Source organism: Pseudomonas sp. VE 267-6A (assembly GCF_024126555.1).
In the GTDB taxonomy this organism is placed as follows: domain Bacteria; phylum Pseudomonadota; class Gammaproteobacteria; order Pseudomonadales; family Pseudomonadaceae; genus Aquipseudomonas; species Aquipseudomonas palmensis.
The window spans coordinates 1-55752 of the sequence record NZ_JAMYBY010000015.1; the positions used below are offsets into that span (position 1 = coordinate 1).

Annotated in this window: 55 protein-coding genes and 2 pseudogenes; 32 read left to right on the top strand and 25 right to left on the bottom strand. The window is 62.7% G+C overall.

The annotated features are described in order from the left end of the window. From NJH59_RS17905 to NJH59_RS17960, 12 genes and pseudogenes are all read left to right on the top strand, one after another. A partial coding sequence (locus NJH59_RS17905) for an RHS repeat-associated core domain-containing protein (RefSeq protein ID WP_253087113.1) occupies window positions 1–606 on the top strand: 606 nt, incomplete at its 5' end. Window positions 607–611: 5 nt separating this feature from the next. Beyond that, the gene (locus tag NJH59_RS17910) at window positions 612–1037 is read left to right on the top strand and encodes a hypothetical protein (protein ID WP_153046076.1); all 426 of its coding nucleotides are present in this window, start codon (window positions 612–614) and stop codon (window positions 1035–1037) included. A 555-nt stretch (window positions 1038–1592) separates the two neighbouring features. Next, on the top strand, window positions 1593–2096 hold the full coding sequence (locus NJH59_RS17915) for a hypothetical protein (protein ID WP_196932412.1): 504 nt from the start codon (window positions 1593–1595) through the stop codon (window positions 2094–2096). Between the two features lie 67 nt (window positions 2097–2163). Next, window positions 2164–2385 (top strand): hypothetical protein, encoded by a 222-nt coding sequence (locus NJH59_RS17920; RefSeq protein WP_253087114.1) that lies wholly within the window; start codon window positions 2164–2166, stop codon window positions 2383–2385. Window positions 2386–2542: 157 nt separating this feature from the next. Next, window positions 2543–2854, top strand: a complete 312-nt coding sequence (locus NJH59_RS17925) for a hypothetical protein (protein WP_153046077.1) — start codon at window positions 2543–2545, stop codon at window positions 2852–2854. A 1107-nt stretch (window positions 2855–3961) separates the two neighbouring features. Continuing rightward, window positions 3962–4579, top strand: a complete 618-nt coding sequence (locus NJH59_RS17930; RefSeq protein WP_196932414.1) for a hypothetical protein — start codon at window positions 3962–3964, stop codon at window positions 4577–4579. Window positions 4580–4931: 352 nt separating this feature from the next. Further along, window positions 4932–5381: a hypothetical protein gene (locus NJH59_RS17935; protein ID WP_078480297.1), complete on the top strand. Its 450-nt coding sequence runs from the start codon at window positions 4932–4934 to the stop codon at window positions 5379–5381. Between the two features lie 171 nt (window positions 5382–5552). Further along, a pseudogene (locus NJH59_RS17940) lies at window positions 5553–5839 on the top strand (RHS repeat domain-containing protein); the annotation flags it as partial. A 97-nt stretch (window positions 5840–5936) separates the two neighbouring features. Further along, a complete protein-coding gene (locus NJH59_RS17945; RefSeq protein ID WP_116054351.1) occupies window positions 5937–6452 on the top strand; it encodes a hypothetical protein in 516 nt (171 codons plus the stop codon). Window positions 6453–6772: 320 nt separating this feature from the next. Next, the gene (locus tag NJH59_RS17950; protein ID WP_253087115.1) at window positions 6773–8815 is read left to right on the top strand and encodes a TonB-dependent receptor; all 2043 of its coding nucleotides are present in this window, start codon (window positions 6773–6775) and stop codon (window positions 8813–8815) included. Next, window positions 8802–10103, top strand: a complete 1302-nt coding sequence (locus NJH59_RS17955; protein ID WP_253087116.1) for an extracellular solute-binding protein — start codon at window positions 8802–8804, stop codon at window positions 10101–10103. The genes NJH59_RS17950 and NJH59_RS17955 overlap by 14 nt, the downstream gene beginning before the upstream one ends. Then, entirely contained in the window at window positions 10100–11434 is a 1335-nt protein-coding gene (locus NJH59_RS17960; protein WP_253087117.1) for a di-heme oxidoredictase family protein, read from the top strand. Before NJH59_RS17955 ends, NJH59_RS17960 begins: the two co-directional genes overlap by 4 nt. A 91-nt stretch (window positions 11435–11525) precedes the next feature. Here the strand turns inward: NJH59_RS17960 and NJH59_RS17965 are convergent, their stop codons facing one another. After that, window positions 11526–11774, bottom strand: a complete 249-nt coding sequence (locus tag NJH59_RS17965; RefSeq protein WP_231390615.1) for a hypothetical protein — start codon at window positions 11772–11774, stop codon at window positions 11526–11528. A 353-nt stretch (window positions 11775–12127) separates the two neighbouring features. Here NJH59_RS17965 and NJH59_RS17970 point away from each other — a divergent pair, with 353 nt between their 5' ends. After that, complete coding sequence (locus tag NJH59_RS17970) at window positions 12128–13354, top strand: MFS transporter (protein ID WP_043859956.1); 1227 nt, start codon at window positions 12128–12130, stop codon at window positions 13352–13354. A 100-nt stretch (window positions 13355–13454) separates the two neighbouring features. On the opposite strand, the gene NJH59_RS17975 is transcribed toward NJH59_RS17970, so the two are convergent. The 3 genes from NJH59_RS17975 to NJH59_RS17985 form a co-directional block, all read right to left on the bottom strand. Further along, a complete protein-coding gene (locus tag NJH59_RS17975) occupies window positions 13455–14039 on the bottom strand; it encodes a hypothetical protein (RefSeq protein ID WP_253087118.1) in 585 nt (194 codons plus the stop codon). Then, window positions 14032–14679, bottom strand: coding sequence for a hypothetical protein (locus NJH59_RS17980; RefSeq protein WP_253087119.1), 648 nt, complete (start codon window positions 14677–14679; stop codon window positions 14032–14034). Before NJH59_RS17980 ends, NJH59_RS17975 begins: the two co-directional genes overlap by 8 nt. A gap of 310 nt (window positions 14680–14989) precedes the next feature. Next, window positions 14990–15412: an NUDIX domain-containing protein gene (locus NJH59_RS17985; RefSeq protein ID WP_236176356.1), complete on the bottom strand. Its 423-nt coding sequence runs from the start codon at window positions 15410–15412 to the stop codon at window positions 14990–14992. A 333-nt stretch (window positions 15413–15745) separates the two neighbouring features. Here NJH59_RS17985 and NJH59_RS17990 point away from each other — a divergent pair, with 333 nt between their 5' ends. From NJH59_RS17990 to NJH59_RS18010, 5 genes are all read left to right on the top strand, one after another. Further along, entirely contained in the window at window positions 15746–16618 is an 873-nt protein-coding gene (locus tag NJH59_RS17990; RefSeq protein ID WP_253087120.1) for a universal stress protein, read from the top strand. A 177-nt stretch (window positions 16619–16795) separates the two neighbouring features. Beyond that, entirely contained in the window at window positions 16796–17698 is a 903-nt protein-coding gene (locus tag NJH59_RS17995; protein ID WP_054916663.1) for a GGDEF domain-containing protein, read from the top strand. Between the two features lie 120 nt (window positions 17699–17818). Then, window positions 17819–18976: an efflux RND transporter periplasmic adaptor subunit gene (locus NJH59_RS18000; protein ID WP_054916662.1), complete on the top strand. Its 1158-nt coding sequence runs from the start codon at window positions 17819–17821 to the stop codon at window positions 18974–18976. After that, window positions 18973–22149 carry an efflux RND transporter permease subunit gene (locus NJH59_RS18005; protein ID WP_253087121.1) on the top strand — a complete coding sequence of 1059 codons (3177 nt, stop codon included), beginning with the start codon at window positions 18973–18975 and terminating at the stop codon, window positions 22147–22149. The genes NJH59_RS18000 and NJH59_RS18005 overlap by 4 nt, the downstream gene beginning before the upstream one ends. Then, complete coding sequence (locus tag NJH59_RS18010; RefSeq protein WP_253087122.1) at window positions 22146–23600, top strand: efflux transporter outer membrane subunit; 1455 nt, start codon at window positions 22146–22148, stop codon at window positions 23598–23600. Before NJH59_RS18005 ends, NJH59_RS18010 begins: the two co-directional genes overlap by 4 nt. A gap of 65 nt (window positions 23601–23665) precedes the next feature. Here NJH59_RS18010 and NJH59_RS18015 read toward each other — a convergent pair whose 3' ends face one another. The 6 genes from NJH59_RS18015 to NJH59_RS18040 all read right to left on the bottom strand — a co-directional run bounded on the left by NJH59_RS18015 (window position 23666) and on the right by NJH59_RS18040 (window position 31440). Beyond that, the gene (locus NJH59_RS18015) at window positions 23666–26101 is read right to left on the bottom strand and encodes a membrane-bound PQQ-dependent dehydrogenase, glucose/quinate/shikimate family (RefSeq protein ID WP_253087161.1); all 2436 of its coding nucleotides are present in this window, start codon (window positions 26099–26101) and stop codon (window positions 23666–23668) included. A 344-nt stretch (window positions 26102–26445) separates the two neighbouring features. Next, a complete protein-coding gene (locus NJH59_RS18020; protein ID WP_078480308.1) occupies window positions 26446–26754 on the bottom strand; it encodes a DUF3077 domain-containing protein in 309 nt (102 codons plus the stop codon). A 531-nt stretch (window positions 26755–27285) separates the two neighbouring features. Beyond that, window positions 27286–27654, bottom strand: a complete 369-nt coding sequence (locus tag NJH59_RS18025) for a hypothetical protein (protein WP_253087123.1) — start codon at window positions 27652–27654, stop codon at window positions 27286–27288. A 210-nt stretch (window positions 27655–27864) separates the two neighbouring features. Further along, window positions 27865–28869 carry a sensor domain-containing diguanylate cyclase gene (locus NJH59_RS18030; RefSeq protein ID WP_253087124.1) on the bottom strand — a complete coding sequence of 335 codons (1005 nt, stop codon included), beginning with the start codon at window positions 28867–28869 and terminating at the stop codon, window positions 27865–27867. A 208-nt stretch (window positions 28870–29077) separates the two neighbouring features. Then, window positions 29078–29947: an AraC family transcriptional regulator gene (locus tag NJH59_RS18035; protein ID WP_253087125.1), complete on the bottom strand. Its 870-nt coding sequence runs from the start codon at window positions 29945–29947 to the stop codon at window positions 29078–29080. 95 nt (window positions 29948–30042) lie between these two features. Continuing rightward, window positions 30043–31440 carry a PLP-dependent aminotransferase family protein gene (locus NJH59_RS18040; RefSeq protein ID WP_058540087.1) on the bottom strand — a complete coding sequence of 466 codons (1398 nt, stop codon included), beginning with the start codon at window positions 31438–31440 and terminating at the stop codon, window positions 30043–30045. 89 nt (window positions 31441–31529) lie between these two features. Here NJH59_RS18040 and NJH59_RS18045 point away from each other — a divergent pair, with 89 nt between their 5' ends. From NJH59_RS18045 to NJH59_RS18060, 4 genes are all read left to right on the top strand, one after another. Further along, complete coding sequence (locus NJH59_RS18045; RefSeq protein ID WP_253087126.1) at window positions 31530–31976, top strand: GNAT family N-acetyltransferase; 447 nt, start codon at window positions 31530–31532, stop codon at window positions 31974–31976. After that, entirely contained in the window at window positions 31973–32593 is a 621-nt protein-coding gene (locus NJH59_RS18050; protein ID WP_253087127.1) for an NAD(P)H-dependent oxidoreductase, read from the top strand. Before NJH59_RS18045 ends, NJH59_RS18050 begins: the two co-directional genes overlap by 4 nt. A 27-nt stretch (window positions 32594–32620) precedes the next feature. Further along, complete coding sequence (locus NJH59_RS18055; RefSeq protein WP_043861401.1) at window positions 32621–33052, top strand: carboxymuconolactone decarboxylase family protein; 432 nt, start codon at window positions 32621–32623, stop codon at window positions 33050–33052. Window positions 33053–33121: 69 nt separating this feature from the next. Next, complete coding sequence (locus tag NJH59_RS18060) at window positions 33122–33607, top strand: ATP-binding protein (protein WP_043861400.1); 486 nt, start codon at window positions 33122–33124, stop codon at window positions 33605–33607. A gap of 17 nt (window positions 33608–33624) precedes the next feature. On the opposite strand, the gene NJH59_RS18065 is transcribed toward NJH59_RS18060, so the two are convergent. Next, window positions 33625–34314, bottom strand: a complete 690-nt coding sequence (locus NJH59_RS18065) for a B3/4 domain-containing protein (RefSeq protein WP_104572342.1) — start codon at window positions 34312–34314, stop codon at window positions 33625–33627. A 217-nt stretch (window positions 34315–34531) separates the two neighbouring features. On the opposite strand from NJH59_RS18065, the gene NJH59_RS18070 reads away from it, so the two are divergent. Further along, entirely contained in the window at window positions 34532–35146 is a 615-nt protein-coding gene (locus NJH59_RS18070; RefSeq protein ID WP_123752547.1) for a hypothetical protein, read from the top strand. Continuing rightward, on the top strand, window positions 35139–35939 hold the full coding sequence (locus NJH59_RS18075; protein ID WP_253087128.1) for an aminoglycoside phosphotransferase family protein: 801 nt from the start codon (window positions 35139–35141) through the stop codon (window positions 35937–35939). The genes NJH59_RS18070 and NJH59_RS18075 overlap by 8 nt, the downstream gene beginning before the upstream one ends. On the opposite strand, the gene NJH59_RS18080 is transcribed toward NJH59_RS18075, so the two are convergent. Both NJH59_RS18080 and soxR read right to left on the bottom strand, forming a co-directional pair. Continuing rightward, complete coding sequence (locus NJH59_RS18080; protein ID WP_158255587.1) at window positions 35927–36094, bottom strand: hypothetical protein; 168 nt, start codon at window positions 36092–36094, stop codon at window positions 35927–35929. The genes NJH59_RS18075 and NJH59_RS18080 overlap by 13 nt on opposite strands. 288 nt (window positions 36095–36382) lie before the next feature. Then, complete coding sequence (soxR, locus tag NJH59_RS18085) at window positions 36383–36835, bottom strand: redox-sensitive transcriptional activator SoxR (protein ID WP_054914623.1); 453 nt, start codon at window positions 36833–36835, stop codon at window positions 36383–36385. Window positions 36836–37050: 215 nt separating this feature from the next. On the opposite strand from soxR, the gene NJH59_RS18090 reads away from it, so the two are divergent. From NJH59_RS18090 to NJH59_RS18105, 4 genes are read left to right on the top strand one after another with little or no spacing between them, the layout of a single operon-like run. After that, complete coding sequence (locus NJH59_RS18090; protein ID WP_276309536.1) at window positions 37051–38088, top strand: efflux RND transporter periplasmic adaptor subunit; 1038 nt, start codon at window positions 37051–37053, stop codon at window positions 38086–38088. Continuing rightward, complete coding sequence (locus NJH59_RS18095; RefSeq protein WP_253087129.1) at window positions 38085–41186, top strand: MexW/MexI family multidrug efflux RND transporter permease subunit; 3102 nt, start codon at window positions 38085–38087, stop codon at window positions 41184–41186. Before NJH59_RS18090 ends, NJH59_RS18095 begins: the two co-directional genes overlap by 4 nt. Next, window positions 41183–42619 (top strand): efflux transporter outer membrane subunit, encoded by a 1437-nt coding sequence (locus NJH59_RS18100; protein WP_253087130.1) that lies wholly within the window; start codon window positions 41183–41185, stop codon window positions 42617–42619. The genes NJH59_RS18095 and NJH59_RS18100 overlap by 4 nt, the downstream gene beginning before the upstream one ends. 13 nt (window positions 42620–42632) lie before the next feature. Continuing rightward, window positions 42633–43118, top strand: coding sequence for a DUF2165 family protein (locus NJH59_RS18105; RefSeq protein WP_253087131.1), 486 nt, complete (start codon window positions 42633–42635; stop codon window positions 43116–43118). 48 nt (window positions 43119–43166) lie between these two features. On the opposite strand, the gene NJH59_RS18110 is transcribed toward NJH59_RS18105, so the two are convergent. Continuing rightward, window positions 43167–43754, bottom strand: a complete 588-nt coding sequence (locus NJH59_RS18110; protein ID WP_054914619.1) for a TetR/AcrR family transcriptional regulator — start codon at window positions 43752–43754, stop codon at window positions 43167–43169. Window positions 43755–43891: 137 nt separating this feature from the next. On the opposite strand from NJH59_RS18110, the gene NJH59_RS18115 reads away from it, so the two are divergent. After that, window positions 43892–45097: an MFS transporter gene (locus NJH59_RS18115; RefSeq protein ID WP_253087132.1), complete on the top strand. Its 1206-nt coding sequence runs from the start codon at window positions 43892–43894 to the stop codon at window positions 45095–45097. A 1-nt stretch (window position 45098) separates the two neighbouring features. Here the strand turns inward: NJH59_RS18115 and NJH59_RS18120 are convergent, their stop codons facing one another. From NJH59_RS18120 to NJH59_RS18150, 7 genes and pseudogenes are all read right to left on the bottom strand, one after another. Then, window positions 45099–45623 carry a D-alanyl-D-alanine carboxypeptidase family protein gene (locus NJH59_RS18120; RefSeq protein ID WP_043861386.1) on the bottom strand — a complete coding sequence of 175 codons (525 nt, stop codon included), beginning with the start codon at window positions 45621–45623 and terminating at the stop codon, window positions 45099–45101. 97 nt (window positions 45624–45720) lie between these two features. Further along, window positions 45721–46017 (bottom strand): hypothetical protein, encoded by a 297-nt coding sequence (locus NJH59_RS18125; RefSeq protein WP_088514983.1) that lies wholly within the window; start codon window positions 46015–46017, stop codon window positions 45721–45723. A 174-nt stretch (window positions 46018–46191) separates the two neighbouring features. Beyond that, window positions 46192–46773, bottom strand: a complete 582-nt coding sequence (locus tag NJH59_RS18130) for a hypothetical protein (protein WP_100632819.1) — start codon at window positions 46771–46773, stop codon at window positions 46192–46194. Window positions 46774–46873: 100 nt separating this feature from the next. After that, window positions 46874–47392: a GrpB family protein gene (locus tag NJH59_RS18135; protein WP_043861382.1), complete on the bottom strand. Its 519-nt coding sequence runs from the start codon at window positions 47390–47392 to the stop codon at window positions 46874–46876. A gap of 19 nt (window positions 47393–47411) precedes the next feature. Next, window positions 47412–48035, bottom strand: a complete 624-nt coding sequence (locus tag NJH59_RS18140; RefSeq protein WP_054914615.1) for an SMI1/KNR4 family protein — start codon at window positions 48033–48035, stop codon at window positions 47412–47414. Window positions 48036–48125: 90 nt separating this feature from the next. After that, window positions 48126–48524 carry a DUF4440 domain-containing protein gene (locus NJH59_RS18145; protein ID WP_260328920.1) on the bottom strand — a complete coding sequence of 133 codons (399 nt, stop codon included), beginning with the start codon at window positions 48522–48524 and terminating at the stop codon, window positions 48126–48128. Next, a pseudogene (locus tag NJH59_RS18150) lies at window positions 48507–49037 on the bottom strand (GNAT family N-acetyltransferase); the annotation flags it as partial. The pseudogene NJH59_RS18150 and the gene NJH59_RS18145, both read right to left, overlap by 18 nt. A gap of 185 nt (window positions 49038–49222) precedes the next feature. Between NJH59_RS18150 and NJH59_RS18155 the strand changes: the two are divergent. Further along, window positions 49223–49822, top strand: coding sequence for a DMP19 family protein (locus tag NJH59_RS18155; protein ID WP_123752557.1), 600 nt, complete (start codon window positions 49223–49225; stop codon window positions 49820–49822). Between the two features lie 60 nt (window positions 49823–49882). On the opposite strand, the gene NJH59_RS18160 is transcribed toward NJH59_RS18155, so the two are convergent. The 3 genes from NJH59_RS18160 to NJH59_RS18170 form a co-directional block, all read right to left on the bottom strand. Further along, window positions 49883–50404, bottom strand: a complete 522-nt coding sequence (locus tag NJH59_RS18160; RefSeq protein ID WP_253087133.1) for a GNAT family N-acetyltransferase — start codon at window positions 50402–50404, stop codon at window positions 49883–49885. 31 nt (window positions 50405–50435) lie between these two features. Further along, window positions 50436–51614: a GGDEF domain-containing protein gene (locus NJH59_RS18165; RefSeq protein WP_253087134.1), complete on the bottom strand. Its 1179-nt coding sequence runs from the start codon at window positions 51612–51614 to the stop codon at window positions 50436–50438. 137 nt (window positions 51615–51751) lie between these two features. Next, on the bottom strand, window positions 51752–52153 hold the full coding sequence (locus NJH59_RS18170) for a GFA family protein (RefSeq protein WP_253087135.1): 402 nt from the start codon (window positions 52151–52153) through the stop codon (window positions 51752–51754). A gap of 106 nt (window positions 52154–52259) precedes the next feature. Between NJH59_RS18170 and NJH59_RS18175 the strand changes: the two genes are divergently transcribed. Next, a complete protein-coding gene (locus tag NJH59_RS18175) occupies window positions 52260–53492 on the top strand; it encodes a M20/M25/M40 family metallo-hydrolase (RefSeq protein WP_253087136.1) in 1233 nt (410 codons plus the stop codon). Between the two features lie 41 nt (window positions 53493–53533). Here the strand turns inward: NJH59_RS18175 and NJH59_RS18180 are convergent, their stop codons facing one another. Further along, window positions 53534–55210: an MFS transporter gene (locus NJH59_RS18180; protein WP_078480333.1), complete on the bottom strand. Its 1677-nt coding sequence runs from the start codon at window positions 55208–55210 to the stop codon at window positions 53534–53536. A 221-nt stretch (window positions 55211–55431) separates the two neighbouring features. On the opposite strand from NJH59_RS18180, the gene NJH59_RS18185 reads away from it, so the two are divergent. After that, the gene (locus NJH59_RS18185) at window positions 55432–55728 is read left to right on the top strand and encodes a DUF3144 domain-containing protein (RefSeq protein ID WP_043861375.1); all 297 of its coding nucleotides are present in this window, start codon (window positions 55432–55434) and stop codon (window positions 55726–55728) included. The last annotated feature ends 24 nt before the right edge of the window (window positions 55729–55752 follow it).

Consider the following 55752-nt stretch of genomic DNA (forward strand, 5'->3'; position numbering starts at 1 on the left):
CTGACCGACCACAATGGCGAGATGGCGTGGGCGGGGCAGTACAAGGCGTGGGGGGAGGTGCGTGAGGAGCGGTCGGTTTGGGCAAGGCAGGTAGGGCTGAGTAACCCGCTACGGTTTCAGGGGCAGTATCACGACCGGGAGACTGGGCTGCACTACAACCGGTATCGGTACTATGATCCGGGGGTTGGGCGATTTGTTGGGCAGGATCCGATTAGTTATTCGGGTGGGTTGAACCTGTACCAATACGCACTAAATCCGACGGATTGCGTTGATCCATTGGGTTTGGCGGGGCGAAAAGTAGCTAAACCTCGTATTGATCCTGGCAATCGAAAAGAAGGCTGGCAACATATTGATGAGCGGCATGTGAGTGGCACCCATCCAGGGGGCCATGGTGACCTGTTTCCTGAGGGGACAACGCAAGAACAAATTCAGACGGCATGTGAGTGTCTTGTGAAAAAGGGTAATAGAGTTTCTGATCCTAGTAGCAGAATGCAAATCTATGAGAAGCGCATAAAAATAAATGGTCGCACCGACCGGGTTCGAGGTGTATTCGACTCTCATGATGGAAATAGGACAATTACGGTTTTCCCTGTTAGAGGAGGCTAATAGTTATGGAGTTCTACATTTCGAGATCCGAAGAGGGCGGTGAGCCAGAAGGATTTGACTTGGGGGATATGAGGCTTTCCTCTGGCGATCAAGGTATAGACTCCAAGGATGATTCAAGACTTCGGATGATGATATATTTGTCAATTACCTCCTTAATTGATGGCTTGGTGAAATTGAAAAGCACAAAATCTTTTGAATTTATCGGAGTTGATTCATCTTTTGCGTTATTATTTAAGATTAAAGGAGAAAGGCTTTCTATTTTTTATCAGGGTCGTTTTTTTGCAGAAGCTAGTTATCGTGTTTTTTTAGGGATTATTGATCGTGAAGTCGATAGGTTCCTTGCTGAAGAAGGAATTTCTATTGTCGATTCGGTTTTTGATGATATGGAGGCTTCTAGGAAAAAAATCAAATCTTCAATCAATACTAAATAGAGCGTGTGGAAGTTTCCATTGGGAGTTGGCATTTTCTAAAAGAAATGCAGCCGCCAGGTGAGCAATCCTCAATGAATATGGCGATGTAATGAAGGAGAAGCACAAAGGGCCGAAAGGATAAATCATGACAACTACATCACGCAAAGCAATACAATTTCTCATGATGTTATTGGGTTTTTTCTCCGCCAGTAAACATTGCAATACGAGACATGGCATTGCAATGAAGACGTCGGGAGAGAGGTGCTAATCAAGTTGTAGCGCAACGAGCATCCAATAGTTAGTCGGGCGGTTGCAGTAAACGAAAAAACACCGCGTGCAACGTTGAGATAGTTATGCCCTGATGTTGATCATGGAGTTAGTCAAGTTGCGGAGTGATGGCCAGTAAACGACACACTTTGGGGATGGTACGTGGAAGCAGTACCGTGTGTCGGGAAAAGACCACGGAAATATCCTAGGCCGAATATTAAATAAGCAAAAAATAGTCCACGCCAGATGGTAGGGTTCTTATCCATCAGAGGCGTGTATTAGCACCTCTCCCACATGAGGCTCCAAAAGGTGAATGAGTCAAACCATTTCAAATCATATGATTATAAATCATTTGCTTTAGCGAATAATGATCATGTTGTGACGGGCGTTGATTATTTGTGTTCAATTTATAAGTCGCACGAGCTTGCAGGCGATTTTATTCTTTGGTTCGCTAGACTTATATGGCCGGCGTTAAAAATGCTAGATGGCAAGGTTTTTGTTGTTGAGTTGTTTGATGCCGAGCTATACCAACAGCATTTAGATGTGAAAAGCACGCCTGGTAAAACTCAGTTCTGGGTGAACCTGCTAGAGATAACGGGCGTATTCGACAAGCTTTCGTTTGATCAGGCCATGGAGGTTGCTGTAATAGTATCTGAAAGCTGGAACTCTAAGATTTTGAAAGAATTTGGTGCGGAGCATGCCTTGGCACGATATATATTGGATGAAGATACGGGGGAGATATTCGTTACCATAGGGCTTTCATCCGAAGAAAATAACGAGCCTCAAGTAGATTTCAGTCTAAAACCGCACTAGGCAGGCAGGGATGATCCTGCTCGCCCGTTATGTGTAATGAGGGCAAGTTACTTACTTGCGAGTGATGATGAAGATACCACCTCTAGGTGTAGTTGGTAAAGTTGTCAGCGGTCACGATGCGGGGTTGTATGTTAAGGTGATTTTTGATTTGGGTGATATGGGCGGTTATTATGTATTAACCTCAAATAAATATGATTTCAGCGTGGGGTTTGATGACTGGATTGAGTCGAAAGAGAGTTTGATAAAGTACTTTGCAGAGTCGGGTTGGGTTGTTGATTGGTTGGGCTAAGGCGTTTATTGGGGGGCGATTAGACTCGGTTAAAAGTGCATGCATATAGCATCTGGTGTTTTGAGTGCGCTGCAATACAGCATTTTTGAGGATTTGCAAAATTTGTTGTCCGGCTGGAGCTACATCCTCACCGGCCTGATAAGAAGTAGGTAAAGTTATGTGTGAGAGTGAAGAAGTAAATTTGAGGTCAGAGTTGTCTGCTGCATTGATTTCAGAGGGGCTGAGTCCTAACGAAATCGAAGATAAAGAAAGAGTTACTTCTTTGATTGAAAAGAGATTTATCTCAGGAACCCCTAGGGCTTGGTGGTTATCACTGGTCAGTAAGCCGGAAGTGTATAGCTTTGCGGACAATTCTGGCTATCAACACTTGCTTGAAATATTTCCCGCAGATAATGATAAAGTTTGGTTTGTAGTGGATGATGATAACAAGGAAAAATTTGTATTTTTTATTCCATTGAATAAAGTTTAGGATATTATTGAAATTTGTCGTTTTTTTGAGTATTACGTGGTCGATGAAAATATTTCTTGTATGTTGGCTGGCAATGATCATGGTGAGATCTTGGTTTGTAGAGGGGGGAGTTTATAGTTGAGGTGTATTTATATTTAGTGGTTGAGCTTAGGATATTTCGGCCTATTTAATGAGGTCGTAACGAGAAAAATACTCAAAGCGACACATTCTGGATATTAGCTATTACGGCGGCCTGAACCTCTATAGTTACGTCGTTAGCCCAGTCGGATGGATTGATCCTTTAGGCTTGGCCGCACACAGGGGACGTATTCAAGCACAAGGAAAAAACCTTGAAGAGTCGGTGAGTTGGAACCAAGAAAATCCACTCACAGCAGAGGGCGCAAAGTTGAAAATCACAGAATTGAAAGACAAGCTAAGCAAAGAGGGATCTCAAAGTTAGGGAGGACACATTCAAACGAGCCGAAAAATTTATAGACAAAGCATGCCCATGCGGCGTTCAGGGAGACAGCAAAAAAACATTTCTGGTTAAAGGCACTGCAAGCGAGATAGTCGAAACTACCTTGCTGGATAGAAAATCCGACAACTCACAAAGTTTTTGTATTTTTGGCAGCACAGATATTCTTCGTAGAATCCATGAGAAGATGTCTGAGTGGTTAAAAAGACAGAAATAGGGCTAGTCGGGTGGAGTATGTCGAGGGTGAAATTTCAATGGGGGCCGTAGCTGAATAACCAGTAGGGATGAAGTGAACTAGAACAGGAAATGAATCATTCGCGCTCGCTAATAATGATTATGCCGTGACGGGTTTTGTGTTAAATCTACAAGGCGCATGAGTTTTCAGGTGAATTTTATGTTTGCCTCGATAGGCAGGATATTCTAGTTGCCGAGCTTAATTCTGAAAGCAGGGGGAAAAATTACGCATGTCTGTGCGCTAGAGGAAGTACGCTAGGACGGAAGGAAGAAGGCGCTAAGCCGCTAGTTTTTGATCACCCAGACGGGCACCCTCATATGGTAGGCGAAGGATTTCCTGCTCATCACGACGGGCCGCATGTGCACGCGAAAAACAAGAAAGGCGAAGTCATAGTATTTACTTATCCGGGGTAGCTGGGATGTTCGAAGTTTTGATTTGCAGGTCGGAATTTAAGTATCTAAAAAAATACGCCAATGAGCGTATATCTTCACTACCGGCAAATGGTAATGATGAGCTTTCTGCTGTAATGGCGCGTGATCCGAATGGTAAGCTGGGGTTCGATGTGAATCAGATAGCTGAAAGTATTTTAGATGAATTGTTAGGAGAGTGTTACTGCTTACGCGGCTCAGGCAGTGTTGATCATCCAGGAGTATTCCCCAAGGGAGGCATGCCGAATTTTTTCTTCAAAGATAAAGGTGGCGCATTTAGCAGTTTAGTTGCCTCGCATGAGCGTTATGTGCTAGCCATGAAAAAATACAGCATTCTTTCCCGCTATAGGCACACTGAAAAGCCAGAGCCTTCTGAGTTGTCGCACTTCCTGCAAGATGACAGCCGGATTGAAGAACCATTGTATGAAAGTCTGCTATCTTCTTGCGCATATTTTGGGATTTCTCAACGTGCGCAAGAGCATGGCTGGGGGGCATTTTATTTGATCTCCCAAGACATGGATGGTTTCTTGACTAAGTTAGAAAGCTTAGTAGGCGATGAAGGGCGCCTAGTGTTCATCGAAAATATGCGAGAAATGCCCTGTTGGTAGGGTGGCCAGTGTTGTGATGACCCGCGTCTTGACCCCATGGGACGGCTGGCGCGCATACCGCCAGTCAGGGTGACCAGTCGCAGAACGAGCGCTTTGCCTATGCCGACAATGGCAAGCTGAACCAGGCGCTCAATGCGGCGAGCACGCTGCAGTGGTTCCATGACGAGGTGGGCAATCCACCGCGCATTACTGGAACGTGGAAGCAGTACCGTGGGTCGGGAAAAATCACGGAAATATTGCTAGGCCGAACATAAAAGAAGCAACGGAAATACTAGGCCAGACGGTCGTGTATTCATAGATAAATGGCGCGTGCGCCATCCAGTACCTGACGAATATCCCAAAGGTGAATAACTTGGATAGTATTAAATCATTTGACTTCTCTTCTTTTGTGAATGCCAATAAGGATCACGCTGTAACAGGCATTGATTATGTAAGGGCAATTTATGTGAATCACGAGCTGGCATCGGACTTTATTGTTTGCTTTGCAAGATTTTTATGGCCAAGTTTCAATATTTTGAATGATAAGGTTTTTGTTGCTGAGCTGTTCGATCCTGAGATGTTTGAGCGTCACTTGAGTTTGAGCAAAAGTCTAGATGAGACTCAGTTCTGGATGAACCTGCTAGAGATAACGGGGGTTTTTGATGAGCTTCCCACGGAGCAAGCCATGGAAGTTGCCCTAATAATTTCTGAAAGTTGGAACTCTAAAATATTTAAAGAATTTGGTGCGGAGTATGCAGTGGCGCGACGTATATATGATGAAGAGTATGGAGAGGTCTTCGTTACTATCGGCTCTCGATCCTGATTGTTAAGTAGATATTGCCTGTCTTTGGATGGCTTTACTTGCAGTATATGTCATGAGAGCAGAACTCTATATTACTTGCATTCTTTGGGGCACTCGAGACGCGTCCTTGAGGGCGCGACCAGTGTCGATGATTCCCAGCAACTGCTCCTGTAGATTTGCATCTGCAGCTTAGACCAGGACCCGTTGTGGTAAACGCACATGCAGCCGCAGGCGTTTGATGCGATTGCGTGGTACCAGTGCGACCACCTGGGCCCGACGAAGGAACTGACTGACAACAAGGGTGAGGTGGCGTGGGCGGTGCAGTACAAGGCGTGGGGTGAGGTGCATGAAGAGCGCTCGGCTTGGGCGAGGAAGGTAGGGCTGGGTAATGCGCCACGGTTTCAGGGGCAGTATCACAACCGTGAGACCAGGCTGCATTACAACCGGTATCGGTACTATGATCCGGGGGAGGGCGATTTAGTGGATAGGGCTCGATTAGTTGTTCGCGTGGATTGAATATACAATGCCGCGCCCCGGTGTTTTTCATTAAAAATACGTATGCTGAGATTCAAATAGATGAAGTTACATGGGTTGTACGCAAAGATAATAAAAAAAGAAGCCTACAATGATCTGCGTTGCCTGGCAGGCGCGTTCGACGATTTTGAAGAATACCCCATCATTTCACGGGACAGCAGATTAAAAAAATTACAAAGGAAACTTGAGAAAAAAGACATCTCGGATTTTCTGTTGGGGCTTGCTGTTTTCGTATTGAATACCGTACGTGCACTCGCCCGCAGCAATCAAAGGCAGTTAGAGCTGACTGCCATCACCTTCACACGCTTCGATGCCAGCGGTGGCTCCACGTTGGTGCCCCAACTCTTCATATACCCAAGTACCGCAGCCAGCGCACTTCGCCAAACGCTTATCAAGAATCAACCTGAAACGGACTCAATGGAAATGACCAAGGTCAAGCAGCTGTTCACGACCTGCGGCTTCGTTGAGAGCTTCGTTTTTCTAGAGAGCAGGTTCTTTGACCACGCCTGCAACGAGGAACTTGTACGTATTTATGCCATCCCTCGACAGACGATGTAGCGCGCCTGGAGGGTAGGGGGTTCGATGTGCTTGCCGGCACTCCGCTGACACCTTGCCATCGAGCGCAAAGCCGCTAGAAGCCCCGCTTATGGGTTGGTCAATTCGCTATATATTTTTGTGTATAGCGTTGTAACGTCCTGTGAACAACGCTAGCATTCCTGCCGTTTGGCCCTGCGCCATCCCGCTTTCCCCCCTAAAGCAACCACCGGCTGATCACCTCCTGGGGAGGTCGTGATCAGAAAAAACCGTCAGTCGCTATATAAAATAATACACAACGTCGCCCGGGCGCCGCCTACGTCAAGGCCGACACAGGAGCAGCAATGAAGCCGCTAACACCGCACGCCCTGATGGTTGCCGTCGCAGCCCTGGGTGCTGAATCCGCCCTCGCGGAGCAGAAAAACACCTTCACCCTCGGCGAAATCCAGATCTCCGCGCCACAGGACGAAACCCTGTCCACCGGCGGTACGGTCATCGACCTGAAGGACATCCGCCTGCACGACCGCGAAACCGTCGCCAGCGCGCTCACCCTGGCCCCCGGCGTCAACCTGGGCTATATCGGCGGTCGCGCCGAGCAGGTGGTGTTCGTGCGCGGCTTCGATCGCCTGCAGGTGCCGGTGTATATCGACGGCATCCCCACCTACGTGCCCTACGACGGCAACATCGACCTGGGCCGCTTCACCACCTACGACCTGTCGCGCATTCAGGTGGACAAGGGCTTTGCCTCGCTGCTGTACGGCCCCAACACCCTGGGCGGGGCGATCAACCTGGTTACCCGGCGCCCGGTGCAGGAATTCGAAGGCGAAGTGGGCGGGGGGCTTGAGCTGACCGATCACGGCAACGTGAACGCCTACCGCACCTACGCCAACGTGGGTTCCAACCAGGGCGCGTGGTGGATGCAGGGCGGGGTGTCGTATGTGGATTACGACTACACCCTGCTGCCCGACGACTTCAAACCCACCAACAACCAGCAAGGCACCGGCCGGCGCGAGAACAGCGACCACCGCGACACCAAGTTCAGCTTCAAGCTGGGCTTCACCCCCAACGAAACCGATGAATACGTGCTCGGCTACGTTCAGCAGGAGGGCAGCAAGGGCCAGCCCACCTATGCCGGCAAGCTGCCGCCGACCGGCCAGCGCGCACGCTGGTGGGAGTGGCCGCGCTCGGACAACACCAGCGTGTTCATCGCCACCAAAACCGGCTTTGGCGAGCACTTTCTGAAAACCCGCGTGTACCACGATACCTTCAAGAACTCGCTGGAAAGCTTCGCCTACCGCAACGGCGTGGTGGGTAACCTGCAGAAGGGCTTCCCGAGCAAGTACGACGACGAGAGCACCGGCTTCTCGGTGGAAGCCGACCTGGCCCTGACCGAGAACAACCGCCTGGGCATCGCCTACCACTTCAAGGATGACGTGCACCGCTCCCGCGATGGCGACAGCCCGCAAACCCACTTTCGCGACCAGACCCAGTCGATTGCCCTGGAAGACACCCTGCGCCTGAACGAGATTTTCAGCGTGGTGGGCGGCGTTTCCTACAACTACCGCAAGAGCCTGGATGCCGAAAACTACGGCACCACCGCCAGCTCGCCCAAGCAGGCCGTGCTGTACGACGAACCCACCGGCAGCAACGATGCGGTCAACGCGCAGCTCGGCCTGTTCGCCAACACCAACCCGCTGCTGGGCACCGATGACAACGGCCAACTGCGCCTCACCGTGGCGCGCAAAAGCCGCTTTGCGACCATCAAGGACCGCTACTCGACCCGCTTCGGTACGGTCATCCCCAGTCCGGACCTGAAGTCCGAACGCGCCACGCACTACGAGTTCGGCTACAGCGGCCAGGTTGCCCCGCAATGGCAGCTGGACGCGGCGCTGTTCGTGGCCAATATCGAAGACTCCATCCAGAAGGTCACCGTGCCCGCGCAGGACAACTGCGCCGCGCCCTGCGGCCAGTTCCAGAACATCGCCAAGGCGCGCAACCAGGGGGTGGAGCTGGGCATCAACGGCGACCTGGGCGAGTGGGAGCTGGCAGCCAACTACACCTTCCTCGACCGCGAGAACCGCAGCGACCGCGACCTGCACCCCACCGACACCCCGCGCCACAGCCTGTTCGGCTCGGCCTCGTGGAACCTCGACGCCTGGAAGCACACCGCCAGCGTGGAGGCGGCCTCGCGTCGCTACAACACCTCCGACGCCACCCAGATGGCACCGGGCTACGCGGTGTACAACCTCAAGACCGGCTACCGCTTCAGCAACGACGTGCTGATCGAGGGCGGCGTGCGCAACCTGTTCGACCGCCTGTACGAGTACAGCGAGGGCTACCCGGAAATGGGCCGTCAATATTTCGTGCAATTCAATGTGCCGCTGTAACCGCTGGCTGGCGGGCCTGCTGCTGGCGTTCAGCGGCCTGCTGAGCGCGGCCCCGCAAAGCGTGGTGGTGATGACCAGCTACCCCCAGGAGGTGATGACGCGGGTGGAGGATGGCTTTGCCCAGGCCCACCCGGAGTATCGCCTGCAGGTCCTCTGGCGCCAGGGCTTCGATGCCTTGCCCTACCTGCTGCAAGCCAGACAGGGCGGGGTGGATGTGTACTGGGCGCCGTCGCCGGGCAACTTCACCCGGCTGGCGAAGGCGGGCAGTTGGCAGCCGCTGGGTATCAGCCTGAAGGGCTTGCCGGCGCAGATCGGCGGCCTGGCGTTGCGTGATCAAAAAAACCTGTACCAGGCGACCGAGCTGGCAGGTTACGGCTTTGCCATCAACGCCGCGTCGCTCGCCGAGCTGGGTGTGCCCACGCCCAAGGACTGGCCCGACCTGCTCGACGCCCGGTTGCGCGGGCGGGTGGCGCTGCCCGACCCGGGCCGGGTCGGGTTTGCCCCGGTGCTGCTGGATATCGTGCTGCGCGCCTATGGCTGGGAGCGCGGCTGGGCCCTGTGGAGCGAACTGGCCGGGCAGGCGCGGCTGGTCACGCGCGGCGGCACGCTGGTGAGTGACGAAGTCACCAGCGGGCGGGCAGCGGTTGGCTTGTCGATCGACTTCTTCGTCGCTTCGGCCAAGGCCAACGGCGAGCCGGTGGACTTCGTGTACCCGGCCCACGGTGGGCTCAACCCGGCATTCATCGCCATTACCGCAAGCACCCAGGCGCCGGCCGGTGCCCGGGCGTTCGCACGGTACGTGTTGTCCGACGCCGGGCAGGCGCTGCTGGCCGATGCCGACATTCGCAAGCTGCCGGTGCGCCCGAGCGTGTATGCGCAGCTGCCCGCGCAGTACCACAACCCGTTCGTTGCCGCGGGGCACGGCGCCTATGACTACGGCAACGGCAGCTCGCGCGAACGCCTGGCGCTGATCAGTTCGCTGTTCACCCAATGGCTGGGCCTGCCCCACGAGGCGCTGAACGAACTCTGGACGCGGCTGCACGCGGCCGAAGCGGCGGGGCATGACGTAGCCGCCATACGTCAGTTGTTGACCGCGCCGCCACTGACTGCCGGGCAAGCCGAGGCCAAGCCGTTGCTGGGCCTGTTCGCGGCACGTCAGGACAAGGGCATGGCCCACGAGCCGGCAACCGACCAGGATGCACTGGGCCGTACCGAGATCACCTGGCAGTTCCAGGCCGCGCTGCAGCGGGCAGAGGCGGCGCGGTTGCTGGAGGGGCTGGGTCAGTGACCGTTGTGCGCATCGCCGGGCTGTCGATCGGTTTGCTGGTGAGCGCGCTCGCCTGCGCCGATGTCACCCACACCGCGGTCAACCGTGAAGCCTATGCCCAGCCCTTCGCCGGGCTGGACGAAGGCCAGCTGGAGCGCTTCTTTCGCGGGCGCAGCCTGTTCCGGCAGGCGTGGGTGGTCGCGCCGTCTCGCGACGAAGCGGTGGATGGGCTCGGGCCGTTGTACAACCGGGTGTCGTGCATCGCCTGCCACCCCAAGAACGGTCGTGGCCAGGCGCCGCAGCAGGGGGAGGCGATGCGCAGCCTGTTGCTGCGCCTGTCCGTGCCGGGCCGCGATGCCCACGGCGGGCCGAAGCCTCATCCTGTGTATGGCGACCAGCTCAACGACCAAGGTGTGCCCGGTGTGCCGGGGGAGGGGCGGGCCCATGTGTACTGGCAGGAACACGCGGTGCCGCTGGGCGATGGCGAAACCGTGATGCTGCGCACGCCGCGTGTCGACCTGCGGGAGCTGGCCTATGGGCCACTGGACGGGGTGTTGACCTCGGCGCGGGTGGGCTCGCCGGTATTCGGCCTCGGTTTGCTGGAGGCCATCGAGGCCAGCACGCTGCAGGCCATGGCGGCTGAAGCCAAGCCCGACGGCGTGACCGGGCGCGTCAATCAGGTATGGAGTGTGGAGCGACAGCGTGCCGAGGCGGGCCGCTTTGGCCTCAAGGCCAACCAGCCCGACCTGCGCCAACAGATCGCCCACGCCATGCTGGGCGACCTGGGCATCACCTCCACGCTGGCTCCTGAGCAGAACTGCACGCCTGCCCAACAGGCCTGCGCGCAGGCGCCCCACGGCGGCGAGCCGGAGCTGGACACGATGCAGCTTGGTGACCTGCATTTCTACCTCGCCCACCTGGCCGTGCCTGCGCGCCGGCAGCAGGCCGAGCCTGCGGTTGTGCAGGGTAAAAAACTGTTTGCCGCGATTGGCTGCACGGCCTGTCACCGGCCCGAACTGGTCACGGGCACACACCCGCTGTACCCGGCGCTGAGCCAGCAACGGATCGCGCCGTACACCGATTTGTTGTTGCACGACATGGGCGAGGGGTTGGCCGATGGCCGTGAGGACTTTCTCGCCAACGGCCGCGAGTGGCGCACCCCTGCGCTGTGGGGGCTTGGGCTGGGTGAGCGGATCAACCCCGGCAGTGGCTACCTGCACGACGGCCGAGCGCGCACGCTGGAGGAAGCCATCGTGTGGCATGGCGGTGAAGCGCAAGTGGCCCGGCAGCGCTATGTAACGCTGGGGGCGAAGGAACGGGCGGCGATTCGGGCGTTTCTTGAGTCGCTGTAGGGCGCTGGACCCAAGGCGATCATCTCTCAGTGACGGGAGCGCGATTCAGCGTGAGAAGGCCAGGGCATGAAGCCCTGGCCAATCGCAACCGTCACTTTTTCTTTTTCGCAGGTTTATCTGCCTTGTCCGACTTCTTGGCCTTCTCGGGCTTGCTGTCCGATTTTTTTGCAGATTTCTTGGGTTCGGCATCTTTTTTCTTGTCTTTCTTTTCTTTCTTTTCAGAGGCTTTGGAAAGAGCCGATGCCGCAGCTGATTTCTTTGCCGATGATGACTTCTTGTCTTTCAAATCCTTGCTGGCTTTTGAAGACCCGTCTTTGCTTTTCTTCTCGTCCTTAGCCACGTTGACCACCTCTGATAGCGCTTGCCGGTATTGGCACGTTGCCTGTGGGATCATCCACATGCTGATCATTAGGCGAGTTCGCCCAGAGGCGGTTCAAATTATTTGAGGCGCTGGGCAGGGCCTTGGCGGATGTTGCGTCAGGTACCGGGGCTTGGCATGCCCGGCAAGCTGGGCCAAGCTTGCATGGGCCTGCAGCAGTTGCTCTACTACGGGCCTTTCATCGATAGCGCTGATGATTACTATCAAAGGGCCCGCCTGTCGGCGCGGCAAAACCCGCTTGTATAATCGCGTTCGATTTTTCCCCGCTTCCCGCGCCTGCTCAAGGCGTCATTTCCCCCATGGAACCCAGCACCATGCCAAGCGCAAGCCAGGCCCCTAGCGGCCTTCCCGAACACAATCAACAGAGCGTCAAACAGCAGTGGCTGGCGATTCTCTCGGTCGCGGTGGGCGCCTTTGCCCTGGTGACCAGCGAGTTTCTGCCGGTGGGCGTACTCAACGATGTCGCCAGCGACCTGGGCATCAGTGCCGGTCATGCCGGCCTGATGGTGACGCTGCCCGGCATCATGGCCGCACTCGCTGCGCCCTTGCTGTCGGTGGGCATCGGCGCGATGGACCGGCGCTACCTGCTGATCGGCCTGACCCTGATCATGATCATCGCCAATGCGGTGGTGGCCTACGCCACCGACTTCAGCCTGCTGCTGTTCGGCCGTGTGCTGCTGGGGGTGAGCATCGGCGGGTTCTGGGCCACGGCCATCGCCCTCAGCGGCCGCCTGGCCCCCAAGGGTGTGGGGGTAGCCCAGGCCACCTCGATCATCATGGTGGGTGTGACCCTGGCCACCGTGCTGGGCGTGCCCGTCGGCACCTGGCTCAGTGGCCTGATGGGCTGGCGCATGACCTTCCTGGTGACCGCGCTGGTGGGTGTACCGGTGCTGCTGGCCCAGGTGTTCCTGCTGCCGCGGCTCAACCCCGACAAGGCCATTCGCATCAGTGACCTGCCGGCACTGTTCATCAATCCGCAGGCCCGGGTCGGCCTGATTGCGGTGTTGCTGATCGGCCTGGCGCACTTTGCCGCGTACACCTATGTGGCACCGTTCTTCAAGCAAAGCGCCGGCTTCGATGGGCCGACCATTGGCTCGCTGCTGTTGCTGTATGGCGTGGCCGGGGTGCTGGGGAATGTCTTCGCCGGGTTTGCCGCCAACCGCAGCGTACGTTACACGCTGATGCTGGTGGCGCTGATGATTGCCGTCAGCACGGCGCTGTTCCCTTACTTCGCCACCGGCATGACCGGTGCGGTGATGCTGATCGCGCTGTGGGGCTTTGCCTTCGGTGCCTTTCCGGCCTGCGCCAGCATCTGGATGTTCGTGGTGGCGCCCAAGGATGTCGAGCGTGGCATGCCGCTGTTCGTGGCTTTGTTTCAGGTGATCATTGCGCTGGGGTCGTTCTTTGGCGGGCGCATCGTCGACCAGATGGGCAGCTCGGTGCTGCTGAGCCTGGCCACGGCACTGGTGGGCTGCGGTTTTGTCACGGTGCTGGTGCTGGGGCGCAAGGTCAGTAACCGAATGGCGGTTCAGCCTTGCTAGCAGCCCGGCGCATGGGCTGACGTCAATCTTGAGGGGGCCGCGTGTGCGGCCTTGCAGATCGCTGAGATTCGATAGCCCAAATCAGCACTTCATTGCTGATCTACGGCGCATAGAAACACCCGCCCAGCGGGTCAGTCCACACCAGCTCCCCGGTAGCGGGGCGGCGCATCAGGTTGTCGAGCTTGGCATCCACGTCACATTCATGGCGCTGCGCAAATTCCGCCGCCCTGGCGAGTGTGATCAACACCCCCGCCAGCGCGGGATGTTCACCGGCCAAGGCCAGGCACTGTTTAGCAAGCACGGCGTTGGCCGGCAGATCATCATTGTCGTCGAGCAACCCCGACAGCAGGCTGGCAAGCAACGGCTCGCTGGCCTCATCCACGCTTATCAACCTTTCCACTTCGGCCAGCCAGTAGAACTCGTTTTCGCTTCCCCTGAATGAAGCGTCAGAGGGCCCCACGGCGCCATAGTCGTGAATGACCTCGACGACATTACGGTTGCCCTGGGCCCACTGCCGGGCAAGAAAATTGTGGCCGCAACCTTCGAGCGTGAGGCGATAGAGCCTGGTACCGTGCTCGAACAGCATGCTGCTCGAACCCTGGCAAAGGAACGTCGCCTGGTTCAGCGGCGCGCTTGCCAGAATCGCCTGGAAGTGTTTGCCCGCTAGCACCGGTTGATCAGCCATGCCCATTCCCCCCGCTGAAGTTGCCGACCCCTGATGCTTGAACAGCCGCTTTCGAGAGCAGGCCAAGCCTGCTTCTCGGGTGATCCCTTTCCCCAAGCCAGTTGGGGATCAAGGCGCCTTGCGCCGCAAAGTGCTCGACATGCACCACGGTGATTCTGCCGTCTGTGTAGGCCACGGCGTTGATCATCTTCCATGCGCCGGGGCGGGCATGGCGCAACAGCGCGTAGGCAGACGCGACATAGTTCATCCCCGTGCCCAGGCCGAACATCACGATCAGTCGGGTCTCTTGCGGCAGGTCGCGAAGAAAGGCCGTTGTACAGTTGCTGGCCACCGACTTGCCGAACGGGCTGGCAATGAACTTGTCCAGCATCCCGCCGCCTGATCCTTTCCAGGTACCAGCCTTGCGGTCGTGGCGCTCTACGGTGCAACGGATGAGCGATGCGAAATGAAAGCGCCCGTCGTTGTCCGCAATAAGGCGGTCCACCTGTTGCTTGAGCCTGTCAGGCGGGGTGGCGGGGATAAGGCCCACGTGGGCCAGAATCTTGCCCACATTGAGACGACTGCCCTTGTAGGCGATGTCGTCGTGAGGTGTGCTGGCAAGTGCCCCCGCCTGAGTGGGGCCCTTGGAGAAGCCCAGCACAACCACCTCTGGCGTAGTACTGCCCCATGCCAGCGGGTTTGCCGTAATACGCCACTCGCCCTCGGTGCGAGTGGCTACATCGAATGCTGGCGCACTCTCGGTGTGGCAACGCGAGCAGGAGACTCTGCCGTGACGGGGTAAGCAACTCATCAATCCTCCCAAGGTGCCGACGTTTGAAGTAGCAGGGCGCCACAAGATGGACTCGATCCGGCTATTACGCGGCAACTGCGAGCAGCGTAGTTGACGTTGTTTACTTTGCCATCAGCGTGTCTACCGCCCGTTTGTGCTCGGCCAATAGCCGACATGGCGCCTAGCCGGGCACGGGTGCTTCAGTGAGGCCAAGTCGAAGGAAGCTCAATGCATCCTTGTAGAGTGGGTGCCATGCGTCGGATGGCTCGCTATGGAGTGGATGCCAGAAAAACCTGAACGCGTGCCCTCCGTCATCCTGGGTAAAGTGAACCCAGGTGTCGGGAAGCTCGTGGGTGACGTGACATTCATGAAATGCCCACACATGCCCGGTTACCTCAGCGCGCCACACGCCAAGATTTCGTCCCACCGTGCCTTGAATTCCGGCTTCCTCGAACAGTTCTCGTACAGCAGCGTCTTCGCTCGGCTCACCTGGCTCCACACTTCCCTTGACCAACTGCAGGCCCGCCAACGGATGCGCGAACGCCAGAATCTCCAACGTTTCACGGCTGCGCAGCACCACCGGGCAAGCTTTATCCACTGCCATGTTGTTCTCCCCTTGGCTCATTGCTGTTGAGTGTTGAGCGCGTCGAAAGCTGAACGATGTCAGCTGCCTTCAACACTGCACGATCTTAAAGCATCCATCCGGCTCTGCCGGGTTTTTGCCTCCCTCCCACGTTCAGGACAAACCAGGCAGCACACTGATGAACCCTGCCCACATGTTGCAGTTTGTTGCCGCAGCCAGATGCCTGGCCTTGAGGTTGACGCAAATCAAGCCGCCGCCTATAGCGTTCGGGAGACCATGGCGGCACGAAAGGAGCGGACCGACAGCAGGCCAACGCCTCGATCCGCATGCGCCACATTGCATAAGGAGCCCCACATGAGCCCGTTGAAGCACGTACTGGTTGCCACCGATTTGTCCACTTCTGCGCGCAACGCAGCAGAGCGGGCCGCACTCCTGAGCCAGGTGCAGCATGCCGCGCTGGACCTGCTCTACGTTGCCAACCCCGCGCCTTACGAGCGCCTCAAGCAGGTTGTGGTACCCGATGACAACCTGTTGAATCGCGTGCTGGAAAGTGCCGGCGAAAACCTGCGTGCAGTGGCTGCCATGCTGTTCCACCGCTACGCCATCTCCGCTGGCACACAGGTCGCGCCCGGTTCGGTGGCTACCGAAATCACCCGTGTGGTGCAAGACAAAAACACCAACCTGCTGGTATGCGGGGCCAAGGGGCAGAACCTGGCGCGCCGCCTGCTGGGCTCCACCGTGCAGCGCATGCTGAGCCGCATGCACTGCCCGATGCTGGTGGTCAAACAGGCCCCGCGCGAGGCGTACCGCCGCGTGCTGGTGCCGGTTGATTTTTCGCCTTCGTCGCTGCGTGCCATCGAGCTGGCAAAAGCCGTGGCCCCGCAGGCCGAAATCATTCTGATGCACGCGTTCGAAGCGCCCTTCGAGGGCAGCATGCGCTTTGCCTACATCGACCAGGACACCCTCACGCACTACCGCAACGCCATCAAGAAGGATGCCGTGGAGCAACTTGCGGCCCTGAGCGAAGCCGCCGGCCTGCCCAATGCTCGGCAGATCGTGGCACACGGCGACGCAGCCTGGCGGATCGTGGAAACCGAGCAGGAGCTGGACTACGACCTGATCGTGGTCGGCAAGCAGGGCGAAAGCGCGCTGGAAGAGCTGCTGGTGGGCAGCGTCACCAAGCACGTGCTGAGCGAATCGCAGTGCGATGTGTTGGTGTCGATCTAGGGTCTGTAGGTAGGGCAGGGGGCCGGAAACGCTTGGCACAGCACACGCGATAACGGTTCTGTCGCAAGCGCCGTGAGGCGTTGGTGGCATCCGCAAGGCCCATGTTGCGGATGATGGCGTAATGGTATTGTTGGCTACCGTTACGCCATTCATCAATCGGCACAGAAGAAGTGCTTCATGATCGACACCGCACAGATGGCCCTGATTCTTGATGCGCTGCCCGACCCTGCCTTCATCCTGTCGCGCAGTGGCAAGTACGTTGCGGTGTTTGGTGGCCGCGACGCGCGTTATTACCACGATGGGTCCGGCCTGATCGGCCTGTATATTTCAGACCTGATCAATGCCGACAAGGCGAACTGGTTTCTGGAGCAGATTGCCCGGGCACTGGCCACGGGAAACCTGCTGGTCGCCGAGTACGAGCTGAGCAACAGGGACGTGAAGGGCCTGCCCGATGAGGGCCCCAAGGACCCCATCTGGTTCGAGGGGCGCATCCAGGCCCTGAACTTCAGGGTGGACGAAGAGGAGGTCGTGCTGTGGGTCGCCAGCAATATCTCCGAACGGCACACACTGGAAGTCAGGCTCAGGGAACTGAGCGATACCGACCAGCTCACCGGTCTGTTCAACCGCAGAAAGCTCGAACATGACCTGAAACTGCACCACGAGTCCCTGACACGCTATCGCGTGCCGACGTCGGTGTTCCTGTTCGATCTGGACAACCTCAAGAAAATCAATGATACCCAGGGACACCACGCCGGTGATCAGATCATCCAGGCGGTGGCCGAGATATGTCGTTGCGCGCTGCGCGCAACGGATTTCGCCTGCCGCCTGGGTGGCGACGAGTTTGTGGTGGGCCTGCCTAATACCGAGCGCGAGCAGGCGCTGCAGCTTGCCGAGCGTCTGCATGAGCGCTTCCGAAAAGAGCTGAGCCGCTATTGGGCAGGCGACACGGTGGTCACCGTGAGCATTGGCGCAACGGCCATGCTGCCCGAGGACCACGCTTACGAGGACACCTTGAAACGGGCCGATCGTGCCCTGTACGTGGCCAAGAGCATGGGCAAGGACCGGATTGTGTGGCTCTGACGCCAGGGTATGGCCAATGTCAGAAAACCCTTGACCTTCCAGACGTGGCAAGTCGGATAAGTACGCGAACGTTGCTTTGCCCCCGCAAAGCAGGTCGACACTCGTGCGAAAGGCCATGTGATGAACGTCAAACGCGTAACCCTTTTCACCGCGGCGCTAAGCGTCGCGCTCACCAGCGTCGGGTGCAAGGAGACGGCACCCGCGACTGAACCCGCCAAGCCTCCCAGTGTTCCGGTAGCCGAGGTGATCGTGCGCCCGGTAACGCCCCATGCCGAATTCACCGGGTCGCTGACCGCGATCAAGCGGGTCGAACTGCGCCCGCGGGTGGCCGGCTACATTCAGGCGGTGAGCGTGCCCGAGGGCCGCATGGTAGAGAAGGGCAGCCAGCTCTTTGTCATCGATCCACGGCCCTTCCAGGCCGCGCTCGACGCCGCCACCGCACGCCTGCAGGAGGCCCGGGCGGCGTGGCTGCTGGCCCAGGCAGACCATGCCCGAGCCCGGCAACTGTATGCGCAAAAGGTCGTTGCGCGGGACCGGCTCGACAGCGCAATTGCGGCGCTCGATGCGGGCCAGGCCCAGGTCGATGCCGCAAAGGCCGCGCTGGACGCTGCAAAGCTCGACCTGAGCTTCACGCGGGTTACTGCACCGATCAGTGGGCGTGTAGGGCAAACCCTGGTCACCGAAGGCAACTACGTCACCAATGGGGTGACGCCACTGACCACCATCGTCTCTATCGACCCCCTGCATGTGTACTTCGATGTGGACGAGCGCACGTACCTGCGCTCGCTCGCATCAAGCCGGCCTGGCGCGGGCGCGCAGGCGGCGAAGGTGAGCGTGGCGCTGGCCACCGACAAGCAGTACGCGCGGCCCGGCCGCGTCGATTTTCTGGCCAACGCCGCCGATCGCAACACCGGCACGCTGCGTGTTCGCGCGGTGGTCGACAACCCCGACGGGCAGCTGACGCCCGGTTTGTTTGCCAAGGTGAAGCTTGAGACCGGCACGCCACAGGCCAGGGTGCTGATCTCGGACCAGTCGATTTCGACCGATCAGGGCAGCCGCTACGTACTGGTAGTGGGCAAGGACGACAAGACCCAGTACCGCCCGGTCGAACTCGGCCCGATGGTGGAGGGCTTGCGCGTGATCGAAAAAGGCCTGCAGCCCGGCGAGCGCATCGTGGTCAAGGGCCTGGTGCGCCCGGACATGCAGGTTACGCCGCAGCCCACCTCGATCGAGGGTTCGCCCGTCAAGGCGCAGCAAACCCTGGGGGCGGCGCAATGACATTCCCGCGCTTCTTCATCGATCGTCCCATTTTTGCCATCGTCCTCTCGATACTGATGATGATTGCCGGCATCGTCGCCTTCTTCCAGCTACCGCTGAGCGAGTACCCGGCGGTCACGCCGCCGACCGTGCAGGTGACGGCGTCCTATCCGGGGGCCAACCCCCAGGTAATCGCACAAACCGTGGCCGCGCCACTGGAGCAGGCGATTACCGGGGTCGAGGGCATGCTGTACATGGCGTCGCAGTCTGCCACCGATGGCCGGATGGTACTGACCATCACTTTCGCCCAGGGCACCAATGCCGATATTGCGCAGATCCAGGTGCAAAACCGCGTTTCGCGGGTTCTGCCGCGCCTGCCGGCAGAGGTGCAGCACCAGGGCGTGGTCACCCAGAAGACCTCGCCGGACATGCTGATGGTGGTTCACCTGCTGTCTCCCGACAAACGCTACGACCCGCTCTACATGTCGAACTACGCCTACCTTCAGGTGCGCGATGAACTGTCGCGCCTGCCCGGCATCAGCGATGTGCTGGTGTGGGGCGCCGGGGAGTACAGCATGCGGCTGTGGCTCGACCCGGACCTGATCGCCGCGCGCGGGCTCACCGCAGGCGAGGTGATCGAAGCGGTGCGCGAGCAGAACGTGCAGGTGGCGGCGGGGTCGGTCGGCCAGGCGCCCAACGCCACCGCCGCGTTCCAGGTAACCGTGAACACCCTGGGGCGGCTGACCGATGAGCAGCAGTTTGGCGACATCATCATTCGCACCGGCGACGACGGTCAGGTCACGCGCCTGCGCGATGTGGCCCGTATCGAGATGGGCGCCGACTCTTACGCATTGCGCAGCCTGCTCGATGGCGAACCGGCCGTTGCGCTGCAGATCATCCAGAGCCCGGGCGCCAATGCCCTGGACGTTGCCCAGGCGGTGCGCGAAACCATGCAGCGGCTGGAGGCGAACTTCCCGGCGGGGCTCACCTCGCGCATTGCCTATGACCCCACGGTGTTCGTGCAGGCCTCGCTGGAGTCGGTGGCCATCACCTTGCTGGAGGCGATCATGCTGGTGGTGATCGTGGTGGTGCTGTTTCTGCACAACTGGCGCGCGTCGCTCATCCCGCTGATGGCGGTGCCGGTGTCGCTGGTGGGCACCTTTGCGGTCATGCACCTGATGGGCTTTTCGCTCAACACCCTGTCGTTGTTCGGCCTGGTGCTATCGATCGGGATCGTGGTGGACGATGCCATCGTGGTGGTGGAGAACGTCGAGCGTCATATCGAGAACGGCGAGGCGCCGGCCCAGGCCGCCAGGCTTGCCATGGACGAGGTGACCGGGCCCATCATCGCGATCACCTCGGTGCTGGCTGCGGTGTTCATCCCCACGGCGTTCCTCAGCGGCCTGCAGGGCGAGTTCTATCGCCAGTTCGCACTCACCATTGCAATCTCGACGATTCTGTCGGCGGTCAATTCGCTGACCCTCAGCCCCGCACTCGCCGGGTTGCTGCTGCAGCCACGCCAGCACGGCATTACGCCCGACCCCCGCAGCCTGCGCGGGCGTGCCCGGCGGTTGCTCGGCACCCTTGGCCGGCCGTTCCAGCGTGCACCGCAGGCCTATGGCAACACGGTGCGCAAGGTGGTCCGGCTCAGCGGCCTGGTGCTTGTGGTGTACGTCGGCCTGCTGGGGTTGACCGCGTTCGGCTTCAATGCCGTGCCACCGGGCTTTGTACCGATGCAGGACAAGTACTACCTGGTGGCCATCGCCCAGTTGCCCAACGCGTCGTCGCTGGACCGCACCGAAGCGGTGGCCAGGCAGATGTCGCAGCTGGCCCTGGATGAGCCGGGCGTCGAAAGCGTGGTGGCGTTCCCGGGGCTTTCGATCAACGGTTTCGTCAACGTGCCCAACGCCGCGGTGATGTTCATCATGCTCGACCCGTTCAAGGAGCGTGCCTCGCCGGACCTGGCTGCAACCGCCATTGCCGGGCGCCTGCAGGCCAGGTTCGCGGGTATTCCCGATGGTTTTCTTGGGGTGTTCCCGCCACCCCCGGTGCCCGGCCTGGGTGCCACCGGCGGCTTCAAGATGCAAGTCGAGGACCGCAGCGGCGCGGGGCTGGAGGCCCTGGTGCAGCACACCCGCATCCTGATGATGAAGGCCACCGAGTCGGGGCAGTTGGCCGGGCTGATGACCAGCCTCGATATCAATGCACCGCAGCTCGACGTGGTCATCGACCGGGCCCAGGTCAAGAGCCAGGGCGTGCGCCTGACCGATGTGTTCGAGGCGCTGCAGGTGTACCTGGGTTCGCTGTACGTCAACGACTTCAACCGCTTTGGCCGCACCTACAAGGTCACGGCGCAGGCCGACACGGACCACCGCATGCAGGCCGAAGCCATCGGCCGCCTGCAGGTGCGCAATGCGGCCGGGGCCATGCTGCCGTTGTCGGCGTTTGTCAGCGTTACACCAAGCTCCGGCCCGGACCGGGTGATTCACTACAACGGCTACCCCTCGGCGGACATTTCGGGGGGCGCAATGCCGGGCGTGAGTTCAGGGCAGGCGGTTGCGCTGATGGAGCGTCTGGCTGGGGAAATGCTGCCTGAAGGCATGACCTTCGAATGGACCGACCTGACCTACCAGCAGAAGCTGGCCGGCGATTCGGCGCTGTTCATCTTCCCGCTGTGTGTGTTGCTGGCCTACCTGATTCTGGCGGCGCAGTACAACAGCTGGCTGCTGCCCCTGGCGGTGCTGCTGATTGTGCCGATGTGCCTGTTGAGCGCGATCATCGGGGTGTGGCTGATGGAGGGCGACAACAACGTGTTCGTGCAGATCGGGCTGATCGTGCTGGTGGGCCTGGCCGCCAAGAACGCGATCCTCATCGTCGAGTTCGCCCGTACCCTGGAAGCGCGGGGGGCGAGTGTGCTGGAGGCGGTTGTGGAGGCATGCCGGTTGCGTCTGCGCCCGATCGTGATGACGTCCCTGGCCTTCGTCGCCGGCGTCGTGCCGCTGGTGCTTGCCAGCGGCTCAGGTGCCGAGATGCGTCAGGCCATGGGGGTGGCGGTGTTTGCCGGCATGCTCGGGGTGACGCTGTTCGGGTTGTTCCTGACCCCGGTTTTCTATGTGGTGATCCGTGGGCTGGCGGCACGTTTCGAGCGGCACACGCCCACAGCCAAGCCTGCCCTTGAGGAGCGCCGTTCATGAGCCTTTGCTATCGAGCTGTTCTGGCGCCCCTGGCCACCCTCATGCTGCTGGCCGGGTGTGCTGCAGTGGGCCCCGACTACGTTGCGCCGTCGCTGCCGGCAACGCAGCTTCCCGCACGCTTCGATGAGCTGCCTGCCGGGCTTGGCCCCGGCAGCGTCGAGGCCCGGTGGTGGGGTGCCTTTGACGAGCCCGCATTGACCGCGCTGGTGCAGCGGGCGCTTGCCGCCAACCATGACATCGCGATTGCTGCCGTGCGGCTCGAAGAAGCCAGGGCGATGTTGCGCGAAAGCCGCCAGGGTTTCCTTCCGCGTGGCGGCCCTGCGCTCAGCTACGAGAACCGCCGCTGGAGCGAAGTGCAGACACCGGCTGGCCAGTCGCGGCAGAACGAAACCTATCGGGGGGCGGTCGATGCGTCCTGGGAAATCGACCTGTTCGGCCGCGTGCGCCGCTCGGTGGAGGCCGCACGCGCCCAGGCCGGTTCGCGCGAGGCGTTGCTGCGCGGGGTTCAGGCGAGTGTGGCGGCCGAGGTGGCGGCCACCTGGTTCGAGCTGCGGGGCATCGAGGCCGAGTTGGCGGTTGCCGCCGATACCCGCCAAAGCCAGCGCGACAGCCTGAGCATGGTCGAATGCCAGGTGAACGCTGGGGCGGCCACCGAGTTCGACCGGCTGCGCGCCGAGGCCCTGTTGCGCTCGGTCGAGGTGAGCGTGCCCGAGCTGGAGCGTCGGCGTGATGCCTCGGTCAACGCCCTGGCGATCCTGCTGGGCGAGCCGCCGCAGCGGTTCACACCACCGGCCGCCGAGCCTGGGGATCAGGCGCTGGCCCTGCGCACGATCGCCGTCGGTGAGCCCACCGCGTTGCTCTGGAGACGCTCCGACATTGCCGCCGCAGAACGCGCCCTTGCGGCCGCCACGGCGCAAATCGGGGTCGAGACGGCGGGCCTCTATCCCGAGGTGCAGGTGCAGGGCTCCATCGGTGTGGTCACCGGAAGCCTCGACGGGATGAGTGGCGCGGGCGCGCTGTCGAGCTTTATCGGCCCGATGATTCGCTGGTCGCTGCTGGACACCGGGCGTGTGCGTGCCCGCATTGCCGCCAGCGAGGCACGCGCCAGGGAGGCGTTGATCGTGTACGACCAGACGGTATTGCGCGCGTTGCAGGAAACCGATGATGCCTTCAAGGCCCACGGGGCTGCGAGCAATACCCTGAGGCTGCGATTGCTCGAATCGGCGGCCAACGGCGAGGCGGCGCGGCTTGCCCGGGCGCGGTTCTCGGAGGGCGAGGGCGTCTATCTGGATGTGCTTGAGGCCGAGCGCGCCGATTACGCCAGCCGACGCGCCCTGACCGCTGCACGTACCCGACAACGCCTGGCGGTTGTGGGCATCTACAAGGCGCTGGGTGGTGGCTGGGAAGTCTGCGCGCAGGCCCGGCAGCCGTGCGACGGCGCCTCTCTCTAGCGTTCCATCAGGCAAAAATAATCCCCGAAACCGGGGATTATTTTCATACGGCTTCCACCAGCGTGTTACTGCTGTTCAGTACCGTCGGGCAACGCATAGGCAATGATGTAGTCGCCCACATCAGGCGAATGGCTCATGCCGCCCGCCGAGATCACCACATACTGCTTGCCGGTCGCCGGCGACTGGTAGATCAACGGCGCTGCCACTGCACCTACCGGCAGGCGGGCTTTCCACACCTCTTTGCCGGTGGCCGAGTCCAGGGCCCGCAGGTAGTAGTCCTGGGTGCCGGCAAAGAACACCAGCCCCGAGGCGGTCGAGGTAGGGCCGCCCAGCGTCGGCATGCCCAGCGGGATCGGCAGGTGGGTCTTGAGGCCCAGGGGGCCGGTGTCCTGCACGGTGCCCAGCGGTACCTGCCACACCAGTTTCTGGGTGTTCAGGTCGATGGCGCTCATGCTGCCGAACGGCGGGGTGTTGCACGGCACGCCCAGGGGGGATTGCAGGATGTCGATTTTTACCCCGCCATAGATGCCCGCCACTTGTGGGCGAATCGTGCCCATGAAGCCCGGCACCTCATCGGTGGAAACCTTGAACTTGCTGGTGTTTTCCTTGGTGACCAGCGCCATGCGCAGCGGTACGCGCATGTCGTTGACGAACATCATGCCGGTGTTTTCGTCGATGGAGATGCCACCCCAGTTCATGCCACCCAGCAGGCCCGGCCATTCGATGTAGGGCTTTTCGGTCGGCGGGGTGAAGGGGCCCACATACACCGAGTCCTTGAACATGATGCGGCAGTACAGCTGGTCGAAGGTGCTCACGCCCCACATGGACTTCTCGGTCAGGGGCTCGGCACCAATCACCGGCATGCCCACCGAGTGCGGTTGGGTCGGTGCCAGGTGTTCGCCTTCGGCGGCGGGGGATGTCGGTACGGGCAGCTCCTGAACTTCAGTCACCGGCTGGCCGGTGCGGCGGTCCAGCACGAAGATGTTGCCGGTCTTGGTGGTCTGGATCAGCACCGGGGTCTTTTCGCCCTGGGCGTTCTTGATGTCGTACAGCACCGGTTGCGAGGGCAGGTCGTAGTCCCACACGTCGTGGTGCACGGTCTGGTACACCCACTTGGCCTTGCCGGTCGAGGCATCGACGGCCACCACGGCCGAGCCGTACTTTTCCTTGGCCTGGTTGCGGTCGCCACCCCAGTAGTCGGGCGGGCCGTTGCCGGTGGGCAGGTACACCAGGTTCAGTGCCTTGTCGTAGGTGGGCACGGTCCACACGTTGGGGGTTTCCAGGGTGAACTGGTGGTCGCTGGCGGTTGCGTCCTGGCCTTCAGGCGCACCGATGTCCCAGGCCCACACCAGCGCACCGGTCACCACGTCGAAGGCACGCACGGCGCCCGACGGCTCCTTGGCGACGATGTCGCGCACCCAGCCGCCGACCACGGTGAGGTGGCCCATTACCACGGGCAGGGAGGTGGGGTGGTAGCGCTTGCTGTTCTCGGTGGGGCCCATGCCTTTTTTCAGGTCGACATAACCGTTGTCGCCAAAGCTCGGGCACAGGGTGCCGGTGTGTGCGTCCAGTGCAAACAGGCGGGCGTCGACCGACGACACCAGGATGCGCTGGCGGCACTGCTGCTCGCCATACGAGGCCTTGAGCTCGGCGCTCAGGCTGTCGTCCTTGTCGATGTCGTGGTAGCCCACGCCGCGGCACGTCACGTGCTCGGCGCTGCGCGCGTGCGGGTCGAACTTCCAGATCGGCTTGCCCGTGTCGGCGTCGAGGGCGGTGATCAGGTTTTCTGGCGTGCATGAATACAGCACGTTGCCGATCTGCAGCGGGGTGTTCTCGTCCACGCCGGCACCGGCGCCCGTGGTTCTGCGGCCGGTGCGGTAGATCCAGGCCACTTGCAGGTCCTTGACGTTCGCCGGGGTGATCTGGCTGAACGGCGCAAAGCGCGTGCCCGAGGCGTTGCGGCCGAAGAACTCCCAGTTTTCCGGCGCGGCGGGGGCTTCGGTCGGCGCAGGCTTGGCCGTGGAGGCGAGCGGGGTGGAGATTGCACCGTGCGGGTAGAACGCCGCCACGAAGGTCGCGATCAGCCCCGCGAACACCGCAAAGCCGAAGCGGTTGGCCAGGCGTCGGGTGCTTGCCGAGGTGCCGGGCAAGGCTGCGCCGACCCACAGGCTGAGGGTCAGGATGATTGCCGGTACCACCAGGCGTGGCAGCAGCTCCCAGTAGCTGAACTGGCCGACTTCGTAGAATGCCCACACACAGGTTGCCAGGGCGATGGCTACCGAAAGGGCGATGCCGGCGCTTTTGCGCAGGAACATCAGCGCTGCCAGCAGCAGGTATGCAACGCCTGCGATCAGGTAGTAAGGCGAGCCATCGAGTGCTACCAGTTTGAAGCCGCCGTAGATCATCGCCAGCGATACGAGCAGCACCAGCAGGGCAAACAGCACCCTTGCGGTGGTGCCGAGTGCAAACTTCCGAGTTTGCGGTTGATGGTCATCCGTCATTTTTTTCATACGTTCCGTTAGTCAATGGAAAGTGCACGCAGGCTCTGCGCAGGGGTCAAGGCATTCAGTCGGCAGCGGTAAAGGTCGAACCCGGGGGGCGTGGCGATCAGCGCGCAAGGGCGTGCGCGATCATTCGATACGGGGGGCGCCGAAGGCTCTGGGAAAGGGTGTTGGCGTTGGGGTGGCCTTTGCGGAGTCGGCGCGGTAGGGCTGCCTGAAAACGGTGGCCAGTTTAGGCGGGCGAGGCGGGGCGGATAAATGCTCAAGGTCGAAAAGCATTGTTGGGGAAACAGTAACAATGGGGACGGTCGGTAGGCCGCGTGTGCGGCCCGTGTGTTTCGTCGTTACTGCGGTGCCGCGTTTGCTTCCATGGCGTCCAGCACGCTGTCGATCAGCACGTTGCTCATTTCCAGCGATTGTTGTGCGGCGATCAGCAGCGTCTTGAACTGCTCGTCGGCGCGTTCGCAGGCTTGGGCGGTGGTGTCCTTGGCGCATTGGATCTGTAGCGACAGGTGGACCAGCGCGTCTTCCAGCTCGATGCCTTCGCACACGGAAAACAGGGGAGGGTGATTGCCGTTGCAACAGCCGAAGGCGGTGTAGACGGGTTTGCGGCGGGTGGTGGTTAGTGGGGGATCGGGGACGATTTTTGTCATTGTGCTGCTCCTTGATCAGTGGAGCTGTCACTCATCGCTGCTAAACGAAAGGGTGGCAGCTGTACGCGGGTTAGCAGACCAGGGATCAAGGAACCCGGCGCGCACGAGTGCGCCCCACGCACAACCGCCATAACACGAGACAACGGGCGATAAAAAAGCGCCAGTTGAACGAGAAACGGGCGCTTTGTGCACCTTGAATTTTTTGACAGGCTGCTAAACCCGACCGCTGGATTTACAGCGGCTCGGAAAGGGTAACGGGGTTTGGGTGGGCATTCAAGGTTTTGAATCGGGGGAAGTGGAGGGGCTTCCATCTCGGCGCTGGTGCACCCGCTATCCCGACCTATGCTGCGTTTAAGATCAATGGCTTAGTGCGTAAAGAGTGCAATGCGTTTGAAAAACGGTGTGAGCCTTCGATCTGATTCTGATAACGAAAGGATGCAGCTATCGATCGGTAGCCCACCTTTGCAACAGGCCGCGACAACCCAAAGCAGGCATATTAGCTTCTGGATCAGTAGGTAGCCCCCGCCAGTCCTAAAATCGAGACGGCGGTTCATTTCCAGCTTTGATCTGTGAAAAGACATGGTCTGGATCTGCCTGGCACCAATATCTGAACAGAAGGCGAGGTTCGGTATCCCCAAAATACCGACTCAGGAGGCTCTCGGCGGGGATTAACAATTTAGTTTCTGGCCATTGCTGAGCTAAAACACCTATGTGTTTGCCAGACGAACAAACAATCCACGTCGCCTTGCCTCCACTGATGTCAGGCAGGTAACCCATACCTTGGATCGCTTCGAACAAAGCGCGCAGTGTTACTGCTGGATCAAGCCTGATTGATGTCCTATGACTTTCCAGATCATCCCCTGCATGCACGCTATCCCGATCAATTTGAATGACCAACATGAATGTTCCTTTTTAGCGTTGTGAGATTACTAGAATGCCAGCGTAGGAATGCCAGCTATCTGTCTACAGTCCGCTTCTGGCCGATTGCGGCCGTTAACCACCGGCAGCCTTGGGTCCGTTAGCGACGGCCGAGACCGTGTTTGCCCAGTAATCTCGAATCGCACTCGCCGCTGCGTTTTCTCCAGCATCACCGTGGCTGCTGATGACCCTCTATGAAGGACGGGCAGTTGTTTGTTCTTCTGCACCTTCAACTGCTGAACAGCCCGACAACCCCTCCAACTGCACATACTCAATGCGGTGCCGTCCGTTGTTTTTAGCCGAATAGAGCTGCTGGTCCACGGCTTTGATGAAGTCTGTAGGCCTGTCCCGCTCGCCTGGCACCACCGAGCCTGCGCCTATGCTGACAGTCAGGCGGTGGTCATGTGGCGATAGCGCATGCACGATGGACTGCTTGTGGATCAACCGCTGGCAGCGCTCAGCCACTTTACGCGCCACCTCGGCATCGGCTTCGGGCAGCAGCACGATAAATTCTTCGCCGCCATAGCGAGCCACAAGGTCGCGTGGGCCATCCAACGCCAAACTCAGCGTCTGGGCAATCGCTATCAAACATTTGTCGCCTTGAATATGGCCGTACAAATCGTTGTACTGCTTGAAAAAATCGACGTCCAGCAACAGCAGCGACAATGGCCGGCGCTCGCGGCGCGCACGTTCCCACTCCAACTCGAAACAGCTGTCGAAGCGACGACGGTTGGCGATATTCGTCAGGCCGTCCTTGAACGAGAGCACCTCCAGTTCCTTCTGCAAACTCAGCAACTGGTCTTCGGTCTTCTTGCGTTCGCTGATGTCGAACATGAAGCCGATCAGTGCTTCGACTTCGCCCCTGTCATTGCGCACCACGTGCACAACGTCGCGGATCCACACATAGCCGTTGTCCTTGGTCAGCGCTCGGTAGTCCGCCTCGTGGTCCACGCCAGCCTTGGATTGCGTCACGCAGAAGTTCACCACATGCTCGCGATCTTCTGCATGCATGCGCATGGCCCAGTCTTCCACGCTCACCCAACTTTCAGGGCTCCAGCCCAGCAACGCCTCGATCTGAGGGCCGATGTAGGTGAACTTCATCGAGGCCCAGTCAATCTTCCAGGGAATCGCCTTGGTCGACTCCAGAAGGGTTCTGTACACCTCACTGTCATTGACAAGCTCGCTTGCATCGGACATACACGATAGCCCTCGGAACCCTATGGATAAGCCACTTTAGCAGCACTGGCAGGGCAAGTACTGCGTACCGAGCCATGGGTCGGTACATGGCGACATGGAAGAGGTTGCGGGCACGCTGAAAGCCCTTCGTATTCTGCCTGGCCGCCAACGGCCGCTCGGCCAGCAACTCACCCACCGAGCGGCAACCCGTTTCACACGCCAGCTTCGCCTATTTCAACGGAACGTAGATATCCGTCTGCCATTGATCCTGCGGTGTTTCGGGAAACACGCTCAGGTAATGGAAGAACAATGGGTGATCGCGTAGTTCTTCGTTACTGGAGGGTAGCCAGTCGCGGTAAAGCGGGTAGATGGTTTCCCCGATGTAGTCAGGCGACCCCGTATGGCGAATCACGGCGCAACGCCCAGCCGGGATGATCCGTTCATGCACGCCGAATTCGTTGGGCAGCACGGCCTCGTCTATCTCGCCGCAAATCGCGAACCTGAAGGCCTCTGCGGGCGTGGTATCGGGATTGTCATAGGGGATGCCAAACGAGCGGCTCACGGCCACTGGCGACTGACCGCTCTGCATGCGCCACTGACGAAAACGACTGACGCTTTGACTGACGAGGCCGGGCGCCCCGCAATGTTCAAGCGCCGCCACGCGGGTTTCGGCGAACGTCACGATACGGATCTGCATGGTGATACTCCTGGAAAAGTGAGGGACAACGAAGACCGCATTCCAGACCTGCCAGCTCGGTGCCTTGGCGAACGCACTCGGCGCCATGCCAAAGGCGCGCCTGAACGCCCTTGAAAAGGCCTCGGGGCTTTCGAAGCCAGCACCCAGTGCTGTCTCCAGCACGGACTGACCCGGTGAACCGACCAGTTGATGCGCAGCGCGCCGAAGCCTCATCAACTGCACATACTGTGCAACCGGCACGCCTACATACGCCGTGAATTGCCGGTGAAAATGAAACACCGAGAAGTTGGCGACGCGGCTCAGTGCATTCACCGAGAGATCGCCCTCGAGGCAGGTATCGATATAGGCGAGTACGGCGTCGAACCGTTTTGCGTAGGCATGGCTGTTGCTTGAGTCGGTCACCGAACAAAACCTCCTGAAGATGCGGTGAGCAATAGCATCCGCCTTTGCCCCCTCGTCGTGCCTAGCCGGGTTTGCTCTGATAGGGGTTGCTGCCCCTATGCAAGCCGAGCCAGTTCCCGCGCCACCATCGCCGCCTGCTGTGCACTGGCAACATTGGTAAACCCCATTACCAGCCCGTGCCTGGGCGCACCTGCCAGGTACCACTGCGATAGCGGCTCCACCGCCAGCCCGGCGGCCCGTGCGCGCTTGGCCAGTTTTACATCGTCCACGCCGGGCAAACCGGCTACCAGGTGCATGCCGCCTGCCTGGGTATCGATCAGCAAACGCTCGCCCAACTGCTGCTGCAATGCCTCGATCAGCCATTGCCGGCGCCGGGCGTACAGATTGCGCATCTTGTTCAGGTGCCGCGCAAAGTGGCCTTCGTTGATAAACGCCGCCACGGTGGCCTGCAGCAGGTGAGGGCAGTGGTTGTGCAGCCGGTCGGCCTGGCGGGCGAAGGCCTCGCATTGCTGCGCCGGCACCACCAGGTAGGCCAGACGCAATCCGGGGAACAGCACCTTGCTGAAGGTGCCGGTGTAGAGCACGCGGCCCTGCTGGTCGAGGCTCTTGAGGGCGGGCAGGGGCTTGCCGCGATAACGGTATTCGCTGTCGTAGTCGTCCTCGATGATCCAGCTGCCTTGCCGGTTGGCCCACGCCAGCAGCGCCAGCCGGCGCGGCAGCGACAGCGACACGCCCAGCGGGCTCTGGTGGGTGGGGGTGACCACGGCAAAGCGCGCATCCACCGCGCGGGCGATGCCCTGTTCCACATCCAGGCCCTGGTCGTCCACGCTGACGGGCACCAGCTGCGCGCCGGCTTCCTGCAGGGCGTTGCGGGCCATGAAGTAGCCGGGTTCCTCGAGCCAGCAGCGGTCGCCCGGCTGCATCAGCGTATGGCAAATCAGGTCGAGGCAGGCGCGATAGCCGGCGCACACGAACACCTGCTCGGGGCGGCAGGTGATGCCCCGCGAGATGCCCAGGTAAGTGGCAATCGCCGCCCGTAGCGGTGCGTGGCCGCGTGGGTCCGGGTACACCAGGCTTTCCAGGCCGCCTTGACGCAGTTGCCGGCCGGCCAGCCGGGTCCACAGCTTGCGCGGGAAGGCGTCCAGGGCCGGCAGGCCCATCTGCAAGGGCAGTGGCAGCTCGCCGGAATGGGTGGTCGGGTAGGTGCTGGCGGATACGCCAGGGCCTAGCTGGGGTGGGGCAACCGGGGTCAGTTGCGGGGTGACCACCGTGCCGGCGGCGCCGCGCGCCATCAGGTAGCCTTCGCCGATCAACAACTGGTAGGCCGCCTCCACGGTGCCCCGCGCCAGGTTCAGCTCGGCGGCCAGGGCACGAACGGCCGGTACGCGATCACCTGGGCGCAGGCGGCCGTCGGCGATGGATTCGCGAAAGCGCTGGTAGAGCTGGCGATAGATCGGCGCCTGCTGGCTGCGGTCCAGTTCGAAGGAAAGCATCTTGGCCTAGTCGTTTATTCATTTTTCGGCCCTGTAGCTTAAGCCATTGCTTGCTTAAAGTGGGCGCTCTTGAAAAGCGGACGACGACCATGGCCTACACCCTTCAACACCTCGAAAGCCACGCAGCCTTTGAAGCCAGCTTTGAACTGATGCGTGTACTGCGCCCGCACCTCACCGACCTGGCCGACTATGTTGCGCAACTGCAGCGCCAGGCCGCCCAAGGCTATCGCTTGCTGGCAGCATGGGAGGGTGAACAGGTGGTGGGCCTGGCGGGCTACCGTCCGCTGGAAAACCTGTTGTACGGGCGCTTCATCTATGTCGATGACCTGGTGGTAAGCCCCGACCTGCAACGCGGCGGCCTGGGCGCGCAGTTGCTGAGCACCGTGCGTGACGAGGCGCTGCAGCGCGGTTGCGATCACTTCGTGCTGGATACCGGCCTGCACATGCCGCTGGCCCAGCGCTTCTATTTTCGCCAGGGGCTGCTGGCCCGTGGCATGCACTTCACCCAGAGCCTTAAGCCGGGGAGCCCGCAATGAACAACGTACTGCTGCTAAACGCCAGCCCGCATGGGGCGGTGTCCCATGCCAATCAACTGGCGCTGGAGCTGGCCGCCACCTTGCGCCGGCGCCACCCCGAGCTGCAACTGATCGAGCGTGATCTGGGCGCGAGCCCGCTGCCCCCGCTCGATACCGATTACGCCCGCGCCCTGACCACCCGCACGCCATTCGACGCACCCACTTTCGAGGTGTCCGAGGCGTTGATCCAGGAACTGGAGCGCAGCGATGTGCTGCTGATTGCAACGCCTATGCACAACTTCATGCTGCCGGCCGCGCTCAAGCTGTGGATCGACTACGTGTTGCGCATTCACCGCACCTTCAGTGCCGGCCCGCAGGGCAAGGTCGGTTTGCTGCGCGACCGCCCGGTGTACGTGCTGGTGGGCTCCGGTGGCATTCACCAGGGCGAGGCGGCGCGCCAACCAGACTTTCTCACGCCGTACCTGCGCCATGTACTCAACACCCTCGGGCTGTTCGACCTGCACTTCACCTACCTGCAGGGCCTGGTGGGCAGCGAGCAGGCGGTGCGTAGCGCAATCGACGCCGGCCGCGCGCGCCTGGCGCTGGAGCCCTTGTTCAACCCACAGGTTTGCGCCTGATCCCTTTCACTTCACTGGAGTTTCACCATGAGCCAACTCAGACTGCCGTTCGCTTCCCTGTCGCCTGAGGCCTACCAAGGCCTGCTCGCCACCAACAACGCACTGGCCGCCAGTTCTCTGGGCCTGCCATTGATCGAACTGGTGTACCTGCGCATTTCGCAGATCAACGGCTGTGCCTTCTGCCTGGGCAAGCATTCGCAAACCCTGCGTGACAGCGAGGTGGCGCAAGCCAAGCTCGATTGCCTGGCCGGCTGGCGCATCAGTGGGCTGTTCAACGAGCGCGAGCGCGCCGCACTGGCCTGGGCCGAGACGCTGACCCACGTCAGCGAAAAGGGCGCCCCCGATGCGTTGTACGAGCCCTTGAAAGCGCATTTTTCCGACGTCGAGATTTCCGACCTGACCTTGGCCGTGGCGTTGATGAATGCGTTCAACCGGCTGGCCATCGGCATGAACCTCTGAGCGCGTTCTACTGTTGTGGGTGCAAGCGCCGGCACGGCATCATGGCGGTTCATCAATCAGGACAATGCCATGGTCACCCCGACGCTTCATCTGATGTGCGGCAAGATCGCCTCCGGCAAGTCGACACTGGCCAAGGCCCTGGCAACCGAACACGCGGCGATCTTGCTGAGTGAGGATCACTGGCTCTCCAGGCTGTACCCGCAGCAGATCCACTCGGTGGCCGACTACGTGCGCCTTGCCCGCCAGGTGCGGGCGGTGATGGGGCCGCTGGTTACCGACATGCTCAGGGCGGGCACCAGCGTGGTGCTGGACTTTCCGGCCAACACGCCTGCCGATCGCCAATGGCTGCGCGCCCTGGCCGACGCCGCACAGGTGCCGCACTGCGTTCACTACATCGAGGCAAGCGATGAGACTTGCCGGGCCAGGCTGCACCTTCGCAACGGCCGCGCCGAGCATGAGTTCGCCGCGACCGACGCCGAGTTCGATCTGATCACCAGCCACTTTCGGGTGCCCGACCCCGAGGAGGGGGTCAAGATCAGCGTTCACCGGCTCTGACCCTCGGCGCGCGCAACTCAGTAGAGTTCGATCAACTGCCGGTCGATCGTGGCACCCGGCATCATCTGCAAAAGCCCGGTGCCCAGTTCGTCAGCCGCGGCTTGCAGTGCCTCCAGGGGCATTGCAGGCAGGCTTTCGAGGATGAACCACATCTGTTCTGCATCGGCGTCCAGGCGCGTTCGGGTTCCCTGGCGCCAGTTCCAGCGCCGACACGTCACACCCAGGTCGTCGCGCCAGATCACTTCACCCTTGTCGGGCGATTCGTTGGCGGCGCTGCCGTCCTTGATGGTGTCGAACAGCTCCGTACCGGTGGCAACGGTCAAATGCGGCACACCTATGTAGGCAGCGAAATTCTCGCCGCCGACCGGCACGGCGAACCTGAGGCTGATGGCGTTGTACAGGTCGACAATGGGGTCGATGCTCGGCAGCACGGCGTCGCGCAGCACGCGCTTGCGCAGTGCCTCGGCCGAGCACGGCGTGCGCTGCGGCTTGGCGCCGAACAGCCGGAAGGTGTGTGCCCATGCCGCAAGGTGCGCCTCTGCCCAGTCCGGGGCGCCGGCCGTGACCGCCTCACAGGCCTGCGTCAGGGCGTTGGTCGCCACCTCGGGCCGGGTGATCGGCGTGGCTTTGACGCAGATGCTCATGGCACGGAACCCAGGTGCTATCTCTGCAATCTGCGGGTCAAGAACAGGCACGACAAACGACATGTATTTCTCCAGAAGGCAGGGGGAGCAGAACAGGTGCGCATTCTTGAACGGTGAGCCGTATCAGATCCAATGATTAGGCCTCATGCCTTATCAGTTCTTCTTATCCTGCAGATGGGGTGGCGCACGCACCTGTGTATTGCACACGCTCGGCGGCTTGTATGATGTCGGCCGGTTTTGGGCTTTGCAGCAAGCCCTGTTCAACGGAGTGGCAGTTGCAATGATTGTGGTAGTCGAAGGTATCAGCGCCAGTGGCAAGACCACCTGGTGCACAAGTCACGCCGAGCAACAGTTGATTGCCGAAAACGGGCGTTTTGAGAACGAGCCCGATCGCGCGGCAGATCCGTTCGGGGCGGCTGCGTTCTGGGCCGAACGCAACGTCGATCGCTGGCAGGCGGCGCTGGCCATGGAGCAGCGCCGTTCGCGGGCCGTATGCGACAGCGACCCGCTCAAGCTGCATTACATCTGGAGCCTGTGGCAGATCGGCGAGGCCAGTGAGCGCGACTGGCAGGTGGAACTGGACGCTACCCGCCAGACCTTCGCTCAAGGGAGCATCGGTTTTGCCGACGCCTACCTGGTTGCGCGCATCGACCCGCAGCTGGCACGGGAGCGGGCCCGGGCCGACAGCACGCGTCGGCGCAGCAGGTTCGAGCTGCACGTGCGCCTGCAGGAAGCAGTGCTGAACTGGTACGGCGCCATCGAGCAGGTGCTGCCTGGCAGGGTGCAATTCGGTTTGCCCGCGCAGTTGCCCACGTTGCAGCGCCTGGAAGGGCGCTATGCGCTGGAGGCCTTTGACCAGATGATCGCCTCGCTACCCAGGCCACGGCATGTTTGACGACTATCTCAAGCGCTGGCAACTGACTGTCGATGGCGAGCCGTTCGACTCGCTGAACGGCACCCTGCTGCCGGTGCGCCAGCAGGGCAGGCCAGCCATGCTGAAGATTTCGCACGTTGCCGAAGAACAGGCGGGGAGCCTGCTCATGGCGTGGTGGCAGGGCGAGGGGGCAGCGCCGGTACTGGCTCACGACGGCCAAGCCCTTCTTATGGTGCGCGCGCAAGGTACGGATGCACTGACGCAGATGGTCAAGGACGGGCACGACGAGCAGGCCACGCGCATCCTTTGCGCGGTTGCCGCCCGCCTGCACGCACCGCGCGCCACGCCCATGCCCGCTCTGGTGCCACTGGAGCAGTGGTTCGAGGGGTTGTGGCACGGGGCCGACAGGCACGGCGGTCTTCTGCTGCACTGCGCCAGCACCGCCCGCGAACTGCTGGCCGCGCCGCGCGATGTGGGGGTACTGCATGGCGACATCCACCACGGCAACGTGCTCGATTTCGGCGCAGCCGGCTGGCTCGCCATCGACCCCAAGGGGCTGTATGGCGAGCGGGGCTTCGATTACGCGAACATTTTCTGCAATCCCGATGGTGAGCAGGGGCTGGTACCGGGGCGCTTCGCGCACCGGGTCGAGATCGTCGCCAAGGCCAGCGGCATGGAACCTCGTCGGTTGTTGCAGTGGGTGCTCGCGTGGACGGGCCTGTCGGTCAGCTGGCTGCTCGAAGACCATCAACCGCCGGGCGGCACCCTTGAGGTGGCGAAACTGGCCGCAGCGGGGCTTGGTTATATGGAGTGACTGCGCTCCATGCGGGTCGATTGATGGAGCGCTGTCGCTCCGTTTGAAACCACAGGCGTGCAGGTGGGCTGCTGCTGGCCGACGATCGTGCGCGATGCATCAGCCAGATCGCGTTTGCAGGTTTTGCTGGCGCTGCGCGCCAGTTCGCGGGGCAAGGCCCGCTCCTACGCCCTTCGGGCAGAAGCCCCAGCGCTGTAGGAGCCAGCATTGCTGGCGAACGAGCGCGAAGCGGTCGCAGAACCTGCGTGTGCGGTGCATCAGCCAGATCGCGTTCGCAGGTTTTGCTGGCGCTGCGCGCCAGTTCGCGGGGCAAGGCCCGCTCCTACGCCCTCCGGGCAGAAGCCACAGGGTTGTAGGAGCCAGCATTGCTGGCGAACGAGCGCGAAGCGGTCGCAGAACCTGCGTGCACGGTGCATCAGCCAGACCACCCGCAACCCTCGCGCCTAACCCTCGGCAGCCCCTTCCAGAATCCTCGGCCCCGGTCCATCCTGCCCCAGCGCATCCCCCGGGTTGCGCAACGGGCAATCATCCAGCGACAGGCAGCCACAACCGATGCAGTTGTCCAGGCTATCCCTCAATGCCTCCAGCGTCCGGATGCGCGCATTCAGGTTCTCGCGCCAGGCCGATGACATCTCACCCCACTGCGCCGCCGTCAATTTGCTGTTGGGCGGGTAGCGGCTCATCGCATGCTTGATCTCTTCCAGCGGAATCCCGGTGCGCTGCGCTACCTTGATGATCGCGATGCTGCGCAGCACCAACGCCGGAAATCGCCGCTGGTTGCCGGCATTGCGCGTGCTGGCGATCAACCCCTTGGACTCGTAGAAGTGCAAGGTGGAAATCGGCACGCCACTGCGCCTGGCCACCTCGCCGATGGTGAGCGAGCGCGCACCATCCATCGTCTTTTCTGCCGCCACGTGTGTTGACCTCAAGTTAAGTTGAGGTTTTATAGTCCGGCCCGATCTTTCCTGCAACCGCTTTGCCGTGCCGATGCCAGCCGTCGGCACGGGATGCGCTGTGCAGCGAACACACCACACCGATGAGCGGAGCAAAGATGGGCAAGAGGATGCTGTTGGGAGGGGGCGCCGCTGTTGTGTGCGTGCTGGCCGTCGTCATGCTGCTGACCAGAAAGGACTCGACGGCGCACGCCACTGCGGCGTGGCCGGTGACCAAGGTCGCGCTGGCCACCGTCACCTCGCGTGAGGCGCCCCGCCAGACCTTCGCCGCCGGCGAGCTGGAAGCCGCCCACCAGGTGCAGGTGGCCGCGGAAACCACCGGGCGCATCACGCGCATCGCCTTCGAGTCGGGGCAAAGGGTCAAGGCCGGGCAACTGCTGGTGCAGCTCAACGATGCCCCCGAGCAGGCCGACCGGGTGCGCCTGAGCGCACAGCTGCGCAATGCCCGCACCCTGCATCAGCGCATCGGCAAGCTGCGCACCGCCAATGTCACTACCCAGGAGCAACTCGACAATGCCACCGCCGCCGTGCAGATGGCCGAGGGCGAACTGCAGCAGGTCGATGCACGGATTGCGCAGAAGGCGATCCGGGCCCCCTTTGCCGGCAAGCTGGGCATCCGTCGCGTGCATCAAGGCCAGTACCTGAATGCCGGTGACGCCGTGGCCAGCCTGGTGGACGCCACGCAACTGCGGGTGAACTTCTCGCTGGCCGAGCATGCCGCCCCGGGCTTGCAGGTGGGGCAGACCGCCACCCTAGCGGTGGATGCACTGCCGCAAAAGGCCTTTGCGGCGCGTATCAACGCCATCGACCCGATGGTGGGCAAGGCGCGCGCAGTATGGGTGCAGGCCACCCTGGCCAACCCGGACGGGCAGTTGCAGGCCGGCATGTACGCCAGCGTGCAGCTTGCGGCGGCGCAGCCGACCCGGGTGATGGCCGTGCCGGAAACCGCCATCACCTATACCGCCTACGGCCAGACCGTGTTCATCGCCACCCACGACCCGGAACGCGGCCTGAGCGTGCACCGCGTGCAGGTGACCACCGGCGAGCGCTGGAAGGGCCAGGTGGAAGTCACCTCCGGGCTCAAGGCGGGCGACCGCGTGGTGGTCTCGGGCCAGCTCAAGCTCAGTGACGGCATGCAGGTGGAGCAGGTGGCCAATGACACGCTGCACAACGCCGACGGGGGCGACGCCTCATGAGGTTCACCGACAGTTTTGTGCGTCGCCCGGTGCTGGCCCTGGTGGTCAGCAGCCTGATCGTGCTGGCCGGCCTGTTCGCCCTGGGCAAGCTGCCCATCCGCCAGTACCCGTTGCTGGAAACCGCCACCATTACCGTCAGCACCGAATACCCGGGTGCATCGGCCGAACTGATGCAGGGCTTCGTGACCCAGCCGATCACCCAGGCGGTGTCGTCGGTGGAAGGCATCGACTACCTGTCTTCGTCGTCGGTGCAGGGCCGCAGCCTGGTGACCCTGCGCATGGAGCTGAACCGCGACTCGACCCAGGCGCTGAGCGAGACCATGGCCAAGGTCAACCAGGTGCGCTACCGCCTGCCGGACAAGGCCTACGACCCGGTGGTGGAGCTGTCGGCCGGGGATTCCACCGCCGTGGCCTATGTGGGCTTTGCCAGCGACACGCTGTCGATTCCCGAACTCAGCGACTACCTGTCGCGGGTGGTCGAGCCGCAGCTTTCCGGCATCGACGGCGTGGCCAAGATCCAGACCTTCGGTGGCCAGACCCTGGCCATGCGCCTGTGGCTGGACAGCGAACGCATGGCCGGGCGCGGCGTGACCGCCGCCGAGGTGGCCGATGCCGTGCGCAGCAACAACTACCAGGCCACGCCCGGGCAGGTACGCGGCCAGTTCGTGCTGGCCGACATACGCATCGATACCGACCTGACCAGTGTCGAGGCCTTTCGCGACCTGGTGATTCGCAATGACGGCACGGCGCTGGTGCGCCTGCGCGATGTGGGCACGGTCGAACTGGGCGCCGCGGCCACCCAGACAAGCGCCACCATGGATGGCCGCCCGGCGGTGCACCTGGGCCTGTTCCCGACGCCTGCGGGCAACCCGCTGGTGATCGTCGACGGCATTCGCAAGCTGCTGCCGCAGATCCAGCAGACCCTGCCGCCAGGGGTCAACGTGGCGCTGGCCTACGAGACTGCACGCTTTATCGAGGCCTCGATCCAGGAAGTGCTGCACACACTGGTCGAGGCGATCGTGATCGTGGTGCTGGTGATCTGGCTGTGCCTGGGCTCGTTGCGCAGCGTAGCCATCCCGGTGCTGGCGATCCCGCTGTCGATGCTCGGCGCGGCCGGGCTGATGCTGGCGTTCGGCTTCAGCCTCAACCTGCTGACCCTGCTGGCGATGGTGCTGGCCATCGGGCTGGTGGTGGACGACGCGATCGTGGTGGTGGAGAACGTGCACCGCCATATCGAGGAGGGCCAGACGCCGGTGGCCGCCGCGCTGGTCGGTGCCCGCGAGATCGCCGGGCCGGTGATCGCCATGACCCTCACGCTGGCCGCCGTGTATGCCCCTATCGGCCTGATCGGCGGGCTCACCGGCACGCTGTTTCGCGAGTTCGCCCTGACCCTGGCCGGGGCGGTGATCGTCTCGGGGGTGGTGGCCCTGACCCTGTCGCCGGTGATGAGCTCGCTGCTGCTCAAGCCCGGCCAGCAGGAGGGGCGCATGGCCAGGCTTGCCGAGAAGGTGTTCGGCGGGCTGGCCAGCGCCTACGGGCGGGCACTGGCGCACTCGCTGTCGCGTCGCTGGGTCAGCGGCGGCGTCGCCTTGCTGGTGTGCCTGAGCCTGCCGTGGCTGTACCTGCAGCCGCAACGCGAGCTGGCGCCACCCGAGGACCAGGCCGCCGTGCTCACTGCCATCAAGTCGCCGCAGTACGCCAGCCTCGACTATGCCGAGCGCTTCGCCAGCAAGCTCGACCAGGTGATGCACAGCCTGCCGGAAACCACCGACACCTGGATCATCAACGGCACCGACGGGCCGGCCAGCAGCTTCGGCGGTATCAACCTCAGCCTGTGGCAGGACCGCGAGCGCTCGGCCGATCAGGTCCAGGCCGACCTGCAGCAGGCCGTGAGCGAAGTGGAGGGCAGCAGCATCTTTGCCTTCCAGGTGGCCTCGCTGCCAGGCTCCAGCGGTGGCTTGCCGGTGCAGATGGTGCTGCGCAGCGCGCAGGACTACCCGGTGCTGTACCAGACCATGGAAACCCTCAAGCAGCGTGCCCGCGACAGCGGCCTGTTCGCGGTGGTGGACAGCGACCTGGACTACAACAACCCGGTGGTCAAGGTGACGGTCGACCGCGCCAAGGCCGCCAGCCTGGGCATCGGCATGCAGGCCCTCGGCGACTCCCTGGCCGTGCTGGTGGGCGAGCAGTACATCAACCGCTTCGCGCTATATGGCCGCTCGTATGACGTGATCCCGCAGAGCACCCAGGATCAGCGCCTGACGCCCCAGGCCCTCGAGCGCCAGTATGTGCGCAGCGAAGCGGGGCAACTGGTGCCGTTGTCTGCCGTGGTGCGGCTGCAGATGACGGTCGAGCCCAACCGGCTGCTGCAGTTCGACCAGCAGAATGCGAGCACGCTGCAGGCCATCCCGGCACCGGGGGTTTCCCAGGGGCAGGCGGTGGCGTTTCTGCAGGCGCTGGCCAGCGAACTGCCGCCGGAGTTCAGCCATGACTGGCAGTCCGAGTCGCGCCAGTATGTGCAGGAAGGCAATGCACTGGTGCTGGCGTTTCTCGCCGCGATGGTGGTCATCTACCTGGTGCTCGCGGCCCAGTACGAAAGCCTGGTGGACCCGCTGATCATCCTGGTCACCGTGCCGCTGTCGATCTGCGGCGCACTGCTGCCGCTCGCACTGGGCTGGGCCACCCTGAATATCTACACGCAGATCGGGCTGGTGACCCTGATCGGGCTGATCAGCAAGCACGGCATTCTGATGGTGGAGTTCGCCAACGAGATCCAGCTGCGCGAGAACCTCGACCGTGCCGGGGCGATCATCCGCGCCGCGCAGATTCGCCTGCGCCCGGTACTGATGACCACCGCCGCGATGACCTTCGGCGTGATGCCGCTGCTGTTCGCCAGCGGCGCCGGTGCCAACAGCCGTTTCGGCCTGGGTGTGGTCATTGTCTGCGGCATGTTGATAGGCACGCTGTTCACCTTGTTCGTGCTGCCCACGGTGTATGCCTGGCTGGCCCGTGACCATCGCGTGCACAGCCCGCGCAAGCAGCAACTGGAGCAGGCCGAGCAGGGCCTTGCGCTTGGGCACAGGGAGGCAAGGCCATGAAGGGGTTCAGCCGTTATCCGCTGTTGCTGGGCGCCGTGGCGTTGCAGGGTGCCTGCAGCGTCGGGCCGCAATATCACGCCCCCGAGGTGGCGCCCATTCATGTGGTCAGCCCGCAGGCGCAGGCCTTCGCTGCGACGCCGGTGCAGCCGACGTCAGCCTGGTGGACCTTTTTCGACGACCCGCAGCTGGAACGCCTGATCGCCAACGCCCTGGCCCACAACCACGCCATCGAGCAGGCGCATGCCAGCCTGCTGCTGGCCCGTGCCCATGTGGATGAACAGGCGCTGGAGCGCCAGCCGACGGTGACCAGCAGCGCGAGCTACCAGCGCAGCCTGGCGCAGCAGGCCAGGCAGGGGCAGCCGCCGGCCCGCAGCCTGTCCGAATCGTGGCGGGCGGGGCTGGACCTGCAGTGGGAGCTTGACCTGTTCGGCCGCCTCGATCACCTGGAGCGCGCCGCCCAATCCCGTGCGCAGGCCTCCGCGGCCGACCTGGAACAGGTGCAGTTGAGCATCGCGGCCCAGGTGGCCCAGGCCTACTTCGAGGCCCAGGGACTACGCCAGCAAGGGCTGCTGGCCGAAGAGGCGGTGCGCAGCTGGCAGGAGACCGTGCAGTTGACCCAGGCGCAGTTGCACGCCGGCGCCGGCCTGCCCGAAGCGCTGGAGAGCGCGCAGAGCAACCTGCTGCTGGCGCAATCGACTGTGGCGCCACTGCGCAGCCAGTTGCAGCGGCGCCTGTACCGGCTGCAGGTGCTCACAGGCCAGCGCCCCGGCAGCTTCGCCATCGCGCTGGGGGACATGCCGCCGATGCCATTGGCGCGCCAGCTGCCACTGGGGGATGTGGATCAGCTGATCCGCAACCGGCCCGATGTGGTCCAGGCCGAACGGCTGCTGGCTGCCCGTGTGCAGGATGTGGGCGCTGCCACTGCCGACCTGTACCCACGTTTGAACCTGGGTGGGTTCATCGGCTTCTTTGCCTTGCGTGACGGCGACCTGGGCAGTGCGGCGCGGGCGTTCGAGCTGACACCCGGCCTGACCTGGCCAGCGTTCGACCTGGGCTCGGTGCGGGCGCGCCTGCGCGGTACCCAGGCGCTGGCCCAGGGCGAGGCAGCGCACTTCGAGCAGGTGCTGCTGGTGGCGGTGGAAGAGGTAGAGGGCGCAGTCACGCAGTTGGCCGAGCACCAGCGCCACCTGCTCGGCCTGGTGCAGGCGGCGCGGCATGGCGAGGCGGCGTTCGCCATCGCCCAGCAGCGCTATGGCGCAGGTTCGGGCAGCTACCTGGCGGTCAAGGACAGCCAGCGCGACCTGTTGCGTCTGCGCCAGGACATCGCGCGGGCACAGGCCGCCTCCTATGGCAACGCCGTGGACCTGTACAAGGCCCTGGCCTGGCGCGCGCCTTCCGGCAGGACGCTTAGCGCAAACACCCTGAACAACTGATGAGGACCGTTTCGTGGATACTGCAACTTCACTGCTGATGTTTCAGATGGTACTGGCCGCAGGGTTCACCCTGTGGTTGAGCATCGCCCTGGTCAACAACCTGCAGGCTTTTACCAGTTCGGCGGCGGCCGTCGGGGGCACGCTGTCGATGGCGCCCCTGCGCCAGGCCCCGGCGATCGACCTGCCCCTGTGCTCGCGGGCCATTCACTCGCCCGCTGTGCACAGGGCGGCATTGATGGTCGTGGTGCTGCTGCAGGCGGGGGCGGTGCTGGCCGCCTGGGCGGGCTGCTACCACCTGCTGCTGGGCAGCGGCCTGGACGCAGCCCGGCCCTGGTTGAACCTGGCGCTTAGCGCAGCCCTGGGCTTTCTTTTCGCCATGCTGCTCGGGGGGCTGTGGTTCGGCTACTGGATACGCCAGGAGGGCCTGCAGCTCACTCACCTGGCGCTGGTGGTGTGGGTGGTGCTGAACTTCATGGTGTTCAACCTGCAGTGGGCCTAGTGCGCCGCTGTCACTCCAATCGGGCCACCCTCGCGTGGCCTTGATGCCCTATGGTTTGGCCAGCAGCCCGCGCAGCAGCAGTTCCAGTGCGCCGGTGCTGCGCGCCAGTCGCGCATCGCCGTCATCACCCTGGGCGATCCACACCGCAGCCTCGGCCAGGCTGCCGTAGACCAGCGAGGCCAGGGCCTGCGGGTCGGCCTCGGCCACCACGCCTTGTTCGATCAACCGTTCCAGCAGTGCCTGGATCGACGCGATGCAATGGCGTTGCGCGTCCGTCGAGGTGCCCCCCAGCACGGCTGGGGCATCGCGCAGCACGATGCGCTGGTAATCCGGCTCCAGCGCCATTTCCAGATACGCCCGGCACCGCTGGCGAAAGCCTTCCCAGGGCGTCTGGGCAGTGTCGGAGAGCGCCTGCAGGCGTGCATCCATCTCGGCGTCGATCGACGCCACCACGGCCGCCAGCAGCCCCTGCTTGTCGCCGAAGTGGTGATACAACGCGCCGCGGGTCAGCCCGGCCTGGGCGGTCAGGTCATCCATCGAGGTATCGGCATAGCCGCGTTCGCTGAACACGCTGCGGGCGGTGGCGAGCAAGGTGGCGCGGGTTTCTTCCATTTCGGCACGGGTGCGGCGAGCCATGGGCGTGTCTCCTTACATACGGTTCGTATGATTATTTACATTCGGTGCGTATGAATATACGCTTTTTATACATACATGCTGTATGTAACTTGTCGCGCCGCCGTGTCAGCGGTCAATTCACCGCCCTGGAGCATCAGATGGCCAACCCTTATCGAGACCTTTTTGCCGCGCCGGGTGCCCTGGGCTTTGCCCTGGCCGGGCTGCTGGCGCGTACCGCACTGCCGATGACAGGCATCGGCATCATCACCTTGCTGTCGCAATTGCGTGGCAGCTACGCACTGGCCGGGGCAGTGGCGGCGGCCTTCGTGCTGAGCTATGCGCTGTTGTCGCCACAGGTATCGCGCCTGGTGGATCGCCTCGGGCAACGCCGCGTGTTGCCTGCGGCCACCGCCATCAGCCTCCTCGGCCTGCTGCTGGTGCTGGCCAGCACCTGGCAACGGGCTGGCGACTGGGCGCTGTTCATCGGGGCGGTGCTGGCAGGGTGCATGCCGAGCGTGTCGGCGATGGTGCGTGCGCGCTGGACGGTCCTGTACCGTGGCCAGCCGCAGCTGCAAGCGGCGTATTCGCTGGAGACGGTGTTCGATGAGGTCAGCTTCATTGCCGGGCCGCCGCTGTCGGTGGGCCTGGCGGTGGTGGTACTGCCCCAGGCGGGCCTGCTTGCGGCCGCACTGTTGCTGGTGCTGGGTGTGTTCGCACTGGTCATCCAGCGCAGTACCGAGCCGCCGATCCAGCCCCGGGAAGCTGCCGGGGATCGTTCGGGCTCGGTGATCCGCCTGGCCAACGTGCGCCTGCTGACCCTGCTGATGGTGGCGATGGGCATGATCGTCGGCACCGTGGATATCGTCAGCGTGGCCTTTGCCGAGCAACGCGGCCAGCCGGCGGCGGCCAGCCTGGTGCTGTCGGCCTATGCCGTGGGGTCGTGCGTGGCGGGGCTGCTGTTCGGTGCGCTCAAGCTGCAGGTGCCCTTGCCGCGCCTGCTGTTGCTGGGTGGGCTGGCAACCGCTGCCACGACCCTGCCGCTGTTGCTGGTCGCCAGCCTGCCGGGCCTGGGTGTGGCGGTGCTGGTGGCGGGGCTGTTCTTTGCGCCGACCCTGATCGTGGCCATGACCCTGGTCGAGCGGCTGGTGCCCGAACATCGTCTGACCGAGGGCATGACCTGGCTGCTGGCCGGCTTGAACATCGGTGTGGCCGTGGGGGCGGCGGTATCGGGGCAGGTGGTGGATGGCAGCGGTGCACGGGCCGGCTTCGGTGTGGCGCTGGTGGCCGGTGCCCTGGTGCTGCTGGTGGCTGTGTGGGCCCACCGGCGCCTGGTTGCACGGGCGGCGGCGTCGCAGCCCGCCTGAATCAGCTGGCTACATGGCGCCAGTGCCAGGGCTCATACACGTAGCCTGCGCCATTGTCGGGCGGGTACGACAGCTCGAAGCCATAGGTCGCTGCGTTGCGGGTCAACCATCTGAATGCCGGTGTCGCTTCGAATTCGGGCTCCAGGTCGGTGCAGCCGGGGGTGCCTATGTCGACGGCACGCCCGGTGTGATGCTCGCTGAAGAACGGCGGGGCCGAGACCGCAAGGATCTGCTCGATGCTCTGCCCCTTGTCCAGCTTGCGCTGGATGATGCTCTTCTGCCGTTCGACGCTTCTGAAGGCCGACACCAGGTAAAGCGCCACGCCCTCGGCACCGGCAGCCGCTTTCAACTGGCGCCAGGCCTGAGCGGCCACGGCGATCAGTTCGTGCTTTCGGTTGTCCTGGCCGGTCTCGGCCCACTGCAGCAGGCTGGCTTCGACGAACTCCTGCAGATGGCGCTCGATCACCGCGTTCAACGGTATGCCGAGCTGTTCGAGCATCTGCAATGCGGCGGGGGAGTAGGGCATGGGGCTGACCTGTGCAGCGGGTATCAATCCAGCCTAGCAGTGAAGACGTGGTGCGATGGGGCGTCGTCCGTTCAAACAGGTTCGCCTTGCCGATGCGTTACTGGCCCTTGCACTGGGCCAGTACCACCTGGCAGGTCCTGGGCGTGCCACCGGAGCGGCTGGCGTAGCGCATGCAGTTGTCCATGGATTTCTTGCGGGCCTGGCCCAGGGTCGAGCCCCAGGCCAGGCCGCCTTCGCCAGTGCTGGGCACCGCCTTTGCGTAGCAGTTGGAACCCTGGGCGGCATAGCGATTGGCGGCCGTCTTGCCGGCGCAGCCGCCGGTCAGCAGCAGGGCGAATGCAAGCAGGCAGGGCAGGCCCCATGACAAGCGGCCAGGCACTGTTTTTGCGTTCATCCCGGTTCCCCTGTGCAACGGTCAAGCGACGTGAAAAAGGGGGGTGTTCCAATGGAATACCCGTGGCTGGCGCGGCTGGCCATCGGGTGGTGGGCGGTGCGTTCCTGGCCGGGGAAATCCGGCCGGGAACGGCGCGCCAGAGCCGTTCGAGTCAGTCGACTCGGCGAGCATACCTCACGGGCGCGAGGTTTTCACGGTCAGCACTTCGGTGTACACCACGTCGACCGTCTGGCCGACCTTGAGGTTCTTCATGCGCGCCTGCAGTTCGGGGTCCTCGACCTTCACCACCTTCACCTTGCCCTGGGGCGGCAGCAGGGTCACTTCATGGGCGTCGAGGTCGATGGCGGTGATCTTGGAGGTGACGCGCACCTGGCGGAAAGCTTCGCCGCCCGGGTTGGGGTTGTCCTTGGTGGCGCGCACGGTGCCGGCCTCGTCGGTGACCTTCGGCGCGCCGCCCTCACTGGTGTTGAGCACATAGGCCACGGCACGGGTCACCGTGATGTCGACCTTGTCGCCCACCTTCAGGTTGTGCAGGTCCTTTGCCTGGTCGCTTAGCTGGATAGGCACCTGGCTGTTGTTCGGGCCTTCGATCGTGACCCGGTAGTTGCCCGGGTCCACGGCCAGCACCTGGGTGCTGATGTGGTCTTGCAGTGCTTCGCTGCCCAGCGGCAGTTCGGCGGCGTGGGCCGCAAAGCTGGCAGTGGTCATGAGTGAGGCGAGGGCAACGGCGTGGGCGAGGGAGCGAATCGATTTCATAAGCCTGCATTCCATGTAATGGCTGAATGAGCGGAACAACGCATGACGCAACGTGCGTGGATCACGCGCAAAGCATAGCCACTGATTGCGGATATGCCCGTTAGACGCCGCCCTGCGACTGCACCTGGCCACGCATCGCGGCCTCGATGAATGGCGCCTTGCCGGCCAGGTACTCGCCGATACCGTCACGATTGGTTGCTTCAAGCTCAAGCTTCAACGCCTGGTAGCGCTGGCGAAGGTCGTCATCGCTGCGCAGCAGGTCGCGAAAGCGCAGCATCCAGGCAATCTGTGGGTGGCCCTGGGCACACACGTGCACCTTGTGGGTACGGATACCGTCGACATCACGACGGTAGAAGTGGTGGCCCGGCGACAGGTCGGAGCCGCGCACGTACCCCAGAGCCTGCATGTGGGCGTGGCGTGCTGCGGTTTCCCGATGCGCCTGGACCACCACCAGCACGTCGATCTCCGGCTTGGCGGCAAGGCCGGGTACGCCCGTGCTGCCCACATGATGGATATCGATCAGTTCACTGCCAAAACCCTGGGCGATGCCTGCCCTGGCGGCCAGGTAGCGCTCGGGCCATTGGTTGTCGTAGGGGCGGATCTGACTGGTCAGCTTCATTGCGGTGTTTCCCTGGGAGTCATATTGGCCAGTCGCTTACCCGTGCGTTCCAGCGCTCACGGTGGCGTTCGCGCCAGCCGCGGCTGCCGGAATCGAGCCAGGCGAGGGTGGCCTGCACACTGTCCTGGCTGATGATGAAGCTGTCGATATGGTTGACGATGGTCTCTTCGGCCACATGCAGCAGGGCCAGGTAGTCGTTGAAGCTTTCGGCCAGCACCACGTATTCGTCGCCTTGCTGGCGGCGGCCGGTCCAGGCGGGCAGGGCGGCGACCATCGCGGCCACCTGCTGGCGCCCCTCGCGCAGGTCCAGCAGCAACAGGCTGGCGCCGCCGTCACGCCCGATCGGCAGCAGGCCGTGGGCAGGGTAGCCAGGGCGCTGGCGTGCGCGTTCCAGCTCGTAGGGGTTCGACTCCCATTCGCCGTCCAGGTCCAGCCCGTACAGCGAGAAGCTCATCAGCTCGCGTTCGCCGCTGGCCAGGGTGACCGCCACGTCGTACTCGAGGTAGGCGCCGTTGCAGGTCGTGAGAAATTCACGGTAGTCAGCCGGCAGGGGCGCGCCAAGGCTGGCCTCCAGCTGTGCAAGCGCAGCGTCGCTGGCGCCTTGCCGGGTGTCTTCGAGCATCAGCCCGCGGTAATCGGTCATCGAGGTGGCTCGCTGTACAGGGGCGGCAGATGATGCCGCGCATGGGCGCCGCAGGCAAACGGCGCGGGTGGGGCCGCACCGTTTGCGGCATTACGCGGCCGGGGTGCCTTGATGAAAGGTCATCTGCCAATGGCCATCGAGCCTGCGCCATACCGAGCTGCGCAGCGACGCGGTGTCGCTGTGGCAGGTATAGGTCACCAGCGCAACGTCCGGCGCCAGGGGGCGTACCTGAAAATCGCTGATCGTGCGCACCCTGAATGCCTGGACGGGCAGGCTGGAGAGCACATCCGCCTTGTGCCAGGCCTTGCCGCTGGCGCCAATCTCCATGAAGTCATCGGCCAGCAGCGTCGACAGCAAGGCCGTGTTGCTGCGTACGTCCTGCTGCAGCAGGCGTTGCTCCAGGTAGTGCAGGGTGGCTTCCAGCTCGCCAGCGGGTTGCGTTGCGGGGCTGGCGTCGCCGCGGCGCTTGCGCCATTCATCCTGCGTCAGCTCCCAGGTTTCCTGGGGCATCGGCCCACTGACGAAATTGCCGGGCTGCACGTGCAGCAGGTGCATGCCCTCGCGCAGCGATATGCGCCGTGACGCCAGGTTGCTCACGGCCTTGGGCACCTGCAGGGTCGGGCGATTCAAGGTGTCGAACCAGAAGCGGTTGATCACCTCGCACACCTCGCGCATGTAGCCCTTGCCTTGCCATTGCGGCGCCAGCCAGAAACCGCGGTGGTTACCGGGGGTATCGTGCAGCGACACGCTGCCGATGCACTGCAGCGGGTTCTGCACCAGGCGGATCATCCAGTGCCATTCCTCGCCACGCGCCATGGCGGGCAGCGCCAGGTCGCGCACATACGTCAGTGCGCCGTCGTCCGGGTACGGCCAAGGCACGCGGCTGTCGAGATAACGCACCACCTCCCACTGCGGGAACAGTTGCTGGATCGCCGCAGCGTCGCTCAATTGCAGGGGCGTGAGCTGCAGGCGCGCGGTGGTGAAGGTAGGGATGCGGTTCATCTTGGCCTCGAAGCGGTAATGCATGGGGTGGGCGAGGGTGGGCAAAGGTGTCGGCACCGAGGGTAAACCAAACCCATGCGCCAAGGCGATTGGATCGCGCAGGCCGGCACGCTGTAGCATGTGCGCCACGTTGGGCGCGACGCGCAAGGGGCGCGCCCTCACCACGCAATGACCATGGGGGGCGCATGAGCGACAACCAACCCTGCCGCGCCTGCGGCAACGTGATCCTGGCAAGCACCGCAGCGCGCACCGGCGGGTTGTGCATGCCCTGCAAGGGCGGCTACCGGGAGAACATCGAGAACGGCAAGCGCTACGCCCAGGAGCGCAAGCAGTACCTGGCCAGCCCGCAGGCGCTGTACTGGTCTGCGCTGGTCGACCGGGTGTTCCGAACGCCCCAGGGCTTTGCCGGGCTGGCACTGGCCGAGCAGCACTATTACGCGGTCAACGTGCTGCAGGGCGAGGTGTACAACGGCGGTTTCGACCAGTACTTCGGCAACTCCTCGGGCGATCACTACGCCAGCGCGTGCGCGGGGCTGCGCGAACTCGGCGCGTTGCAGACCCTCGCGCTGCTGGAGGAGGCCAAGGGCCTGTTGTTCGGCGCCCAGGCAGTGCCTGCCGAGCAGGGCGAGCGTCAGTTGCGCATGCCCACCTATGCCGATGAGCCCGACCTGGCCTGCGAGGCCGCGCTGGATGCACTGGACACTCGCTTCTACCTCGACCCCGACCAGCTGGAGGAGCGCCTGGTGGCGTATGCGCGGCAACAGCAGCTGTTTGCTGCCGATTAGGTTTCGGGATCCTGTTTCTGCCAGGGGGGGGCGAGGTGCCGCGAGGTCAGGGGCGCGGTGTCAGTCGTTGCGGGCCTGCACGGTATCCAGTACCAGCTCCATGCCCTGGGACATCAGCGCGCTGCCCGCGCGCAGCGGTTCGGGTGGCCCAATCGGCTTGAAGCCCAGCGCGGTGTACAGGTGCATGGCAGGGCTGTCCTGAATCGTGACCCCCAGCCGTACCCGCTGCATGTCGTGGCGGCGGGCCCAGTCCAGCGCTGCCCGCAGCAGTGCCCGTCCGGCGCCGCGCCCGCGGCAGGCCGGGTCGACCCACATCTGGAAGATCTCGGCAACGCCGGGCCCTGCACCGGCCAGCTTGCACCACACCAGCCCACAGGGCGCTTCGCCCTCCAGCGCAACAAACGCACGGCCCTGGCCGGAGCTTGCCGCCGCCTGCAAGCGCGCCGACCAGTCTTCATCGGTGCGCGTGGCCTCCGAGCCGTAGGTGCTGCCGAACGCATCCGGCGAGTCCTGCAGTGACTGCAGGCGCAGGTCGCGGTACAGCGGCCAGTGCGAGGGTTCGAGTGCTGTTGTGGCGATCATGCTGCTGTTCACCTTATCCATTGGTACTGCCTCAAGGCGTGTGCAGGGGTTCGCCAGCGGCTGCGGTGCGGTCCACCACGCGAATACTGTCACGTCCACCGCGCTTGGAGGCGTAGAGCGCGCTGTCGCTTTGTTCGATCAGGGCCGTGAGGCTGCCCGGCGGCTGGTCGAACAGGTTGGCGCCGATGCTCAGGGTCACTGGCGCAGGCGTGGGGAACAGCTGCGCGGCGGCCTGCCGGAACTGCTCGCGCAAGGCACCGCCCAGCGCCAGGATACGTTCGGTGGGGGCGTTGTTGAGCAGAATCACGAACTCATCGCCACCCAGTCGCGCCGCCAGGGCGCCGGTGGGCAGCACCGCGCGGATCATCTCGCTCAGGTCGACCAGCAGGCGATCACCGGCGCTATGCCCGAACAGGTCGTTGACCAGCTTGAAGTTGTCGATATCGATCAGCAGCAACGCTCCGGGCCGCGTGGCCGACACGTCTTCGAGCAGGCGCGGCGCACGGACTTCCAGGGCGCGGCGGTTGTACAGGGCCGTCAGCGGGTCACGGGCGGCCAGGCGGGCGATGCGTTTTTCTCGCCGGTAGCGCTCGGTGCCGGTCATCGACAGCGCAATCAGCATGATTGCCATGGCGCCTTCCACCAGCGAGATCTGGATGATCTGGCCGCGGAACGCCGCCAGGTCGATCAGCGTGCCGGGCACCACCGCCGTGATCGCCTTGGCCACGTAGAACAGGCCGTGCATCAGCAGCACGTAGCGCAGTTGCACCGCCCCCACGCTCAACGACTTGCCATGCGGGCGCAGCAGTGCACTGGCCTTGAGCGCCAGCAGCGCCACCAGCAGCGAGTTGACCAGCAGCATCAGCTTGGACCATTGCGGCTCCTCGGGTATCACCAGCAGCGCGAGCCATACCACGAAGACCAGGTACCAGCCCCGCGACAGCTGGGTTTGCGTGAAACGCCCGACACCCAGCAGGAACAGCCAGTGCGCCGTCACCAGCAGGCCATTGGCGAACCAGATACCGATCAGCAGCAGGCCGCTGCTGCGCAGTAGCGCGAGGGTACAGCCCACGGTGATGGTGGCGAACCCGGCGCTCCAGAACAGCAGCGAGGGTTCACGCACGCTGCGCCACTCGATCGCCAGGTACAGCGCGGCGGCCGCGGCGAGGGCGATCGTGATGGTGAGCATCGTGGGTGGGTCTAGCGCCATGGCGAGCGGGCCTGCATGAAGTGCACGGAAAGCGGCGATTGTAAGCGTTTGAATCGTTTTTTCGCAGTGCTTGCGCGAAGCGTTTCAGCCGGCTGTCGCAAACCTGGGCCAGCCTGTCGCGGGCAGTGCAAAAGACCCTATCGACCCTGTGGCCAATGGTCCTCGATTACGTACCACGGCGCCTTCGAAGCCACCTCCACATGGCGCTGCCTGTCGAACGTCAGGGGTGAGTCCAGGGTGCCCAGCGCAACCGAGATCCAGTCGGCATGGTCCCCCTGTGAGCGCGACCAGAACAGCGATGAACCGCAGTCGCCACAGAACTGGCGCGCCACCGACTCGGACGATGCGTACGACTTGAGCCGCTCGCCTCCCTGCAGCAGTTGCAGGTCGTCGCGCCTGACGCTGGCGTAGCTGGCGAACGCCGCCCCGTGGCCCTTGCGGCACTGGCTGCAATGGCAGTGCGAAACCGCCTTGAGGGGCGCGCTGAGCTGATAACGGATGGCGCCGCACAGGCAGCTGCCCTGGTACTGGTGTGTCATGGAAGGTCCAACCCGGTTGCTCGCAATACAGGGCCGACAGTCTAAGCTGATCCCTTGCCCGTCATGCAACACACCCTTTTGCCACCCTGCACCGAGGCCCCGCCCTATGCCGTTGTTTCGCCCTCCCTGCGCCAGCGCCCTGGCGCTCTGCCTGTCCTTCGCCTGTACCGGCGCCATCGCTTCCCCCGCCCAGGACCTGCTGGAAAAAGCCAAGGCCGAGCAGTCGAGCTACCTGGATACCCTCAAAACCCTGGTATCGGTGGACACCGGTACCGGCACCCAGCAAGGCCTCACCGACATCGGCGCATTGCTGGTCAAGCGCCTGGAGGCCCTGGGCGCCACGGTGCAGACCAGCGCCGCCACGCCCTCGGTGGGCAACAACATCGTCGGCACCTTCAAGGGCAGCGGCAGCAAGCGCTTCATGCTGATGGTGCATTACGACACCGTGTTCGGCCCCGGCACCGCCGCCAGGCGCCCGTTTCGCATCGAGGGCGAGCGTGCCTATGGCCCCGGGGTGGCCGACGCGAAGGGCGGGGTGGCGATGATCCTGCATGCGATCAAGCTGCTGCAGGATGTGCGCTTCAACGACTACGCCACCCTGACCGTGCTGTTCAACCCCGATGAAGAAATGGGCTCGCTCGGCTCCCGGCAGATCATTGCCGAGCTTGCGCGCAAGCATGACTACGTCTTCTCCTACGAGCCCCCGAACAAGGACGCGGTGACGGTGGCCACCAACGGCATCAACCAGCTGCTGCTGGAAGTGCGCGGTCGCTCGGCACACGCCGGCTCCGCCCCTGAAGACGGGCGCAACGCCTTGACCGAGCTGGCGCACCAGGTGGTTCAGCTCAAGGACCTGGGCGACCCGGCCAAAGGCACCACGGTCAACTGGACCCTGGCCAAGGCCGGCGAGAAAGCCAACATCATCCCGGCGCTGGCCACCGCCGAAGCCGACATGCGCTATGCCGACCTGTCCGAAAGCGACCGCGTGCTGGCCGACGCGCAACGTATCAGCCAGGCCCGGCTCATCGCCGACACGCAGGTCACGCTGACCCTGCGCAAGGGGCGCCCGCCGCTGGCCAGAAATGAAGGCTCCGCCGCCCTGGCCAGCACTGCCCAGCAGCTGTATGGCCAGATCGATCGCAGCCTGGAACCCATCGCCATGCGTTTTGGCACCGACGCCGGCTATGCCTATGTGCCCGGCAGCGCCACGCCGGCGGTGCTCGAAACCATGGGCGTGGTCGGGGCCGGGTTGCACGCCGACGATGAATACATCGATCTGTCCAGCATCGCGCCGCGCCTGTACCTGACGGTGGCGATGATCCGGCACCTCTCGCAGTAGGCTGCACCGCGCCCTCCCGGCACCCGGGAGGGCGGGCGGTTTCAGCTGTGGTTGATGTCGCGGTCCTTGGTCTCGGGCAGGAAGAAGGTACCCAGGATGGCGGTCATCACCGCGATCACGATCGGATACCACAGCCCGTAGTAGATATCCCCCGTGGCCGCGACCATGGCGAACGCCACCGTGGGCAGGAAGCCGCCGAACCAGCCGTTGCCGATATGGTAGGGCAGCGACATCGAGGTGTAGCGGATACGCGCCGGGAACAGCTCCACCAGCCACGCGGCGATCGGCCCGTAGACCATGGTCACGTAGATCACCAGGATGGTCAGCAGCAACAGCACCATGGGGTAGTTGGTCTTGTTCGGGTCGGCCTTTTCCGGGTAGCCGGCGTCCTTCAGGGCCGCGCCCAGGGTGGCGGCGAAGGCATCGTTCTGCGTCTTGAAGTCGGCGGCCGGCAGGCGGCTGCCGTCGAAGCTGGGCACCACCGTGCTGCCGATGCGCACCTGCGCCACGCTGCCGGGCTCGGCCTTTTCGTTCACGTAGGGGATCGCGCGCTTGGCCAGCACGCTCTTGGCCACGTCGCACGAACTGGTGAAGCGCGCCTTGCCCACCGGGTCGAACTGGAACGAACACTGCGCCGGGTCGGCGACCACCGTCACCGGGTTGCGTTCCTGGGCACTGAACACGTCGGGGTTGCCGTACTGGGTCAGCGCATGAAAGATCGGGAAGTAGGTCAGCGCCGCCAGGATGCAGCCGGCCATGATGATGCCCTTGCGCCCGATGCGGTCGGACAGGCTGCCGAAGATGACGAAGAACGGCGTGCCGATCAGCAGCGAACCGGCAATCAGCAGGTTGGCGGTCTGCGGGTCGATCTTGAGCGTCTGCAACAGAAAGAACAGCGCATAGAACTGCCCGGTGTACCACACCACCGCCTGGCCGGCGGTACCGCCGAGCAGCGACATGATCACCACCTTGAGGTTGTCCCAGCGGGCGAACGACTCGGTCAGCGGCGCCCTGGATGCCTTGCCTTCGGCCTTCATCCGGTTGAATACCGGCGACTCGCTCAGTTGCAGGCGGATGTACACCGACACGATCAGCAGCAGAATCGACAGCAGGAATGGTATGCGCCAGCCCCACGCCTCGAACGCCTCGGTGCCCAGCACGGTACGGCACGCCAGGATCACCAGCAGCGACAGAAACAGCCCCAGCGTGGCGGTGGTCTGGATCCACGAGGTGAAGAAGCCGCGCTTGCCGGGCGGTGCGTGCTCGGCCACGTAGGTGGCGGCGCCGCCGTATTCACCGCCCAGCGCCAGGCCTTGCAGCAGGCGCAGGGTGATCAGGATCACCGGGGCCGCCACGCCGATGCTCGAGTAGCTGGGCAACAGGCCCACCACCGCGGTGGACACGCCCATGATCACGATGGTGATGAGGAAGGTGTGCTTGCGCCCGATCATGTCGCCCAGGCGGCCGAACACGATGGCGCCGAACGGCCTTACCGCAAACCCGGCGGCGAAGGCGAGCAGGGCGAAGATGAAGGCAGTGGTTTCGTTGACCCCGGCAAAGAAGTGCTTGGCGATGATCGCCGCCAGGGAGCCATACAGATAGAAGTCGTACCACTCGAACACGGTGCCCAGGGACGAGGCAAAGATGACCTTGCGTTCCTCTTTGGTGATCCCGCGCCTGGGCGCACTGCCTGTGGAAGTGCTGTCGATTGTCGCCATGAGTTTTCTCCGGATTGTTGTTGTAGGCCGGAACACCCACTGCCACTTCACCCAAGCCCTGGGGCTGATGTCATCGGACTACGCAATGCGCACAGACACCTCGCAGCGCTGCCCGCTCGTTTGAAGCATAATCAGCTTCGCGCAGATATCCACTCGCCGACGGTTGGCCGGACGGCAGGAGGGGGCTGCAATAACCAGACGTGATGAGAAAGGGACACGCAATGCCGCAAAATGCTGACGACTCGTTCTACGACCGCGCCGACGCCCATATAGAGCTGTCCAACGAGCAGCTCGGGCAGGTCCAGGACCTGGGCAAGGTGAGTGCCTCGATGATGTTCGGCACCACCCGGTTCAATGCCTGGGTGAGTGCGCGCAACTTCAAGTCGGGGGAAGAAATGGCGCAGGCACGCGAGGCGATGCTCACGTACTTCTGCGACCAGTACCGGATGATGCTCGAAGACAACCTGGACGACCATATCAACAACTTTGCGACGTACATGCAGGGTTCGGCCAAGTAACGCGTTGCCCGCTTCGCCGGCAAC

Coding starts and splice junctions, on each gene's coding strand:
- NJH59_RS17910 (WP_153046076.1), top strand. CDS start 612: ATGGAGTTCTACATTTCGAGATCCGAAGAGGGCGGTGAGCCAGAAGGA.
- NJH59_RS17920 (WP_253087114.1), top strand. CDS start 2,164: ATGAAGATACCACCTCTAGGTGTAGTTGGTAAAGTTGTCAGCGGTCAC.
- NJH59_RS17925 (WP_153046077.1), top strand. CDS start 2,543: ATGTGTGAGAGTGAAGAAGTAAATTTGAGGTCAGAGTTGTCTGCTGCA.
- NJH59_RS17930 (WP_196932414.1), top strand. CDS start 3,962: ATGTTCGAAGTTTTGATTTGCAGGTCGGAATTTAAGTATCTAAAAAAA.
- NJH59_RS17945 (WP_116054351.1), top strand. CDS start 5,937: ATGAAGTTACATGGGTTGTACGCAAAGATAATAAAAAAAGAAGCCTAC.
- NJH59_RS17950 (WP_253087115.1), top strand. CDS start 6,773: ATGAAGCCGCTAACACCGCACGCCCTGATGGTTGCCGTCGCAGCCCTG.
- NJH59_RS17955 (WP_253087116.1), top strand. CDS start 8,802: ATGTGCCGCTGTAACCGCTGGCTGGCGGGCCTGCTGCTGGCGTTCAGC.
- NJH59_RS17970 (WP_043859956.1), top strand. CDS start 12,128: ATGCCAAGCGCAAGCCAGGCCCCTAGCGGCCTTCCCGAACACAATCAA.
- NJH59_RS17975 (WP_253087118.1), bottom strand. CDS start 14,039: ATGGCTGATCAACCGGTGCTAGCGGGCAAACACTTCCAGGCGATTCTG.
- NJH59_RS17985 (WP_236176356.1), bottom strand. CDS start 15,412: ATGGCAGTGGATAAAGCTTGCCCGGTGGTGCTGCGCAGCCGTGAAACG.
- NJH59_RS17990 (WP_253087120.1), top strand. CDS start 15,746: ATGAGCCCGTTGAAGCACGTACTGGTTGCCACCGATTTGTCCACTTCT.
- NJH59_RS17995 (WP_054916663.1), top strand. CDS start 16,796: ATGATCGACACCGCACAGATGGCCCTGATTCTTGATGCGCTGCCCGAC.
- NJH59_RS18000 (WP_054916662.1), top strand. CDS start 17,819: ATGAACGTCAAACGCGTAACCCTTTTCACCGCGGCGCTAAGCGTCGCG.
- NJH59_RS18005 (WP_253087121.1), top strand. CDS start 18,973: ATGACATTCCCGCGCTTCTTCATCGATCGTCCCATTTTTGCCATCGTC.
- NJH59_RS18010 (WP_253087122.1), top strand. CDS start 22,146: ATGAGCCTTTGCTATCGAGCTGTTCTGGCGCCCCTGGCCACCCTCATG.
- NJH59_RS18015 (WP_253087161.1), bottom strand. CDS start 26,101: ATGACGGATGACCATCAACCGCAAACTCGGAAGTTTGCACTCGGCACC.
- NJH59_RS18020 (WP_078480308.1), bottom strand. CDS start 26,754: ATGACAAAAATCGTCCCCGATCCCCCACTAACCACCACCCGCCGCAAA.
- NJH59_RS18025 (WP_253087123.1), bottom strand. CDS start 27,654: ATGTTGGTCATTCAAATTGATCGGGATAGCGTGCATGCAGGGGATGAT.
- NJH59_RS18030 (WP_253087124.1), bottom strand. CDS start 28,869: ATGTCCGATGCAAGCGAGCTTGTCAATGACAGTGAGGTGTACAGAACC.
- NJH59_RS18040 (WP_058540087.1), bottom strand. CDS start 31,440: ATGCTTTCCTTCGAACTGGACCGCAGCCAGCAGGCGCCGATCTATCGC.
- NJH59_RS18045 (WP_253087126.1), top strand. CDS start 31,530: ATGGCCTACACCCTTCAACACCTCGAAAGCCACGCAGCCTTTGAAGCC.
- NJH59_RS18050 (WP_253087127.1), top strand. CDS start 31,973: ATGAACAACGTACTGCTGCTAAACGCCAGCCCGCATGGGGCGGTGTCC.
- NJH59_RS18055 (WP_043861401.1), top strand. CDS start 32,621: ATGAGCCAACTCAGACTGCCGTTCGCTTCCCTGTCGCCTGAGGCCTAC.
- NJH59_RS18060 (WP_043861400.1), top strand. CDS start 33,122: ATGGTCACCCCGACGCTTCATCTGATGTGCGGCAAGATCGCCTCCGGC.
- NJH59_RS18065 (WP_104572342.1), bottom strand. CDS start 34,314: ATGTCGTTTGTCGTGCCTGTTCTTGACCCGCAGATTGCAGAGATAGCA.
- NJH59_RS18070 (WP_123752547.1), top strand. CDS start 34,532: ATGATTGTGGTAGTCGAAGGTATCAGCGCCAGTGGCAAGACCACCTGG.
- NJH59_RS18075 (WP_253087128.1), top strand. CDS start 35,139: ATGTTTGACGACTATCTCAAGCGCTGGCAACTGACTGTCGATGGCGAG.
- soxR (WP_054914623.1), bottom strand. CDS start 36,835: ATGGATGGTGCGCGCTCGCTCACCATCGGCGAGGTGGCCAGGCGCAGT.
- NJH59_RS18090 (WP_276309536.1), top strand. CDS start 37,051: ATGCTGCTGACCAGAAAGGACTCGACGGCGCACGCCACTGCGGCGTGG.
- NJH59_RS18095 (WP_253087129.1), top strand. CDS start 38,085: ATGAGGTTCACCGACAGTTTTGTGCGTCGCCCGGTGCTGGCCCTGGTG.
- NJH59_RS18100 (WP_253087130.1), top strand. CDS start 41,183: ATGAAGGGGTTCAGCCGTTATCCGCTGTTGCTGGGCGCCGTGGCGTTG.
- NJH59_RS18110 (WP_054914619.1), bottom strand. CDS start 43,754: ATGGCTCGCCGCACCCGTGCCGAAATGGAAGAAACCCGCGCCACCTTG.
- NJH59_RS18115 (WP_253087132.1), top strand. CDS start 43,892: ATGGCCAACCCTTATCGAGACCTTTTTGCCGCGCCGGGTGCCCTGGGC.
- NJH59_RS18120 (WP_043861386.1), bottom strand. CDS start 45,623: ATGCCCTACTCCCCCGCCGCATTGCAGATGCTCGAACAGCTCGGCATA.
- NJH59_RS18125 (WP_088514983.1), bottom strand. CDS start 46,017: ATGAACGCAAAAACAGTGCCTGGCCGCTTGTCATGGGGCCTGCCCTGC.
- NJH59_RS18130 (WP_100632819.1), bottom strand. CDS start 46,773: ATGAAATCGATTCGCTCCCTCGCCCACGCCGTTGCCCTCGCCTCACTC.
- NJH59_RS18135 (WP_043861382.1), bottom strand. CDS start 47,392: ATGAAGCTGACCAGTCAGATCCGCCCCTACGACAACCAATGGCCCGAG.
- NJH59_RS18140 (WP_054914615.1), bottom strand. CDS start 48,035: ATGACCGATTACCGCGGGCTGATGCTCGAAGACACCCGGCAAGGCGCC.
- NJH59_RS18155 (WP_123752557.1), top strand. CDS start 49,223: ATGAGCGACAACCAACCCTGCCGCGCCTGCGGCAACGTGATCCTGGCA.
- NJH59_RS18160 (WP_253087133.1), bottom strand. CDS start 50,404: ATGATCGCCACAACAGCACTCGAACCCTCGCACTGGCCGCTGTACCGC.
- NJH59_RS18165 (WP_253087134.1), bottom strand. CDS start 51,614: ATGGCGCTAGACCCACCCACGATGCTCACCATCACGATCGCCCTCGCC.
- NJH59_RS18170 (WP_253087135.1), bottom strand. CDS start 52,153: ATGACACACCAGTACCAGGGCAGCTGCCTGTGCGGCGCCATCCGTTAT.
- NJH59_RS18175 (WP_253087136.1), top strand. CDS start 52,260: ATGCCGTTGTTTCGCCCTCCCTGCGCCAGCGCCCTGGCGCTCTGCCTG.
- NJH59_RS18180 (WP_078480333.1), bottom strand. CDS start 55,210: ATGGCGACAATCGACAGCACTTCCACAGGCAGTGCGCCCAGGCGCGGG.
- NJH59_RS18185 (WP_043861375.1), top strand. CDS start 55,432: ATGCCGCAAAATGCTGACGACTCGTTCTACGACCGCGCCGACGCCCAT.